Annotated in this window: 44 protein-coding genes and 1 other RNA gene (2 of these 45 cut by a window edge); 21 read left to right on the forward strand and 24 right to left on the reverse strand. The window is 41.7% G+C overall.

Annotated features, from left to right (window positions below; translation table 11 throughout):
- Window positions 1-926: the 5' portion of an RsmB/NOP family class I SAM-dependent RNA methyltransferase gene (locus H6571_17675; protein MCB9325573.1), read on the reverse strand. 271 nt of this gene lie to the left of the window's left edge; 926 of the gene's 1,197 nt are visible here — the first part of the coding sequence; the start codon lies at window positions 924-926; the stop codon falls past the left edge of the window.
- 295 nt (window positions 927-1,221) lie between these two features.
- Between H6571_17675 and H6571_17680 the strand changes: the two genes are divergently transcribed.
- On the forward strand, window positions 1,222-2,631 hold the full coding sequence (locus H6571_17680) for an aminotransferase class III-fold pyridoxal phosphate-dependent enzyme (protein MCB9325574.1): 1,410 nt from the start codon (window positions 1,222-1,224) through the stop codon (window positions 2,629-2,631).
- A gap of 27 nt (window positions 2,632-2,658) precedes the next feature.
- On the opposite strand, the gene H6571_17685 is transcribed toward H6571_17680, so the two are convergent.
- From H6571_17685 to H6571_17695, 3 genes are all read right to left on the reverse strand, one after another.
- The gene (locus tag H6571_17685) at window positions 2,659-3,021 is read right to left on the reverse strand and encodes a sterol desaturase family protein (GenBank protein ID MCB9325575.1); all 363 of its coding nucleotides are present in this window, start codon (window positions 3,019-3,021) and stop codon (window positions 2,659-2,661) included.
- Between the two features lie 412 nt (window positions 3,022-3,433).
- Complete coding sequence (locus H6571_17690) at window positions 3,434-3,814, reverse strand: hypothetical protein (protein MCB9325576.1); 381 nt, start codon at window positions 3,812-3,814, stop codon at window positions 3,434-3,436.
- Between the two features lie 345 nt (window positions 3,815-4,159).
- Window positions 4,160-4,675 carry a DNA starvation/stationary phase protection protein gene (locus tag H6571_17695; protein MCB9325577.1) on the reverse strand — a complete coding sequence of 172 codons (516 nt, stop codon included), beginning with the start codon at window positions 4,673-4,675 and terminating at the stop codon, window positions 4,160-4,162.
- Between the two features lie 270 nt (window positions 4,676-4,945).
- Between H6571_17695 and H6571_17700 the strand changes: the two genes are divergently transcribed.
- The 4 genes from H6571_17700 to H6571_17715 all read left to right on the forward strand — a co-directional run bounded on the left by H6571_17700 (window position 4,946) and on the right by H6571_17715 (window position 8,263).
- Window positions 4,946-6,769 carry a sigma 54-interacting transcriptional regulator gene (locus tag H6571_17700; protein MCB9325578.1) on the forward strand — a complete coding sequence of 608 codons (1,824 nt, stop codon included), beginning with the start codon at window positions 4,946-4,948 and terminating at the stop codon, window positions 6,767-6,769.
- Between the two features lie 239 nt (window positions 6,770-7,008).
- Window positions 7,009-7,332, forward strand: coding sequence for a hypothetical protein (locus H6571_17705; GenBank protein MCB9325579.1), 324 nt, complete (start codon window positions 7,009-7,011; stop codon window positions 7,330-7,332).
- Window positions 7,333-7,435: 103 nt separating this feature from the next.
- Window positions 7,436-7,921 (forward strand): hypothetical protein, encoded by a 486-nt coding sequence (locus H6571_17710; protein ID MCB9325580.1) that lies wholly within the window; start codon window positions 7,436-7,438, stop codon window positions 7,919-7,921.
- Window positions 7,922-7,978: 57 nt separating this feature from the next.
- The gene (locus H6571_17715; GenBank protein MCB9325581.1) at window positions 7,979-8,263 is read left to right on the forward strand and encodes a hypothetical protein; all 285 of its coding nucleotides are present in this window, start codon (window positions 7,979-7,981) and stop codon (window positions 8,261-8,263) included.
- Between the two features lie 157 nt (window positions 8,264-8,420).
- Here the strand turns inward: H6571_17715 and ssrA are convergent.
- Window positions 8,421-8,799: a transfer-messenger RNA gene (gene ssrA / locus H6571_17720) on the reverse strand.
- A 302-nt stretch (window positions 8,800-9,101) separates the two neighbouring features.
- On the opposite strand from ssrA, the gene H6571_17725 reads away from it, so the two are divergent.
- The gene (locus H6571_17725) at window positions 9,102-10,331 is read left to right on the forward strand and encodes an alanine dehydrogenase (protein ID MCB9325582.1); all 1,230 of its coding nucleotides are present in this window, start codon (window positions 9,102-9,104) and stop codon (window positions 10,329-10,331) included.
- Between the two features lie 210 nt (window positions 10,332-10,541).
- On the opposite strand, the gene H6571_17730 is transcribed toward H6571_17725, so the two are convergent.
- Both H6571_17730 and H6571_17735 read right to left on the reverse strand, forming a co-directional pair.
- The gene (locus H6571_17730; GenBank protein ID MCB9325583.1) at window positions 10,542-14,522 is read right to left on the reverse strand and encodes a lamin tail domain-containing protein; all 3,981 of its coding nucleotides are present in this window, start codon (window positions 14,520-14,522) and stop codon (window positions 10,542-10,544) included.
- 126 nt (window positions 14,523-14,648) lie between these two features.
- Window positions 14,649-17,330, reverse strand: coding sequence for a TonB-dependent receptor (locus H6571_17735; GenBank protein ID MCB9325584.1), 2,682 nt, complete (start codon window positions 17,328-17,330; stop codon window positions 14,649-14,651).
- A gap of 226 nt (window positions 17,331-17,556) precedes the next feature.
- On the opposite strand from H6571_17735, the gene H6571_17740 reads away from it, so the two are divergent.
- The 4 genes from H6571_17740 to H6571_17755 all read left to right on the forward strand — a co-directional run bounded on the left by H6571_17740 (window position 17,557) and on the right by H6571_17755 (window position 22,560).
- Window positions 17,557-18,441 carry a glycerophosphodiester phosphodiesterase family protein gene (locus tag H6571_17740; protein MCB9325585.1) on the forward strand — a complete coding sequence of 295 codons (885 nt, stop codon included), beginning with the start codon at window positions 17,557-17,559 and terminating at the stop codon, window positions 18,439-18,441.
- A gap of 409 nt (window positions 18,442-18,850) precedes the next feature.
- Window positions 18,851-19,687 carry an OmpA family protein gene (locus tag H6571_17745; GenBank protein ID MCB9325586.1) on the forward strand — a complete coding sequence of 279 codons (837 nt, stop codon included), beginning with the start codon at window positions 18,851-18,853 and terminating at the stop codon, window positions 19,685-19,687.
- A 27-nt stretch (window positions 19,688-19,714) separates the two neighbouring features.
- On the forward strand, window positions 19,715-20,692 hold the full coding sequence (locus tag H6571_17750; protein ID MCB9325587.1) for a hypothetical protein: 978 nt from the start codon (window positions 19,715-19,717) through the stop codon (window positions 20,690-20,692).
- 641 nt (window positions 20,693-21,333) lie between these two features.
- Window positions 21,334-22,560 carry a pyridoxal phosphate-dependent aminotransferase gene (locus tag H6571_17755; GenBank protein MCB9325588.1) on the forward strand — a complete coding sequence of 409 codons (1,227 nt, stop codon included), beginning with the start codon at window positions 21,334-21,336 and terminating at the stop codon, window positions 22,558-22,560.
- Here H6571_17755 and H6571_17760 read toward each other — a convergent pair.
- The 16 genes from H6571_17760 to H6571_17835 form a co-directional block, all read right to left on the reverse strand.
- The gene (locus tag H6571_17760) at window positions 22,557-22,832 is read right to left on the reverse strand and encodes a hypothetical protein (protein MCB9325589.1); all 276 of its coding nucleotides are present in this window, start codon (window positions 22,830-22,832) and stop codon (window positions 22,557-22,559) included. The genes H6571_17755 and H6571_17760 overlap by 4 nt on opposite strands.
- A gap of 10 nt (window positions 22,833-22,842) precedes the next feature.
- Window positions 22,843-23,421, reverse strand: a complete 579-nt coding sequence (locus H6571_17765) for a DUF420 domain-containing protein (protein ID MCB9325590.1) — start codon at window positions 23,419-23,421, stop codon at window positions 22,843-22,845.
- A 35-nt stretch (window positions 23,422-23,456) separates the two neighbouring features.
- Window positions 23,457-24,119 carry a hypothetical protein gene (locus tag H6571_17770; GenBank protein ID MCB9325591.1) on the reverse strand — a complete coding sequence of 221 codons (663 nt, stop codon included), beginning with the start codon at window positions 24,117-24,119 and terminating at the stop codon, window positions 23,457-23,459.
- 95 nt (window positions 24,120-24,214) lie between these two features.
- Window positions 24,215-24,643: a cytochrome C oxidase subunit IV family protein gene (locus H6571_17775; protein ID MCB9325592.1), complete on the reverse strand. Its 429-nt coding sequence runs from the start codon at window positions 24,641-24,643 to the stop codon at window positions 24,215-24,217.
- A 26-nt stretch (window positions 24,644-24,669) separates the two neighbouring features.
- Window positions 24,670-25,677 (reverse strand): cytochrome c oxidase subunit 3, encoded by a 1,008-nt coding sequence (locus H6571_17780; protein MCB9325593.1) that lies wholly within the window; start codon window positions 25,675-25,677, stop codon window positions 24,670-24,672.
- Between the two features lie 24 nt (window positions 25,678-25,701).
- On the reverse strand, window positions 25,702-26,283 hold the full coding sequence (locus H6571_17785; GenBank protein MCB9325594.1) for a heme-copper oxidase subunit III: 582 nt from the start codon (window positions 26,281-26,283) through the stop codon (window positions 25,702-25,704).
- Window positions 26,284-26,291: 8 nt separating this feature from the next.
- On the reverse strand, window positions 26,292-27,200 hold the full coding sequence (cyoE, locus tag H6571_17790; GenBank protein ID MCB9325595.1) for a protoheme IX farnesyltransferase: 909 nt from the start codon (window positions 27,198-27,200) through the stop codon (window positions 26,292-26,294).
- Window positions 27,201-27,251: 51 nt separating this feature from the next.
- Complete coding sequence (locus H6571_17795; protein ID MCB9325596.1) at window positions 27,252-29,114, reverse strand: cbb3-type cytochrome c oxidase subunit I; 1,863 nt, start codon at window positions 29,112-29,114, stop codon at window positions 27,252-27,254.
- A 66-nt stretch (window positions 29,115-29,180) separates the two neighbouring features.
- Window positions 29,181-30,320, reverse strand: coding sequence for a cytochrome c oxidase subunit II (locus H6571_17800; protein ID MCB9325597.1), 1,140 nt, complete (start codon window positions 30,318-30,320; stop codon window positions 29,181-29,183).
- A gap of 41 nt (window positions 30,321-30,361) precedes the next feature.
- Window positions 30,362-31,603 (reverse strand): hypothetical protein, encoded by a 1,242-nt coding sequence (locus H6571_17805; protein MCB9325598.1) that lies wholly within the window; start codon window positions 31,601-31,603, stop codon window positions 30,362-30,364.
- A 55-nt stretch (window positions 31,604-31,658) separates the two neighbouring features.
- Window positions 31,659-32,498 (reverse strand): cytochrome c, encoded by an 840-nt coding sequence (locus tag H6571_17810; GenBank protein ID MCB9325599.1) that lies wholly within the window; start codon window positions 32,496-32,498, stop codon window positions 31,659-31,661.
- A gap of 28 nt (window positions 32,499-32,526) precedes the next feature.
- Window positions 32,527-33,048, reverse strand: coding sequence for a DUF3341 domain-containing protein (locus H6571_17815; protein ID MCB9325600.1), 522 nt, complete (start codon window positions 33,046-33,048; stop codon window positions 32,527-32,529).
- A 61-nt stretch (window positions 33,049-33,109) separates the two neighbouring features.
- Window positions 33,110-34,495 (reverse strand): polysulfide reductase NrfD, encoded by a 1,386-nt coding sequence (gene nrfD, locus H6571_17820; protein MCB9325601.1) that lies wholly within the window; start codon window positions 34,493-34,495, stop codon window positions 33,110-33,112.
- A 57-nt stretch (window positions 34,496-34,552) separates the two neighbouring features.
- Window positions 34,553-37,813: a TAT-variant-translocated molybdopterin oxidoreductase gene (locus tag H6571_17825; GenBank protein MCB9325602.1), complete on the reverse strand. Its 3,261-nt coding sequence runs from the start codon at window positions 37,811-37,813 to the stop codon at window positions 34,553-34,555.
- A gap of 60 nt (window positions 37,814-37,873) precedes the next feature.
- Window positions 37,874-39,283 (reverse strand): c-type cytochrome, encoded by a 1,410-nt coding sequence (locus H6571_17830; GenBank protein MCB9325603.1) that lies wholly within the window; start codon window positions 39,281-39,283, stop codon window positions 37,874-37,876.
- Between the two features lie 808 nt (window positions 39,284-40,091).
- Complete coding sequence (locus H6571_17835; protein ID MCB9325604.1) at window positions 40,092-40,886, reverse strand: thymidylate synthase; 795 nt, start codon at window positions 40,884-40,886, stop codon at window positions 40,092-40,094.
- Between the two features lie 220 nt (window positions 40,887-41,106).
- Here H6571_17835 and H6571_17840 point away from each other — a divergent pair, with 220 nt between their 5' ends.
- The 5 genes from H6571_17840 (at window position 41,107) to H6571_17860 (ending at window position 51,514) form a co-directional block, all read left to right on the forward strand.
- Window positions 41,107-43,872, forward strand: a complete 2,766-nt coding sequence (locus tag H6571_17840) for a CotH kinase family protein (GenBank protein MCB9325605.1) — start codon at window positions 41,107-41,109, stop codon at window positions 43,870-43,872.
- A gap of 434 nt (window positions 43,873-44,306) precedes the next feature.
- Entirely contained in the window at window positions 44,307-45,653 is a 1,347-nt protein-coding gene (locus tag H6571_17845; protein ID MCB9325606.1) for a tyrosine-type recombinase/integrase, read from the forward strand.
- Window positions 45,654-45,810: 157 nt separating this feature from the next.
- The gene (locus tag H6571_17850; protein MCB9325607.1) at window positions 45,811-47,679 is read left to right on the forward strand and encodes a serine hydrolase; all 1,869 of its coding nucleotides are present in this window, start codon (window positions 45,811-45,813) and stop codon (window positions 47,677-47,679) included.
- Between the two features lie 240 nt (window positions 47,680-47,919).
- The gene (locus H6571_17855; GenBank protein ID MCB9325608.1) at window positions 47,920-48,336 is read left to right on the forward strand and encodes a VOC family protein; all 417 of its coding nucleotides are present in this window, start codon (window positions 47,920-47,922) and stop codon (window positions 48,334-48,336) included.
- A 508-nt stretch (window positions 48,337-48,844) separates the two neighbouring features.
- On the forward strand, window positions 48,845-51,514 hold the full coding sequence (locus tag H6571_17860) for a hypothetical protein (GenBank protein ID MCB9325609.1): 2,670 nt from the start codon (window positions 48,845-48,847) through the stop codon (window positions 51,512-51,514).
- 3 nt (window positions 51,515-51,517) lie between these two features.
- Here the strand turns inward: H6571_17860 and H6571_17865 are convergent, their stop codons facing one another.
- A complete protein-coding gene (locus tag H6571_17865; GenBank protein ID MCB9325610.1) occupies window positions 51,518-52,492 on the reverse strand; it encodes a hypothetical protein in 975 nt (324 codons plus the stop codon).
- A gap of 401 nt (window positions 52,493-52,893) precedes the next feature.
- Between H6571_17865 and H6571_17870 the strand changes: the two genes are divergently transcribed.
- The 6 genes from H6571_17870 to H6571_17895 form a co-directional block, all read left to right on the forward strand.
- On the forward strand, window positions 52,894-53,883 hold the full coding sequence (locus H6571_17870; GenBank protein MCB9325611.1) for a hypothetical protein: 990 nt from the start codon (window positions 52,894-52,896) through the stop codon (window positions 53,881-53,883).
- Window positions 53,884-54,012: 129 nt separating this feature from the next.
- A complete protein-coding gene (locus H6571_17875; protein MCB9325612.1) occupies window positions 54,013-54,297 on the forward strand; it encodes a hypothetical protein in 285 nt (94 codons plus the stop codon).
- A gap of 14 nt (window positions 54,298-54,311) precedes the next feature.
- On the forward strand, window positions 54,312-54,701 hold the full coding sequence (locus H6571_17880) for a barstar family protein (GenBank protein MCB9325613.1): 390 nt from the start codon (window positions 54,312-54,314) through the stop codon (window positions 54,699-54,701).
- A 111-nt stretch (window positions 54,702-54,812) separates the two neighbouring features.
- The gene (locus H6571_17885; GenBank protein MCB9325614.1) at window positions 54,813-56,279 is read left to right on the forward strand and encodes a peptidase S41; all 1,467 of its coding nucleotides are present in this window, start codon (window positions 54,813-54,815) and stop codon (window positions 56,277-56,279) included.
- A gap of 752 nt (window positions 56,280-57,031) precedes the next feature.
- The gene (locus tag H6571_17890; GenBank protein ID MCB9325615.1) at window positions 57,032-57,223 is read left to right on the forward strand and encodes a helix-turn-helix transcriptional regulator; all 192 of its coding nucleotides are present in this window, start codon (window positions 57,032-57,034) and stop codon (window positions 57,221-57,223) included.
- On the forward strand, window positions 57,224-57,671 hold the beginning of the coding sequence (locus H6571_17895; protein MCB9325616.1) for a site-specific DNA-methyltransferase. The gene runs 1,478 nt beyond the window's last position; only the first 448 of its 1,926 coding nucleotides appear in the window; the start codon lies at window positions 57,224-57,226; its stop codon lies beyond the right edge, outside the window. It begins immediately after the preceding gene.

The raw sequence follows: 57,671 nt of genomic DNA on the forward strand, positions 1-57,671 counted from the left end.
TTCCGTTTTAAAACCCCTGTTCCCGTACAAGGTACATCTAGCAAAAGTCGGTCGGCCGAATCATAAAGCCCTTCGACGATCTCTTTTGAAATCAGGTGGGAGTGAATAATGGAAACTCCGTTCCTGGTCGTACGTTTTTTAAGTTCTTTTAGTTTATCCCGCTGAACATCCAATGCGATTATTTCCCCTTTATTCTCCATCAAGGCTGCCAGATGCAGCGTTTTTCCCCCCGCTCCTGCGCAGGCATCCACTACTTTCATCCCGGGCTGTACCTCCAAAAAAGGAGCGATCTGCTGGGAACCGAAATCCTGAACTTCAAAAAGCCCCTGTCGAAAAGATTTCAGGGTGCCCAGTTTCCTTCTCTTTTCTAAAACAAGGGCCTCCTCCCCTATTGACCGGGCTTCCACTTCTTCCTTTTTCAACTGCACCAAAAGGTCTTTGGCATTGGTCTTCAATGTATTGGCCCGCAGGATCAGCGGAGCATTTTCGTTCAGGGTATGGAGGATTTTCGTCCATAATTCGTCCCCCAGTTCAGCAGCAGCCTGTTCATCCAGCCATTCCGGGATGGAGGCCGCAATGCTCCTTTTTTCTTCTAATAGGCCAAAACGTTCCAAAATTTTATCCGCCTCCAAATCCTTAAATTCTTCCCACGGGGGCAAACTTTTTTGTTGGATAATTTGAAGAATCCCGAACAACCTCCACCAGTCTTTTTCTGACTCCGGTTCCCCCCCGCTTATCTCATACAACAAACGATACCAACGGATGATCTCGTATATACTCTCCGCAATAAAACGACGATCACGGCTTCCCCATCGGCTGTCCGATTTGAGCATTTGTTCTACTACCGTTCCTGCATGTTCTCCCTCCTGAAATATACTTTGCAGGGCCTTTACAACGGACTGGATTAAATTTGGGTAATACCTCATTTTATGTTTTAGATCGGAATGTTGTGTTATTTAATTTTTACGGTTCAAAACTAATAAAAGAATAGAGAATAGTGAGAATTGTGTTTCAATTTACCCGTTTGGAAGAGCATATTATTTTTTTAAGCCCGGATAAATAGCAGGATATTTTTTAAAAATTTTATACTGCTCCTATCAGATAATATCATTTTTATTATTGAATTTATCCCAATTATTAAACAGAAATTAGGATTTATCTCTTATCTATGAGGTTGTTAATAATTTATCCCCGTAATCCTAACCTAAAAATGCTATTAAATTGAACGCTGAAGAAATATTAAAAAGGGGCCGTGAAATCACTAAAAGCCCTATTCGTAAGCCAAATATTGGCAAGTTAAACGACGCCTATGCCGCTTTAAAAAGCAGCACCCCCAAGTCCTTCCTTTTATCCGAAAAGGCCAAAGAAGTATTGCCGAACGGATCCCAGCATACCCTTCCTCTCTCGGATCCCTATCCTTTCTTTATGAAAAAAGGGATGGGAAGTATACTGGTGGATGTGGATGGCAATTCATTTATCGACTATATTTTGAGCGGCGGTGCCATTATCCTCGGCCACAACGACGAAGGCCTGGTCAGTACCATTCATGAATTATTAACTCAAAAAACACATTTCCACGGTCATTTTGATGCTTTGGAAATCGCGGCAGCCGAAAAAATAATTTCTTTTTTCCCGTCCATTGAAAAAGTGCGCTTCACCTCCAGCGGCAGTGAAGCCAACGCAGCAGCCGTGAAAATAGCCCGGTCGGTAACCGGCAAAAAAAAGCTGATCAAGTTCATGGGGAATTATCATGGCTGGGGCAATGAATTCCTGGTAGATGTGGAAGTGCCCGGCTCCGGAAAGTTCATTTCCCAGGGTATTCCCGATGAATTCATGGACCAGACAGTGCTGGTGCCACAAAATAATCCGGAGGCATTGGAAGCGGCTTTTAAAACTCTTGAAAACAAAGGCGGTGTCGCCGCTGTCATTTGCGAACCCATGGGTGCGGAGTCCGGTCTTATTCCATTTGAAGAAGGTTTTCATGAACAAGCGATCGAAATAGCCCACAGGTACGGTGCACTTTACATTTTTGATGAGGTAGTTACCGGTTTTCGGATGGGCATCGGGGGCGCCCAAAAATGGCTGGGCATCACGCCTGACCTCACCACCCTGGGGAAAGGAATGATGAATGGTTTTCCTTCCTGCGGAGCTGTGGGCGGGAAAAAGGAAATTATGGATGCCGCCAGTACCGGGCTGCCCATGAAACAACCCTATACCTTTATTGGAGGAACCCTTGCCGGGAATACGCTTTCCATGGCAGCCTGCCATTATGTGGTTTCCTCCCTCCTGGATTATAATCTGCTTGAAAAGGCCGCATCGACAGCGGATGATGTTACCAGGAAACTGAACGACCTTTTTGATTCCGGTGACACCGGTTTCTTTGCCTATAATTTTGGAAACATTCTTCGTGTGGAAATGACGGCGCCTCATGCTGTTGAGATCACCTCTCAGGAAGCCATGCATGAGGTCGTCATGCGCAGGAAGATCCTTTCAGCTTATTCCGTCATGATTTCAAGTGCGGGTGTGCTTTCCCGGATGGGGAGGGATTTTGTGAGTTGCGCCCATTCTACGGCGGATAACGACCGGTACGTGGCAGCTTACAAAAAGCTCATTGACGCATTGGATGGATAAACAACACTTCAAAGAAAATTCATTCCTTTAAGACTTTTTGAATGGACTTTTTAATTTCAACTTTACATAGGTCCTCCTGAACAAAGCGATCCATTCATGGAAGATCAAATAAATAAAATTTCGGTTGGTCGGATTTTCCGTTAACCCATAAACGGGCGGTTCCGCCTCTCTTTCGAAAGTTCCGAATAACCTGTCGAACAGAATCAGGGTGTTCCCGTAATTTTTATTGACATACATTGGATTGGAACCATGGTGCACCCGGTGATGGGACGGAGTATTCAGGACTTCCTCCAAAATACCCAGTTTGGGAATGACCGTGGTATGCTGGAGGAAATTGAAAAGAAAACAATACGTTTGAACGGAAAGGATAGCCATCGGTTCAAACCCCATGAGGGGCAGTGGGATCCAGAATAAAAAATGGTAGGTTGCCCCAATATAGGTCCTTTTGCTTTTTATAGCTGTAAATGGCCTCTCCAATGATGGTTAAGACGATAAGAAATAACAAATAAGAAGTAATTTTCTCCATCATAAAAGGCTGAAATCTATTTTCACAAAAGTTAAAAATAGGCTTTTTATTTTAATCGGAATGTTTCAAGGCAGGATGGGTGGGTTGATCTTTGATGAAATGGAAATGAAAGGGCCTGTAAGAACGAAGAAATGGCATTGAAAAAAAATTATGCCGGGATTGGATTGGAGCATGTCAAATTAGCACTGTTCCTCAATTCAACTGGAAGAAGGCGTGATTTTTAGTTTAGGCCAATGATTTTGGTTGGAACAGGAATTGGATAGTCCGGGAAGATGATTACCAGAAGGTATCGATCAGTTTTAGTATGTAACTTGGGGTTGTGACCAAATGAATGTCATTACCCTTTATCACAATAGGTTGCATAATGACATCGGGGTTTTGCTTGATGACCTTTAGCCAGTCCTCTTTCCCCAGGCTGGATTCTCCATACCTCTTTTTGAAAGAAGGGTGCTCGGTGAGCACTAAATCCTGAACGTCCAATTTTAACTTTTCTGCAATTTTCAACCATTGGGTTGGTGTCGGGGATGTTTTGGTGATGTCCAGTGCCAGAATGGAATGAGGAGTTTGCTGGGCATAAGCGAGAACCTGGCGCCCTCCACGAGTACGAGGATTGTAATATATGGTAATTTGAGTTCTGCCGGCTGTGAATTTTTTCATCTTTTTTTGTTTTTGATAAAAAATGGGAAAACCGGATACCCGCGAAAAGCGGATACCCTGGATTACCCTATGTAAAACAGGTATTGAAGTACATAAAATAGTTTCCTTCAACTTTCCATACCCGAATTTTATCCTTTTTAATTTTTTCTCTACCGTACACTTTTGCGGGAAGTCCTGAAAATGCATGGTTGGTCCTCGCAGAAAACGCAGATAAACGCAGATAAACGCAGATGGAATATAATGACATTCCGTACTTTAGTCGGAAAAACAAGGCAAAATTTTCGAAAATGATCAGCGAAAATCAGCGGAATCAGCGTGACACAAAAAAGTGTGTACGGTAGCGAATTAATTTTCAATAACCCTTGGGGGATTGTGCATCCAGGCATTGAACATCCAGTGTTTCTTCTCCATGTTTTTGATAAAGGTATTGATAAGGTCTTCGGTTCCCACGTCTCCAATGTCAATGGCTGCATCTGCTACATCCACCATGAAGGAAAGCAACATTTGAAAATCATTGAGGGTTTCTCTTACCATGGCTTCACTGGTCAGGCCTGTTCCCACCTCTTTTATTTCAGCCAAGTCAAGATATTCTTTCAGCCTACTTGCCGGAGTCTGACCAAATACCCTCACTCTTTCAGCCACATCATCAATATTGGCCTGGGCAGCATGGTACAGATCTTCGAATATATCGTGCAATTCGAAAAAATCTCTTCCTTTTATGTTCCAGTGGAAGTTTTTCATCTTTTGCGAGTGAATGTGATAATTGGCTAACAATTTATTTAGTGATTTAACAATCGCAACCGTTTCCAGTCCGGTAAAACCCAATTTTTTATAGGTCTTTTTCTTTAATTTTGTAGTCATTAATTTTTTATTTGTGTGATTTAAAAAAATGATCCGGCAACCGCATTGTCAAAAGCAATACCTTAGTCTTTCCGGATTTACAGGCAAAATCCTGAAATTTCATCCATAACAGATTTGTCTTTTTGTTACAGTAAGTTATATTCAAGGTTCATGCCAAAAAATTTAAAGTATTGATTATCAAGAAATTACAATATTTATTGAAAATATTATTTCTGATATTTAAGAATTATTCTTATTTTTAGTAACTTATGAGCTCACCTAATAAAAAATATGGCAGTTAAGAAAAATGAAAGCTCTAATAACCCGCAGGTTGAAACGGCACTCAGAAAAACAGCGGACATCATCCAAAACGGCATTTTATTTCTGGATGAACGGGGATACATCCAATCCATAAACAGGTCCATGCAGAAAATGCTTGGCTATAAACCTGATGCCCGCCTACCCAAAACCATTTTTGAAATAAACCCTTCCCTGACCTTAAGAAACTGGAAAAAATTCTTTGGGGATCTGGTTCAACAGGGACATTCCTCCGTTGAAATAGAGATCATTACCGCGGAGGAAGATATTTTCCAGGCAGCAATGCAGGGTATCTTACTTGACGCGGATGCCCTTAAAACCTGCATGATCGTAATGGAAGGAAAGGCTCTCCCCTCCCCCGATCAAAACAGCAGGCCAACCCCTCCGATGCCCCGGAATGATACCGAAATGTCCCTGGCACACCATACGATAAATCAGGCACGTGAGATAATATACTGGATGGATCATAAGGGTAAACTCATCTTTGTTAATAACACCTTCTGTAAAAAACTCAAAATCTCCAAACAAGAAGCACTTCTGTCAGAGCCTGATATGTTCTTTCCCGATTTTGAATTGGAAAAATTCAAGGAGGAATGGGCCTTATTAAAAAAGGATAAAGAGATCAGCCGCGAATCCCTCATCAAAAAATCAGGGGAAGCCACCATCCCTGTAGAGGTCAGTATCACCCTCTTTTCCAGCGAAGGCAAAGAATATTATTGTGCCATTTTACGGGACATTAGTGAACGGAAAAAGCTCGAAGCCCAACGGGAACTGCGAGTGGAAGAAATTGAAAAACTTCGTCAGCAGCTGGCAAGTGACAATGCTATCCTGAAAGAGGAGATAGAACTCAGATATCCACATAAAAATATCATTAGCCAGAGTGACAATTACAAAAACGTCATCATGATGGCTCAGCAGGTAGCGCCTACCGATACTACGGTTCTGGTCACGGGAGAAACAGGAACGGGCAAGGAACTGATAGCCAATATGATCCACGCACTCAGTAAGCGTTCAGACCGGGTTCTTGTAAAAGTAAATTGTGCCGCCTTACCGGCTACCCTGATCGAAAGTGAGTTATTTGGCCATGAGAAAGGGGCTTTTACCGGAGCCACCCAACAGAAAAAAGGTCGATTTGAACTGGCAGATAAAGGAACTTTATTCCTGGATGAAGTAGGTGACCTTCCCCTCGAGTTACAGCCTAAACTGCTCCGCATTTTACAGGAAGGAGAATTCACTCGGGTAGGTGGTACCAAAACCATCAAGGTTGATGTGCGGGTTATCGCTGCCACCAACCAAAACCTGGAAACACTTGTCCATAACGGGAAATACAGGGAAGATCTTTATTACCGGCTCAACGTTTTCCCCATTCATAATTTGCCCTTAAGGGAACGCCGCGAAGACATCCCGCTGCTTATCAAACACTTTGTCGACAAGTATAGTAAACACATGGGCAAACGCATCGAAAAAATTCCGAAGTCAACCGTCATCCAATTATATAAATACGAATTCCCCGGGAATATAAGGGAATTGGAAAACATTGTTGAAAGGGCCATCATCCTCTCAACAGGAAACAGGCTTCAGCTTGGTGCTTCCTTTTCGCCGGTGAAGAAAAAGTACCGGTCAAAACTTGGTAAAAAGTTCAAATCATTGGATGAAGCTCAAAAAGTCCACATCCTCAAGGCACTTGAACGGTGCAATTGGAAGGTCAGTGGTGCTGACGGTGCTGCCGTACTGCTCGATATCCACCCCAAAACCCTCTGGTCAAGAATGAAAAAACTGGACATCAGGAAAAACTGAACATTCAGGTGGTCAGAAACCTGCAAATGACTTAACCCGAGCTCCTGATGCCCCCTCTGCCTTGTCTAAGTAACTTTCTTAATAGTCGTAATTTTTCTTAAATATCAGAAATTATTTCATATTTTTATTTTTCGATAAAATCATAATTAATTGATAATCAATTAATTAATCCAAATATTTTTAAATTGGCACGGTGTTCGCATCTATTATTGTAAATAGATCAACCGAATGCCACACCCATGACTTTACAGAAATACAAAGACGTTAATCAAGCAATTGCCCTGTTGAGCCAGAGAGGATACAATCTGCAATTCAGCCTAAGATCCTTGGGTTTATACAGTAGGGGTACCAACAGGTATTATCAGCAAAAGGATTTGACAATTGACGAATTATACCGTTTCAGAAATCCTAAAGAATCAGCCTTTGATACTATTCTTTTCGCCATTACCTGTGTAGATGGTTCAAAAGGAATCATTAAATCCCCCGGCGGAGATACCCCCGATCTGAACCTTCTGTCCTTCATGGATAAAGTTAAAATCAAAGAATGGCAAAACATGTCATGATTGTAACTTCCAAAACATTGAACACAAAATCAAATACTTATTTTAATTAAGGATGATTCTGTTTTTATTATTAATCTATTTTTTAATCAAAAAACTCAAAAAGATGAAACATATAAAAATTTTAAATTGGTTCAGGGTATTCCTGGTTACTATTTTGGCGACTTTCACCCTAGCATCATGTGACTCGAAAGTATCAGAACAATCGACCACAGCAGATCAGGAAGTCTCCATGGATGATGTCCAGGAAAATTTAGAAACAACCTACCAAACCTTTGAGGGTTATCTCTATGATCAAAAAAAAGAAATGGTCGAAAGAGCCAACAAAAGAATGGATAGGATAAACCACGAAATCGAAACGATGGAACAGCATTTCAACGACCATGCATCGGAAATGCAAGACAGCTTGCAGGAGAATACCATGACGATGCTCAATGAACTCAAAGTAAAAAAGATGGAATTGAGTCAAAACCTGGACAAATTGGAATCCAGCTCATCCGAAGCCTGGAATAAGATGAAAGGCAGTTTTAACAAAGCTTTAAAAGAGCTCGAATCGTCGCTCGATAAAGCAGGAGAAACCATGAAAGGGTAATTTTGCCCTAGTCGCCCCCATTAAACCTATTTTTTAACCTAAAAATTATAACAAATAATGGATAAACAAAGATTTAAAGCAAAAGCAAAAAAACAAATCGACGAAGTATTTGACAAGATCAATGAGTTGGAAGCCAAAAGCGACCAGGTCAAAGAAAATCTCAAAGACACCTACCATGAGCAGATTCGCACCTTAAAATCTCAAAAAGAGGATCTTAAATCCAAATATGAATCCCTTGAAGATACGGCTGAAGAAAAATGGGATGAATTCCAGGAAGCTTTTTCTGAACGTGCGGAGACCTTTAAGCAAGGTGTTTCAAAATTAACTGCCGCCTTCAAATAATAAAAACGGAACAGCCGGATAATCAACACTCTTTCGCACTATAATTCAAAACTTATCCAATATAATGTTTTGAATAAGACAAACGGGGCTTAGGCCCCGTTCGTTTTTTATCTGAAAAAGATAAGCCCGTGTAAATTTTCATTTACACGGGCTTTTTTTGTGGAGACGCCGAGAGTCGAACTCGGGTCCAGTGAAAGCACTTGAGAGCCTTCTACATGCTTAGTTCCCAGTTTAATTTTCGAGGTTCCGGAAGGATTGGAAACCCTCCTGTGCGAAACCCTTATCTTCTAAATCTCGCAGATATGATCGAAGCGGGTCATACTGCCAGTCTGAGGGTTGGTTGATGTGCGGCACCTCTATGTATCAGACATCAAGTGGGCGGCACAATGGTGCGCTAATTCCTAGAATTAGGCAGCCATGGCAAAACGTGTGTTGCCATATAAAATTGTTGACAATCATTTGTTAACGGAGTGAATTATCGTGCTCCGGCATGCTTACTAACCAGCTACATTTCCTGTCGATGCCATTACGTCCCCTTGTTAAAAGTGAAAAGACTAAAGACTAAAGACTAAAGACTAAAGTGTTGCCGCTTCTACTTTTAGAAACGACCTGCAATAATAACCCTTTTTGTCAGGAAAAAGTTCCTTTGCACGACAAAATAATTTTTCCCGGGATTTTCCCGGCTAAACTGAAGCCTCTCAGGATGTTTCAACCATAAATTCACCAAGCGACGATTCGGGCATCTTTCCCTGGTTTAAATTGTCCATTTAATACCATAAGTTTTCTCCTGTTTCAACTATAAAATACTTATTTTGTGCCCTGACTAATCAATAAAATCATGAAAATAGGATTAATTAAAGAAGGTAAAATTCCGCCGGATACCCGGGTTGCGCTTACCCCTGAACAATGCGCTGCGATCAAAGCTAAATATGGACTGGAGGTAGTGGTCATTGCTCAAAAGTCGAAGATCAGGGCTTATGGAGATGAAGAATATACCCGGCATGGTATTGCTCTTGTGGATGATGTATCAGATTGTGACCTGCTGATGGGGATCAAAGAGGTGCCCCTCGACGAATTGATTCCCGGGAAAACTTACAGTTTTTTCTCCCACACCATTAAAAAACAGGTGCACAACCGCAAATTACTCCAAACCATCCTGGCCAAAAACATTACCCTTATCGATTACGAGGTACTGACCGATGACAAAGGTCGGCGACTGATCGCTTTTGGTTATTATGCGGGCATGGTGGGCGCCCATAACGCCCTCTACACCTATGGAAAAAGAACCGGCGATTTTTCGTTAAAGAGACTCCACAAATGTTTTGATTATGCTGAGGCAAAAGCCCTCTATCCAGGCATTTCATGGCCCGCCGTTAAAATTGTGCTCACCGGTGGCGGCAGGGTAGCTTCAGGAGCCGTTAGAACGCTCCGTGACATGGGCATCAGGCAGGTTTCTCCACAGGAATACCTCGGGCAGGACTTCGACGAAATTGTTTTCACCCAACTGAATTGCGGTGAATATGCACAAAGGAAAGACGGTAAGGCTTTTGACATGCAGGACTTTTTCGCTCATCCGGCTGATTATGAAAGCATTTTTGAGCCTTACACTAAGGTGAGCGATATCATGATTAATGGCATCTTTTGGGACAACCGTGCCCCTGCTTTTTTTACGACACAGGACATGGCGGCGCCCCAATTCAATATTAAAGTGATCGCCGACGTCACCTGTGACATCGCACCTAATTCGTCCATTCCTTCCACCATCCGGGCCTCTAAAATTGCCGATCCCATTTTTGGGTTTGACCCGAAAACAGGAAAGGAAACCGCTCCGCACCAACCGGGCGTAATTGATATGATGACGATAGACAATCTGCCCAGTGAAATCCCCCGGGATGCCTCGAAAGCCTTTGGGGGAATGTTCATCGAACATATTTTGCCGGAGTTGCTCAAGGAAAAAAGCGATTTGATTGAAAGAGCTACCATTTCGACCCATGGTAAACTTGGTAAACATTTTCAATATCTTGAAGATTATGTAAAGAACGAAGCTCAGGGGGGGCAAACGGGTTAAAGCGTTCAAGTGGTTCAAGTGGAGCACAGCGATATCCCGGCATTATAAGCCCAAAACAGGTTCCCGTACTTTTTAGGTCTGGAGGATTCAAGTTGAACACTTTAAACAAAAAAAGTTTCCAAAATAAAACGCCCGGTCAGTATTTCAACTGCCCGGGCGTTATTATTATCACCTGATCCTAAAGCCATTACAGCTTTTAAAAGACCGGCTTTATTCTTTTACTACGGATTTGCTCCATTGTTTTCCATTCAGGGAAAATCTGACATGATAAACCCCTTTGGCCAATGTGCTCATATCCAGTTCGAACACCTCTTTTTTATGGAGGTCACTCATTACTTCCTGTCCCAGGACATTGAATAATTGAATGCCATCCACTGCTTCACCTGTTCTGATGAACAAACGGGAAGTAACCGGGTTCGGGAACAATTCCACCTTTACCGGTTCAGGTTCATTGACTGCATCAATAATTGAAATATCAGCCCAATATCTTGGAAGTATCTGGTAGCCGCTGGTATAAGGTGAAGAAGAATCAAACTGGCCGCCTATTCCAACCAAATCGAAAGCATAATCAGGAACAGCACCTCCAAATATTTCAACATCATTATCAATACGCATGGCATAGGTATTGATTCCGTCAGTCACGTTTACATTAAAACCTGAGCCGCTGTTGGTCCATTGCCCCGGGTCAACGATGGTTAATCCGGTGATCATGACCAATTGTGATTCAGTCGATTCATCCAAAGCCGTTACTAGGGTCGGATCAAAAAGAGCATTTCCTGAAGAAACCATCCAAACAGAATCCAGGGCCACCTGAGCCAGACCACTAAACTGGTCGATCGTTCCCTGAACAATGACTTCATCCCCTTCATTGACCGTATAACCAAAGTTTCCGGTATTCAAAAAGATGCCAATACCCTCATTATTACTGTCGATAATGGTACACTGAATTCCAGCAGGTCGCTGATTCACTCCGTAAACGACCCCCTGGAGCTGACATTTAACGCCTAATGAGTCCGCCACTCCATCTGCATTCATTGTGGTAACCACCCCAATATCATATACAGGATAAAAAACATCATTATCCTCGATCTGAATGGTGTAAACATCAAAATTCGGATCGACGGTCGCGTTAGTGGAAGTCAGATTAAGTACGATATTTTCTAAATCCTCCGGCAACAGATCATCGATGATGGCTACCGGTAAATAAACCGTGTCAGTAGCAAAACCGGACAGGTACATGGTCGTATCACTCCAAAGAAAATCCATTCCTTCAGTAGCAGAAGAACCGGCTACATCAAGTGAAACGGTGACTTCCCATGCGACCAAATCACCCGCAGGATATTCAACTGCCACTTCAATGGTTCCCGCATCTTCGTTGACGATAAGACCTGTACCGATAAATTTCACGGCTCCGTCTGTACTCAACAACTCAATATCTGCTGTATAACGCGGCAATAACTGGTAACCGCTGGTATAAGGGGAAGAAGAATCAAATTGTCCGCCCAATCCGGTCAGATTAAATGGAGTCGTTGGAGCAAGAGTGCCGTAGAGATCCACATCGTTGTCGATCCTCATAGCGTAAGTATTCACCCCGTCGGTGACATCTACATTAAATCCAGAGCCGCTATTGGTCCACTGCCCCGGATCTACAATGGTCAGGTTTTCTATTTTTACTAATTGTGATTCGGTGCTTTCTTCAAGAACTGTGACTATGGTCGGATCAAACAAGGCATTCCCCGCGGACACCATCCAAACCGTATCCGGAGCGATTTGCGCCAATCCGTTGTATTGTTCGAGGGTTCCCCGGATGATGATCTCATCGCCTTCGTTGACCGTATAGCCATAATTGCCACTGGATTTAAATACCCCTACTCCGTCGTTATTGCCATCAATGATGGTAAACTGCATGCCGGCAGGTCTTTGGTTAACGCCGTAAACCACCCCTTGTAACTGGCATTTCACCCCTACTGAATCAATCACGCCATCTGCATTAATTGCCGTCACCAATCCAATATCATAAGGTGGATAATTAGGATCAACATCCATGATCAACTCAATATCAGCTATATAACGAGGTAAAATCTGGTAACCGCTAGTGTAAGGAGAAGATGAATCAAATTGCCCGCCCAATCCGGTCAGGTTAAAAGCACCAGTTGGTGCAGCAGTGCCATAAAGATCTACATCATTATCAATACGCATTAAATAAGTATTCACCCCGTCCGTAACATTTACATTGAAGCCTGAGCCGCTGTTGGTCCACTGTCCGGGATCAACGATTGTCAGGTTTTCTATTTTCACCAGTTGTGATTCGGTGCTTTCTTCAAGAACAGTAACTACAGTCGGATCAAACAAGGCATTCCCTGCGGACACCATCCAAACCGTATCCGGGGCGATTTGCGCTAATCCGTTGTATTGTTCGAGGGTTCCCCGGATGATGATCTCATCGCCTTCGTTGACCGTATAGCCATAATTGCCACTGGATTTAAATACTCCTACTCCGTCGTTATTACTGTCAATGATGGTAAACTGCATGCCGGCAGGTCTTTGGTTAACCCCGTAAACCACCCCTTGTAACTGGCATTTCACGCCAACTGAATCAATCACGCCATCCGCATCAAAAGCCGTCACCAGGCCAATGTCATAGGGAGGATAGTTTGGATCATTTTCAGCAATCAACTGAATATCAGCCATATATCTTGGGAAAATTTGGTACCCACTCGTATATGGTGAGGAAGAATCAAACTGACCTCCTAAACCTGTCAGGTTGAAAGCTCCTGTTGGTGCGGTCGTTCCGTAAAGATCCACATCGTTATCGATACGCATCAAATAGGTATTCACGCCATCGGTAACATCTACATTAAATCCGGAACCGCTATTGGTCCATTGTCCGGGATCGACCAGGGTCAGGTTTTCTATTTTCACCAGCTGCGACTCTGCACTTTCATCCAGAGTTGTTATGACAGTAGGACTAAACAGGGCATTGCCTGCAGACACCATCCAAACCGTATCCGGGGCGATTTGCGCCAGCCCGTTGAATTGGCCGATGGTTCCCTGAATGATGATCTCATCGCCTTCATTGACCGTATAGCCATAATTGCCACTGGATTTAAATACCCCGATTCCGTCGTTATTGCCATCAATGATGGTGAATTGCATGCCTGCAGGTCGCTGGTTCACCCCGTAAACCACTCCCTGAATCTGGCATTGCACGTTCAAAGAATCAAGCACTCCATCGGCATCCACACTGGTTACTGTACCAATAGGATAGGCAGGTAATCCCGGAAGCATATCCGTGTCCTCAATAATGATGGTGAAAGTCTGGTGTAAGATATCCACGTCGATATTCGTAGCAGAAAGCTCCAGGACAATTTGCTCCGTACTTTCAGGAATAGCATCATCAAATATCGGGATGGTAAGGTACATGGTATCAGTGGCAAAACCGGAAAGCAAACTGGTGGTATCGCTAAAAGTGTAATCCCAATCCAGCGTAGCCGTGCTACTCCCGGCATTGAGGGAAACGGTAACTTCCCATGGAACGAAATCCCCTGCGGGATATTCTACGCCCAATTGAACCGTACCAACACTTTCATCCACGGTAATCCCATCAGAAATAAAACGTACGAGGAAATCCGACTGACAACCAGATGCCGCGCCGGGATTGCCATAAACGCTTACCCCTGCAATATCAAATCCCGCATCCGTAGAAGCGGCCTGCCAATTGGCAGGGTCATTGTGATCGCCGGCATAGTCACATAAAACCAATGAAGAGCCAAAACCATCAGGTTCCAGCGGCCAGCCTCCTGCATCATCATAATTAACGGAATCAACCGTAATGCCGGCAGGATTTGCAATAGCAATATCTTCTCCGCCATTGCTCAGCCCACCACTGGTCCATTGAAAGGCCACGACGCCAAAATTATTAAACATTGCCTGGGAATTGACCGCGACAACGATGTAGGCGCCCGGGTTAATCGTATAATTCGGAAAGGTGTATTCCACGCCTTGGGTGAAGTAGTATCCTTCGAGGTTGATGGGATCGGTATCCGCCCCTGAGGCGTTATAAATTTCAATGTATTCCAGAGAATCCGTTCCGCTCTCCGGCGGATTGTAGCTTATTTCAGAGATGACGAGTTGGGCATGAAGGCCCAAGAAAGTAAGAACAAACAAAACAGGTAGTAGAACCTTTTTCATAGAAATGATTTTTTGTTAAAAATGTATGGGCAAGATAAAAAAAAGAGGCTGCATTAATGAATAATACAACCTCTTTTTAGCAATTATGACAAACTTATTGTCTAATCAATATTATTTAAACTTCCATTAAAACTGAAATCTGAGCGATACGTTAAACGTACGTCCTTTACCAAACTGCACGTAGTTTGATTTATTCACACCATTGTAGTTTTCAGATTCAGTAGTTGAAGGCTGAACGTTGGAAGTTGCATAGGAAATATACTCTGCATCAAGAAGGTTGTAAACGTTTACCCTCACCTTAAGAATATTGTCTCCAAAGTTGAATTTATAAGAAGCTCCGGCATCCAGCAGGCTGAATGAAGGCAATGAAATTACACCTTTATTATCCGGAGAAGAAAATACACCATCCTGTGGTCCAACTTCTGCATACAGGTTGTCATAGTAGTTGAAATCTGCATCGATCTGGAAATCTTTGGTGATTCTGTAATCAAGTCCAAGTCCCATGGTTGTCTGTGCTGAACCACCTACTTTCGCTCCATCGAGGAACAAGGCATCCACACTTTTCAGCAGTTTACGCTCACTGTCATAGATATCCTGAGTCGCATTGCCTTGGAATTGCCAGTTTCCGAGTGAAGCAAAACCTTTGATAACCAATCCTTTGGTGGCTCTGAATCTTGCGTCAAGCTCAGCTCCCATGTGCAACTGGTTGATGTTTGACTGGTTGCTAAATCCATCCGCCAGGAAAGTATATTCTGTTCCATCCTCCAAAGTGATCACATCCCCTTCGAAAATAGAACGTGTCTCAACTCTGTTAGTCCATGCCGTTCTGTACAGGTTGAAATTAAGATCAAATTTATCAGATCTCAATTTGTAACCTGCTTCCAAACCAATCACATTTTCGTTTTCTGCCACCTCGTTTACGGTATTTCCGTAATTCAGGTACAGGTTATCGTGGTAAGGTTGTCTTGAATAATAACCTGCATTAATGAAAATCCCATTGGATTCATTCAAGTTGTAGTTTGCACCACCCTTAACATTAAAACCAGGGTTAGTAATTTTTGCAGATTCTTCCTCAGCCACAGAATAACCATATCTGTCCCAACGGATGTGAGACTGAATAGAAGCAGAAGCCTGCAGGTATCCTGAAAGTGGTCCGGAAAGGTATTCCAACTGTCCAAATAATCCGCCGTAGCTGATTCTTTCATCGTAATCATACGCAATTCTATCGTCCACACTTGCTGTATTGAACAATGCAGACCATGGATCTGCTTTAAAAGTAGCAGAGATAATTCGTGGATTATTGGCATCGGCGCGAACACTGATATCCGTTTCATCGAAAGCAGTCAGTCCCAAAAGGTTAACCAATTCTCTGAAGTGAGTACCTTTGTAAGTTCTAAGGTCAGCACCTATACTGAAATTGAGTTTTTCGGACAATTGTGTTTCGTAAGTAGAAACGACACCATACCAGGCGTGGTTATTGGCTGAGGCTCTGATAGCAGAACCCGTGTAAGTTTTGGCATTACCTATACCACCTGCTACAGTACTATTATAATCAACCACGGCATCCCAGTTTATTGTGCCGTTTTCAGCAGTGCCATTAGGAATATAATTGGTACCATTTCCGTACCCTCCAGTTCCTCCACCACGTCCCCAAGAGGCGTAAACTACAGTAGATAAACTTGATTTTTCGGACATGTTCCATGACCAGTTAAGGTTGGCAACTGGCTTATGGTAATAATTTCTTCTCGAAGAAAGATATTCACCATTAAGGAGTCCCCAGTTATTGTTGAACTTAGCGTTAATATTTCCGTCTGCATCCTCAAAGGCAGAAATTTTCTTTGTAAAATTCTGATCGTGCCACTGAGGAGCCCCTGTAATCAGGAAGTTGAGGTTATGTTTTTTAGAAGCCTTATAACCCATTGAAACGAAATAGTTTTGTCCCTGGCCTTTGGTTCCGTCAGCCCAGCCATCACCTTGCCAGTGGGTAAGCAAAGCGGTGATACCAAATTTATCATTCATTAAACCAGTGCTGTAAGCAACAGTTCCTTTGATGTAGTTATCATTACCGTAGGTCAATTGAGCCCAACCACCTTGTTTTGCATCAGTGGCTTTGGTGATGATGTTGATGGTACCTCCAACAGAAGAGATCGCCAGTTTGGAAGAACCCAATCCTCTTTGAACCTGAACCGCGTTGGCAATGTCATTCATACCTGACCAGTTTGACCAGTACATTTTACCATCTTCCATACCGTTGATAGGCTGACCGTTCAACAGGAATGCAGTATTCGTTTGGTCAAATCCACGGGTATAAACCTGGGAATCTCCAAAACCACCATTCTGGTTGGAAACGTAAATGGAAGGGGTGTTTTTCATGACTTCAGGAAACTCTGTGTTACCAGATTTCGCCTGAATTTCAGCAAATTTAATGGTAGAAACAGCCACAGGAGTTCTCCTGTCCTGCGCGACGTCGACTACCCCAAGTACGACAACTTCACCAAGGCCAACAGCAGTTGAACGCATGAGGATAGTTCCCAGGTCCAAACTTCCTGAAACATCAATTGTTTTTTCCATTACATCGAAACCGACGTATGAGAAAACCAACGTAGTAGCGCCTTTGCCCGGCACGGAGAGGTTGAAGTCCCCGTTGAAATCTGAAACAGTACCCGTTGAAGTGCCTTTAACCAAAACCGATACCCCTATTAAAGGGTCTTCCGTTTCAGCATCAACCACTGTACCTGTAATGTTATTCTGAGCAAAAGCCACAAGAGCTGCCAGAAAGAAAAAGCAGAATGTAAATAGCTTCTTCATAATAAATTAAGTTAATTAAGTTAATGAATAAAATCCACCGTAAAGGTAAACAACCCCAGTCATTTAACCCGAAACTCAGGTTAACTTTTTGTTAACTTTCAACTTGGAACAAGTCGATTAATTTTCATTTCATTCAATATCAGGGGCTTAGAAAGTCTTTTTAATAAAAAAAAATAAATTAATCCATTTTTTTTTGGAAATTTGTTCCAAAATAAGGCAAAAAAATATGACTATAAGATATTCCATCCTGGTCAGCGCCCTGACCCTGTTCATGGCATTTTCAATATGTCCAAAAGAAAAAAAAGCAAACAGTGTAAGCTTAATTGAATCACTGCATTATAATGAACAGCACCCTAAATATTTTGTGAGCGCGCATCGCGGAGGACGTTACATTAAAGGCTTCCCGGAAAACGCCATGCCAACCTTTGAATATACCCTCCGGCTTGTTCCAAATACCTTTTTGGAAATGGACGTCAATATTACTTCCGACAGTGTGTTGGTTTTAATGCATGATAACTCCCTTGAACGCACCACAACGGCTTCCGGGCTTGTTTCAGAAACGGATTGGGCCACAATGAAAAAGGCTATGCTCAGGGATGATTTCGGCAATATCACCCCTTTCCATATTCCTGAATTTACGGAAGTATTGGATTGGGCGAGACCCCGAGGAGTGATTATTAAAGTAGATATCAAACGCGGAGTTCCTTACGAAAGAGTTATACGAACCATTGAAGCCCACGGCATGACAGACCAGGTCATTCTGATTACTTACACAGCCGAAGGGGCTGCCGAAGCTTATAGCCTTACAAAGGAAATGATGATCTCTGCCTCTATCCGAAATATGGCCGAATGGCAACGGATTCTTGAAACCGGCATTCCCGCCCAAAACCTCATCGCCTTTACCGGGACCATCATGTCGGAACCTGAATTATACCAGACACTCCATGCCAATGGCATCCTTTGCATCCTGGGTACGATGGGGAATATCGACAACAAAGCCGCAGCAAAGGGCATGAGTGTTTATCACGATTGTATGAAGGCAGGTATTGATGTTTTCGCTACGGATTATCCTGAGGCTGCAGAGGCTTCTATTCGGACCTTTCATCCCTAATTCACAAAACGTCTACCGGTTAAACTTGCCATGAAAGGGAAGCATTAATAATGTTTTTCGTTCATGGCAGGTTAGTAATTCCTTCAAAATTACAAGGTCTGCGACGTCCTGCCGCAGAATTGTCGTAACTTTTTGATTGATAAAAGAAAACAGCCCAAAAAAACGACAAAAAAGTTTAAAATCTATTCACATTACATTATATTTGGGACAGGGCATATTGTTTTGAGGGTGATATGCTTTTTTTAAATTTTTGTTTGCCCAAAAAAGGGTGGCCAAAAGCAATTATTATACTTCAACCCCTTTCTCTTGCTTATCTTAGGTTACTTTCAGACATTTTAAATGTCTTAAAATATATTTCGCCCGACTTAGATGTAATTATACCATTTTATTCATATAATCTAAACCAACTATGTCTTTACCAAAAGTACTACTCATGTTGTTGGTCTGGTTACTTTATACTATTGTTGCATACAAAGGTTGTATAGAACAATGCTGTACTTCCGGTACAGGAGATGCAGTAACCGAAACAGTCCAGGACACCGTTCCTCCAGCACCTAACCGCTATGCGCTGGATTCTAAATGGGGCGATGCTACGGCTTTTACCAACGACGGGTTTGAAACCTTCAAGGAAAGAATACTTGCCGGCATGACAGCAGATAACATTCTGGAAATCACCGGTGTTTATTTCGAAGGGGAAGAAAAACCCGAAGGATTTGAAAACATGGGATTTGCCCGTGCCGAAAACATCAGGAAATTGTTCGCCAATGATTTACCTGAAGATCGCATCAGGCTGCGCGCCCGTTTAATGGACGAGTCTGAGAATTCCAAAACCGGTTTCTTCGAGGCAGGAATATTCGACTGGATAGAAGTCGAAAAACAGGCCGAAGCTCCGGACCTGCAAGAACTGGAAGACAGGGTCATTATCCGGTTCCCTTCCAACTCTACCGCTAAAAAAGCCGATCCTGCAGTCGATGAATATCTGGTAAAACTTGCCGAAAGGGTAAAAGTAAGCGGCGAAAAAATAACCATTACGGGACATGCCGATAACCAGGGAGATGAAGAGGCTAACCTACTACTCAGCAAAAAACGTGCTGAAAAGGTCAGGGACATATTACTTACCAAGGGAGTCAGTAAAGATCAGATTACCGTAGATCAAAAAGGCGAAACTCAACCTGTTGCCTCTAATGAAACAGAAGCCGGCAGACAGGAAAACCGTCGCGCTGAGGTTCGGTTGATTAAACAATAAATTTAACAAAACAAAAATTATAATATAATGAACGATCATATCATATTATTGGATTTTTTGGGAATGCCCAACTGCTTTTGGTGGTGGGTACTTGCTTCCCTCGGAGCATTTCTTCTTGGTTGGTTACTCCATTGGTTGCTGTTTTCCAGGAATCTCAAGGAACAGATTGTTTCCCTGACTTCAGAAAGAGATGATTTTCATAACAAGTTCACGGCCATGGAGAAGGATTACATGGGATTGAAGTACAAATTTGATGAACTTGAAAAAGATTACAATAAAAACAAAACTTCCCTACGTTTGTGTGAAGCCGACAAGAGCATCCTTTCTCACAAACTTGAAACTGCCCTTGGAGGATCAGGCATTGTAGTGGGTGGAGGAACCGATGGAGCTGATGATAGTGTCAGCGATTATGCAGCCATCCTGGGTTCAGACAACCTTCAGATTGTTGAAGGTATCGGACCAAAAATTGAAGACCTCCTGAAAGAAGCTGGAATAACCGACCTCAAAGCCCTGGCCGCAGCCAGTCTTGAAAAAATTCAGGGTATTTTAGACAAGGCGGGGTCCCAGTACAAAATGCACGATCCAAAAACCTGGTCCAAACAGGCCCAGCTGGCTGTTGATGGCAAATGGGATGAATTGATAGCCTTCCAAAAATTCACGGATGCCGGTCGTGATGATACTGGAAGTTTTGAAACACCGGCCAAGATTGAAAAACTGCTGCTCAAGAAATTTGGGTTTACCACCAATGCTGAGGATCTGAAAATCGTGGAAGGTATCGGACCAAAAATTGAAGACCTGCTAAAAGCTGCCGGCATCAAAAATCTGACCGACCTTGCCAACGCCGCCGAGGCCTCCCTTCAGAGCATTCTTGATAATGCGGGGGATAAATACCGCCTTGCCGATCCATCTACATGGGCCAAGCAAGCCGGGTTGGCCGCGGCCAGCAAATGGGATGAGCTCAAAAAGTACCAGGATTTCCTCAAGGGAGGCAAAAATCCCAAGTAAAGTAAAGATGTAAAACGGAACATAATGATGTAAAACCTGTCTCCCGTAAAGGAAGACAGGTTTTTTTTTCGAAATATGAGTCATCCCGAATTTTGCCGACCGGCAAAGTTTGGAATTTTTTTCAATAAACTGATTGTCAGATAATTATAACTTTTTATGGTTTTTTAAATTTGAAACAGGTTACATTCAACTCTTTCAGAGTTGGTTTTTGTTCCTTTTTTGGCAGTATTTCATACTGCGTTATTGATATTTATCCCCATTCGGGGAAAAATTTAATCTTCTTTTTAAAAATTAACTCTATTCTTAATCCATTTCCCGAAGGGAATTAACCTGCCTGCCTGCCGGAAGGTATTAATGGCAATGGATGTAATCCATTGGAAATCAAATAAAAATAATCTCAACTCTACCTGGCGTCGCCGGAAGACAGGTCTGAAGGAGTTGAATATATTGCAGATAAATATTGTTAATATATTTTCAGCATCCATTTGAATTAAAAAATTCGGGATGAACTCATGTTAAAAATTGAGTTTGGGTAATTCTTTTTTATCATAATGATACAAAACATCAGACTGTTGTCAATAAAACAGCACCAATCCAGAAATTCCCTTAAATTTGCCCCTTCAAAATTTTAATAATAAGTTATGCCAGGTATTTCTAACAGAGCACAACACGTTCCTTTGTCTCCATTCAGGAAATTGATTTCCATAGCAGATGAGGCAAAAGCCAGGGGCAAGTACATTTACCATTTGAATATCGGGCAACCGGACATCGAAACTCCGGTAGAAGCCATGGAAAAACTGAAGGCCACGGATATTACCATCCTTGAATACAGCCCTTCCATTGGTTATGCTTCCTACAGGGAAAAAATGGTAGGATACTACCACAATTATGGCATTCATGTAAAGGCTGAGGATATCATCATTACTACCGGAGCCTCCGAAGCCATTCAATTTATTTTCCAGACCTGCCTGAATGAAGCGGATGAAATTGTCATCCCCCAGCCTTTTTATGCGAATTACAACGGTTTTGCGCATATGGCGAATATCAACATACACCCGATTACCACCTTTATCGAAACAGGGTTTGAATTACCCTCTCCGGAGGTATTTGAGTCCATGATAGGCCCGAATACCAAGGGCATCATGATTACCAATCCAAACAATCCGACGGGTTGTCTTTACAGTAAGGAAATCCTCATGGAACTCGGCCGTCTTGTCAAAAAATATGACCTGTACTTTTTTGTGGATGAGGTGTACCGCGAATTTTGTTATGAGGGCCAGGAATTTTTCTCCGCCCTGAGTATTCCAGGGATTGAAGATAATGTGATCGTGATTGATTCTATTTCGAAGCGTTACAGCGCCTGTGGTGCGCGTATCGGAGCGATTGTCACCCGAAACAAAGAGGTATTGCAGGCCGTAACCAGGTATGCCAACCTGCGGTTGAGCCCTCCCGGATTAGGACAAATACTCGGCGAAGCACTTGTTGAAATGGACGGAACCTATCTGGATCAGACCAAAGAGACTTATGATCGGCGCAGACAGGTGGTATTCAATCGTTTGCAAAAGATGGAGGGAGTTACCAGTTATCTTCCCGGAGGGGCATTTTATTGCTTCGCCCGTTTCCCCATCGATAGCGCAGAAGATTTTTGCCGGTGGCTGCTGGAAGATTTTGAGTATAAAGGGGCCAGCCTGATGTTATCCCCCGGCAATGCTTTTTATTGCGGCAACCAACTGGGTCACAACGAAGTACGTATTGCTTATGTATTAAACGAGGAAAAACTCCACGCAGCAATGGATTGCCTGGAGCAGGCGTTAATCGCCTACCAGTCAATTCATAAAACTACAAAAATGAATGAATTGCCGGTTTAATAAGGTGCTCCTTCCTCTATCGCAGATTTTTTCTTATTGCGGTACCAAACGTATCCAATGCCCCCTATGAGAAAATACGGCAAAGACAAAAGATACAAAATACCTGAATTGAGCCCTTTTCCCTCCGATCCTCCGTTTTTCAGGTTGGATTCAGCAGACATTCTACACATGGGGCACTGTGCCTCAACAGGTGTACTTACCTGGAAAGTAAAGGCTATTGACAGGCAAAAGCTTAAAATATAGAATTTCTTCCTGATTTTTTTTAAACTCATTTTTTTAAATTTAACCATAATAAGGTAATAACATCAGATAACAAGCCGGTCCGGTAATGGCGACATACAACCAAAAAGGAAAAACCCACCGTGCCATTTTACGATGTTTTGCAATCTGATTGGTATAAGCCCTGATAAAGGTAAAAAGAATAAAGGGAAGAATCAGCCCGGCAAGCAAAATATGTGTGCCCAAAAGGATCAAATACACCATTCTTGTGCCTCCAGCTGCTAATTTTTCCGCATCAGTCAGGATGCCATCATGATCCATATCTCCGAAAATAGTCTCCGGCATCGTAATATGATAAGTAACATAAGACAATAAAAATAAAAGAGACAACCCAAAAGCAATATAGATCATCTTACGGTGCATTTCAATATTTTTATGCCTGATGAACCAAAAGGCTGCTAAAAGTACCAGGGCCGTTATCGCATTTACGGTAGCATGGAAAGGCGGCAAAAAGCTAAAATCCCAACCTTCCGGCAGGGGGATTTTCACCTGACGCATCATGCCTACCAAAAACAGGACCACTACGGTAAAGGCCCATGCCCATTTTTTTAGCTTATTTGCAAGTTGAATATTTTCTTCCATATATTTTGTTGCTGGTCGCTGCGACTGTAAATGGTTTAATTTTTTTCGATTTCATATTTCCCGGCTCTGCTTTCTCCTGCCGGCAAAAACATAATAATGTGGCGCACAAGGAGCTGGCTTTCTGCTTCGTCCAGTATATTGTAATAGCGGCGGATCGTTTGAGCTGTATCACAAAATGCTACGAGATTATTTTCTCTAACATTGTCTCCTGGCTCAAATGGAAAATGAAAACCTTCGGAGGCTAATTTTTCCAATTCCCCCTCTTTTTCCTGTACAAAAAAACACCTGTTAACGTCACTGAGTTCAAAGGATTGAATATAATCCGTCAAACCATAGTGTTGTATGGAGTCATTTTCATTTTGAGGTATAAAGTTGAGCAGCAAAACATCTTGCCGATCTTCAAACTGAGTTAAAAGTTTTTTGAGGATTTCACCCTTCTCTCCATTTTTGCCTTGCTGGTTGGGTTCCATGAAATTGACGACCACAAGATTGTGCTTTAATCTTGAGTTATCAATGGTGTCTCCTTTATAGTTGAGCCCTTCAAATTGAGGTGTTTCCCCCAGATCCTTCAATTCAGCCATGAGTTCCTTGCGGTAATCCACTCCTTCCTCGAGGAAATAAAGCGCTGCCACCGGTAAAACAATCAATAAGAAAAACAGACTCAGGAAATTTAATATATTCTTTTGTTTTCTCGTCATCGGTTTATGTTGAATGCCTAATTATAAAACACAAAAAAGCGATCTCTGTTTAAGGAACAAAGATCGCTTTTTTATATAAATTATGATAAAAGTGGTTACCCCCTTCCTTTCAAAATATATACATCTTCAGTGAAATTCATTCCCTGTTGATCCACAGGAGCCTCTTTCTTCACCTCTGTACTGCCTTCATTCTGGCGGCGGTGTTTCCAGGAGTTTCCTTCCTGGAAAAAAGCGATAACTGCCCAGACTAAAAGAGTGGTAGGCAACAATACACTCCATGCCAGCCCTCTCACTTCGTATTTCATGTGCATAAACTCATAAATGATAAAGTAAGCTTTATACAAAGAAAAGGCGATCAGCAAAAAACCGATAGTATAGTGTGCCCAGGTCAGCCCTTTTACCCCATCAATCAGATGGCCTTTACCCACAAGGGAAAAGAATACTTCCACCAGGGTTACAACAGCAAGCAGTCCCAACCCAAAGAAGACTCTTTTTTTACTATCCTCATAACTCAAATGTGCCATTATATTTCGTTTTAAATATTATCAAATTAAAGTAAGTAAAATACGAGGAATACAAACACCCAAACCAAATCCACAAAGTGCCAGTACAGTCCAATTTTTTCTACCATTTCATAACCGTTCTTACGCTTGACATAAACACTGCCGGCAGCGTTGATCAGGATAATGAGCAGGAACAATACCCCGGAAAACACGTGAAAACCGTGAAAACCGGTGATAAAAAAGAATAAAGCACCGAAAGCTTTGGGCCCGAATTCCTGGGTCATCACTTTTCCCTGCATATCTCCTTCAGAAGTTACTTTGAATTTCCTGAAGACGAAACCATTTTCATCCATAACATACCCTTGATGGTCACCAGGTTCATAGGCGATGGCTTCTGCACCATGTTCTCCGGCAGCTTCTCCATGACCCGCTTCTGCTGCAGCACCATGTTCACCTCCGTGGACTTCTGCCCCTTGATTTACATGTTGTTTATGAATCAGGTAACTGTCACCGGCCACAAAAGCTTCTTCCGATTCTGTTCCATCAGGATTGAGGTACACTCCGGAAAAGGCATGAGATCCAAAAGGATCACGGGTAATAGACATATGCTCTCCGGAAATCAGGTTGTTCCACTCCCAAGCCTGGCAGGAAAGGAATCCCAAACCGCCAAAAACGGTAAGCAACATCCAAAAAACAACGCCTCTTTTGTTCTCTCTGTGTCCTTCCTGTACCGCACGCACCATAGTCACGGAGCTGATGATCAAAAGGAACGACATAAAAGTCACAAAAAGTAAGGGCATCTTGACCTCATGGCCAAAACCCAGGTTATTGAAAGGTGCCGTCGAAAATACAAAATCCGGCACCGGCCAGGTCGGGCTGCTAAAACGTAATGCCCCGTAAGCAATAAGAAAGCCTGCGAAGGTAAAGGCATCAGATAACAGGAAATACCACATCATGAGTTTTCCGTAACTAACCTTCATCGGTTGTTTTCCACCCGACCAAAGGTCCTCGTTCTGCTGTTGAACTTCCGGTTCATGTGCTGAATGATTCGCCATCAGTTATATCAATTTAAATAATTACTATTGCAATAAAAAGAATAAAAATAAATACACCCACAGGAAATCTACAAAATGCCAGTAGGTGAGCGTCAGTTCCAAACGCAATGTTCTTACCGGGGTAACCTTAAATTTAAGGGAAAAAGCAACGATAGTCGCCACCATAAGGGCTCCCACGCCTCCCAAAACATGTCCGGCATGCAACCAGGATAATGCGTAAACAAAATCTCCGGAAGCATTGGTCTTTAACGGTAATCCGATTGCTTCAAGGCCCATCCAGCCCTGGTATTGTAAATAAAGGAAAAAAAGCGCCAAAACCATCGTCATCAACAGCATTGGTTTGTATAGTTTTTCCTTACCTGATTTAAATGCGTTGTAAGCCGTGTGGAGCGTAATACTGCTCAACAGCATCACAAGAGTACTGTAAATAAAAGCTGTAGGCATTTTAAATTCAAGCCAGTTGCCCGAAGCATGCCTCACCACATAAGCACTCGTCAATGAAGCAAATACCATCAACATACTGCCGCAAGCCACCCAAAGTCCAAACTTTAGTGGGTGAATCTTACTCCTCATGTACGGTGTTGTAGTCAAGGTTGTTGTGCTCATTTTATAAATTAAATCTTATCGAGATAAAAAGCGATAAAGGTTAAAGGGATATATAAAAAGGAGAAAAACATAAGCTTTAAAGCTCCCTTCCTTTCGAATTTTCTGAAAAAATTCCAGGAAAAATATACGAAAACCAATCCCAAACCTGCCGCAATAACTGCTGATATCCACCCTGTAACGCCTAAAATCCAGGGCCCCACGCTTACTCCTGAAAGCAAAATGGCATAAAACAATGCCTGCAAACCAATGTTCCGGTCCGGGCCCTCTCCATCTGATGAGGCCGGGATGAACCGGAAACCTGCTTTTTTATAATCTCCAAATCCGAGGTAACCGATGGACCAAAAGTGCGGAAACTGCCAGAAAAACTGTAAACTGAATAAAGTCAGTCCCAGTAAAGTCAGTCTTCCTTCCGCTGCTGTACATCCGATCAGCGCCGGTAATGCCCCGGGAATCGCTCCCACGAAAATGGCTACAGGAGCTATCCGCTTCAGGGGAGTATAAATAAAAGCATAACTCACCAAAGCCACCATTCCGAAGAATGCGGTCCAAGGATTGAACATTGCCAGGAAAATGATTCCCAATAAAGTCATCATACCCGCAAGCATTACAGCTTCCCCTGTTTTCATCCTTCCTGAAGCCAGTGGCCTTCCTGCCGTTCGCTCCATCAAGCAGTCATAATCCTTTTCAAGTACCTGGTTGAGGGTATTTGCTGCACCGGTGACCAGGAATCCTCCGAGGAATAAAATCAGCACCGCAGTCCAGCTAATGGGCCCGTTCGAAGCGATCAAAAAGGCGAGGACAGAAGATAAAACCACCGTCAGCGTCAACCTGATCTTTACCAGCTGTGTATAATCCTGCACTTTTTGCAGGACGAGATCTTTTACCTTTAAACTATTAGTATCCGTTTTTACCGACACTCCATTATTTTTTTATACTAAAACTTCACTTACCAAAAATTTCTCTGGTGCTTAATGCACATGCTTTTCATTATCTTTCAACGGCTCAATTTGAGGCGTAAAATCCTGCCCTTCCTCATCACTGTAATAATCGTATGCCCAACGCTGAACGGTAGGCAATTTTCCTGGCCAGTTTCCGTGACCCGGACGTATTGGTGTGGTCCATTCTAAAGTTGGCGCACCCCATGGGTTTTTAGTCGTAACCTTTTTGCCTTTCCAAATGCTGTAAAAGAAATTGACCACAAAAATGATCTGGAAAACAAAGGTAATGATAGCAGCAATGGTAATGAACTGATTGATACCGTCAAAGTGACTGAACGTCTGGAAAACATCAAATCTGTAATAACGCCTTGCTACCCCGGCAATCCCCAGATAGTGCATTGGACCGAATACGGCATAAGCCCCGATGAGCGTCCCCCAGAAGTGAATTTTCCCCAGAGTTTCGTTCAGGAAACGTCCATACATTTTAGGAAACCAGTGATAAACACCGGCAAACATTCCGAAGAAGGCCGCAACCCCCATTACAATATGGAAGTGAGCCACCACGAAATAGGTATCGTGCATTTGAATATCAATAGCTGAATTTCCGAGGAAAATACCTGTCAATCCACCGGAAATAAACATAGATACAAATCCGATGGCAAACATACTCGCCGCCGTAAACCGGATATTCCCTCCATATAAAGTCGTTATCCAGTTAAACACCTTCACCGCTGAAGGAACCGCAATGATGAGGGTAAAGATTACGAAGAAATTGGCAATGAACGGATTCACCCCTGACATAAACATGTGGTGAGCCCAAACGATAAAGGAAAGAAATCCAATCGCCATCATGGAATAAACCATGGCCTTGTAACCAAAAATCGGCTTGCGTGAGTGTACCGCCAAAACCTCAGAGGTCAAACCCATCGCCGGGAGAATAATGATATATACTTCAGGGTGACCCAGGAACCAGAAAAGGTGCTGATATAAAATCGGGCTACCTCCTACCCTGTCGAGTACCTGACCATTGATAAAAATTTCACTCAAATAAAAACTGGTGCCCAAACTACGGTCAAGCATCAAAAGGAAAAATCCTGATACCAATACCGGAAAGGATAACAGACCGATGATTGCTGTAAGGAAAAAGGACCAGATGGTCAAAGGCATACGCCACATTCCCATTCCTTTGGTTCTGAGATTCAGTACAGTGGTGATATAATTCACCCCACCCAACAAAACAGAAACCACGAAGAATACAAGGCTTATCAGCCAAAGCGTCATACCAACACCCGAGCCCATAGAGGCCTGTGGCAAAGCACTTAGAGGCGGATAGGCTACCCAGCCCCCGGCAAAAGGCCCTGTACTGACGAACAAGGAAGAAAGCATTACCGCTCCTGCCAAAAAGAAGAACCAGTATGACAACATATTAAGGAAAGGCGAGGCCATATCCCTGGCACCTATCTGCAATGGAATAAGCAGGTTACTGAAAGTACCGCTCAATCCGGCTGTAAGCACGAAGAATACGATGATGGTACCATGCAGAGTCACCAGTGAATAGTAAAAATCCTGGGATAAGGTTCCGAACCCTGCCGCATCGACAGTGATCCATTTCCCTAACAATGGTTTTATCCAGGCCATGCTCTCTTCAGGAAAACCCAATTGCATCCTGAAGATCAAAGACATGCTTGCACCAATGATGGCCCAGATCATCCCCGTGATGAGGAATTGCTTGGCGATCATCTTGTGATCCTGACTAAAGATATATGTAGTGATAAAATTCGACTGATATTTATCTCCATGATGGTGGTCATGGAAATGATCATCATAGCCGTATTCTTGTATCAGAAAGTCATCCCGGTCAATTTCAGGAGTTTTAGAAACTACATTTGCCATTTTCTGATTATTTTATTGTTTTTCTTTGAGTGTATCTAATTAATTTAAGGATATGAGCTTCGATAATTACTCTCCGCTTGTTTCCTCACCTGTTTGGGTTGTATCAATTTCCGGTGTAGTAACGGTTTCACCAGGAAGTGCTTTACCGTTATAAGGATCTTCATTCGTATTTCTAATAGCAGTCAGATAATATGATTTCTGATCCGCCAGCCATTTATCGTATTCTGCCTGCTCAACAATTCGAACCACCTTACGCATACTAAAGTGACCATTACCACATAACTCGGCACAAGCCAGTTCATAATCGAAGGTTTCCCACAGCTGTTTTTCAGGATCATTGGGATCCGGTTGCTGGTATTCAGGATAGGTACTCAACTGCGCCCGATAATCGGCAGTGGTGGTGATAGGGGTAAATACAAAATACGTAGGCATACCCGGCACTGCATCCATTTTTACCCGAAAATGCGGGAGGAAGAAACTGTGCAATACATCGCGAGCCCTGATCTTCACCCTGACCTTCTTTCCTACAGGAAGTACGATCTCGTTGGCATGAATATCATCCCAGTTGGCAGCGTCCGTCCAGTCCTGGCCAAGAGGATTGGAGCCATTGATGAGGGTATAATCCCGATCTCCCAGTTTTTGATCCGGCCCTGGATAACGAAGTGCCCAGGCAAATTGATAACCGGTAGCCTCAATTTCCATAAAATCTTCATCTTGTCCTACATCGGCCATCACCTCATTCCATGCATCGAGACCTCCGATCACCAGCAATGCCATTGCGATAGCAGGAACGCCGGTCCAAATGATCTCCAGTTTGGTATCATGAGAAAAGAAGATGGCTTTTCTCTTAGAATTTCCACTGTATTTAAAGGCAAAGAAGAACAAAGCAATCTGTGTCAGCACAAAAACAATGAGGGTCACCCACAACGTCAATTTGAAAATATGATCAAGAGCCCCCCCGTGAGCTGATGCCGCCGTATGAGGTCCGAAACCCAACATAAAGTTCTTGTAATAAATTGCCGAGGCAAAACTCGCTACGAGGAAAACCACCATAAATATCAGGAAGTAGAACCCTACCCTGCGGTTGGTTGCATTTTGCGCCTCTACTTCACCTTTTATTTTATCCGTAATTTCTGTCACCTTTCCAATCTGGAGCGCAATGATGACAATAAGAGCAAAACAAAGAATAATGAGTAAACCGGTCATTATTTTTTTTATTTAAGTTTTTCTGTGAATTTGAATTCTTTCTACACGTGATGGTGCAAACTCTCGCCCAAATAAGGGTCATTTTCCGGCACTAAGGCGGCCTGGCTCAACCTGTTTAATACAAAATAAAGGAAACCGGAAAGGAATCCGACCATTGTACCCAATTCCAGCAAACCCGGCATGGTGTACCCCATGGCAAAAATATGCTCGCCATGTCCGTGCATTGCCGTTTCGCGAATCCCCGGTTTCAGCATCAGGAAGAAATCCATCCAATGTCCGAGAAAAGTAATGATGGCAACAAGAGCCAACGTTCCATATTTACGTTTGGTATCATTCCTCATTAAGACAAAGAAAGGAACAATAAAGTTCAGCACCAAATTACCAAAAAAGAGTACCGGATAATTTTCCCTTCTCAGGAAAAAATATATCGTTTCTTCCCCGTTATTGGAATACCAAATAAGCATGTATTGAGAGAACCACAAATAGGTCCAGAAAATACTAAATGCAAAAAGATATTTTCCCAAATCGTGCATATGTTCGTCGGAAACGTTCTCATAGTAACCCTTTGATTTCAGGTAAATCATCAACAAGATGACTGAAGCAAAAGTAGCTACGAACCAACTGATGGTGGCGTACCATGCAAAAAGTGTACTGTACCAATGGGCATCCACTGACATGACCCACTGCCATACGATGGCGGCGCTGGAAAATCCTGCCAGGGGCAAAAAGATCGCTGACCAAAGGCGTATTTTTTTGTAATGCGCATAATCCGTTGTACCCGATTTATCTTCATCGAGGGAAAAACTTCTCAGTTTTATGGCGAAGTAAATCCACATACCAACAATGATAATCGTACCAAAGGTGTACCAGTTTTTATTGAGGAAACCTGATTTCCCACTTAATACTTCGTCTACAAAACCATCCTCATCTGCCAGAAAAGCCTGTGGATCAGCCCAGTGATACAGGTGGTGGAAATGACCCCAAAACCCTGCAATAATAATGATCATCAGCACCAATCCTGGAATGAGGAAAAGAGAATAAGCTTCAAACACCCTTTTGAATACGACATACCATCCTGCCAAAGCAGTGGTAAAAGCTGTATTGATAAAAAGCGCCAGGAAAGCTATTCCTGTAAAGAATACTGAATTGTGCAGGAAGTTGGACCAAAAACGGGTATGGTTGGCGTCATCTCCTAAAAAAGTTACGAGCAAACACAACAGCCCCAGGATCATGCCTCCAATAAGTACTCGTTTTTGTTTCGATTCGAATGAAAATTGATTCATTGCTATAATTACTTTTTACTTTCTTAATTAATGCTGAGTTATCTTCTGATACAGGCTACTCGTTTCCTTGTGATCCTATCGTTGTATCTGTTTGCTGTGCGGCTTGCACCGGGCTGGCAGGTGTGCCATATTCCGGATTCAACGTATTCTCTGTCTGGTTGTAAGTCGCTCCGATGGATGCGGCCTGCAAGGAACGGATATAGTGGATCACCTCCCAGCGTTCCTCATAGGAAAGTTTATCCGCAAAACTGCCCATCACGTTCCTTCCATACATAATAGCATGGTAATAACGTCCGTTGCTGGAAGCAATAAAAGCATCCTGAGTGAAATTGGCCGGTGCCGCAGGAAATTTGACCTTTTTATTTTTGGTATCATCAACAAGATATCCGAGACCATTGCCTTTTTCTCCATGGCAAATGGCACAATTGATGATGAACAAATCCTTGCCCCTAACCAATCCGGCATCCGTGATAGGATATGGATTTTCGATAATTTCAGCAGTGGCACGGGCACGTTCTTCTTCAGTATCCTGGTAATGATAAGGTACGGAGCCGTTAATCGGCACCCCTATTTCATTGAGTGAAGTCATTCCTCTCAGGTGTTCATCCATCATTTCCCTGGAAGAATCACTTGAGGAAGAAGCCATTCCGGTAAATCCACGGGGAATCGTTCCGGCAACAGGATCATGTATATTGACTAGGTCCTTCAATTTTATCGTGCTTTCCTCATCCCAGGTATTGTATTTATAATAGGTATAAATATTAGCTTCCTGGGCAATGGAATGCGCCATATCAGGCATATATTCACTCCCCCCGAAATCTCCGTCTGCCGTAGAGCAGGCGTTGAGGGCAATGATCATGACAACCAGTATTAAAAAGTTTCTTATATTCTTCATTTGTAACATTTGACTACCTTTCAAAAAATTAAATGTTGGCCGTTTCTACTGTACCTGCACCTGTTGAGGCGAAAAAGTCTTGCAGCTTTTGTACATCAGCATCTCCCGTTTCAAAAGCGATACAAAACTTATCATCCGTGATACGGTCGTGCAAACGAATGGTTTTTGAACCCGGCCACAGTCCGCAAACGGTGTAAAAGGTAATAACCATTCCAACCGAAGAAAACAGTACCGTAAGCTCAAACATAATCGGCACGAAAGCGGGCAATGAAAAATAAGGCTTACCCCCAAAAATAATGGGCCAGTCACGGGTAAACACCCATGTCATAAAAAGAAAAGCCGTAAGGGTACCAATCGCGCCATAGATAAACCCGGCAATATGCAGGCGGCTCTCGGCAAGTCCTAAAATAGGATCGAGCCCGTGGACAGGAAATGGCGTATAAACGTCCATGATGTCCAGATGTTCCTCCTTTGCTTTTTTGACTGCAGACAATAATACTTCTTCATCGTCGTATAAGCCAAACAGCACTTCTTTATTTTGATTTTCCATCATTTAATATTTATGATTGTTAGGTTGATCATTGTTGTTGAATTCCATCAACCCTATTTCATTAATGGTGTTTTTTAGCTTTTCCTCCAGTGTACTGATCCCCGTATCCTTTGAGAATTTGCTTGACCTCCGCGATGGCTACCACCGGTGCCAATCGGGTAAAGATGAGGAAAAGCGTAAAGAATAAACCAAGGGTACCGGCAAACAAACCGATCTCAACCCAGGAAGGAGAATAGTAACTCCAGCTGGAAGGCAGATAATCCCTGGCCAGGGTAGTCGCGATGATCACGAAACGTTCAAACCACATACCGATATTGATAAAGATGGACATGAAGAAAGTCCACCAGATACTTTGACGGATTTTCTTGCTCCAGAAAATCTGTGGAGAAAGTACGTTACAGGACATCATTCCTACATAAGACCACCAATACGGTCCCATTACCCTATTATAGAAAGCAAATTGTTCATAAATATATCCTGAATACCATGCGATGAACAACTCCGTAAGATAAGCCACACCAACGATAGAGCCGGTAAGCAGGATCACTTTGTTCATGACATCGATGTGTTCGATGGTAATATATTGTTCCAGTTTGAGTACTTTTCTTGAGATGACCATTAAGGTCTGTACCATCGCAAATCCTGAGAAGATCGCCCCGGCCACAAAGTATGGAGGGAAGATGGTGGTATGCCAACCAGGAATTACGGAAGTGGCAAAGTCAAAAGATACTATCGTGTGAACAGAAAGTACCAGAGGAGTAGCCAAACCCGCCAGGATAAGGGAAAGGCTTTCCCATCTTTGCCAGTGTTTCGCAGAACCGTTCCAGCTGAAAGAGAACAGGTCGTACAATTTACGACGCAATCCTTTTGCTCTGTCGCGAACCGTTGCCAAATCCGGTACCAGTCCTGTGTACCAAAACAATAGTGAAACGGTAAAATAGGTAGAGATCGCAAATACGTCCCAAAGCAGTGGTGAGTTGAAGTTCACCCACAAAGGACCACGTGTATTGGGATAAGGGAAAATAAAGAATCCCAGCCAAAGGCGTCCCATGTGAATCAGCGGAAACTGGCCCGCACACATTACCGCAAAGATGGTCATGGCCTCAGCAGCACGGTTTACACCGGTACGCCACCTTTGACGGAACAATAACAAAATGGCAGAGATCAACGTACCCGCGTGACCAATCCCGACCCACCAAACGAAGTTGGTAATATCCCAACCCCAGTTGATCGTACGGTTAAGGTTCCAGGAACCGATACCTACCCAGATTGTCCATCCCACACAAAAAACATAAAAAGCAAGTAGCGATGAAGCAATGCTGAATGCAATGACCCACATCAAACTAGGTGTCTTTTCGGTCGGAGCACAAATATCCTCTGTGATTTGATGGTAATTCTTACCTCCTAAAATTAACGGTTCTCTTATTGGAGAAACTACTGCACTCATGTTCTATATTTTATCAAAATTCCGGCTTACACCGTAAATGAGTTATTCAAAAAAATATTAGGCGTCTAATTCTTCGTTCCTGTTATTGATCCGGGCTTTATAGGCGATGGAAGGACGAACGTTGATCTCTTCCAGCACATAGTAGTTAAGCGGATTATCCATTTTTTTAGAAAGTTCGCTTTCCTTGTTATTTCCGTCACCGAATTGGATCGCTCCTGTAGGGCAAGCGGTCTGGCAGGCTGATTTAACCTCAGAATCACGCAATGCCCGGCCTTCTTTCTTCGCGGAGAGTTTTCCTTCCTGGATACGCTGCACGCAGAAACTACACTTCTCGATCACCCCTCTTGAACGTACCGTCACATCAGGATTGAGGACCATCCGTGTGAGGTTGTCTGCTCCAAAAGGAAGTTCTTCTTTCATGGCAGAAGGTTCATTGATTGGGAACAAATCCGCCGTGGTATAATCCAACCAGTTGAAACGACGCACTTTATACGGACAGTTGTTTGCACAGTAACGTGTTCCGATACAACGATTGTAAGCCATCTGGTTCAAACCTTCAGAACTGTGGTTCGTTGCAGCCACCGGACAAACATTCTCACAAGGAGCGTTATCGCAATGCTGACACATCATTGGCTGGTAAACAACATTTGGGTTTTCATAATCACCATAATAGTAACGGTCGATACGAATCCAACTCATTTCATGGTGGCGGTGTACCTCGTGTTTTCCGACAACAGGCACATTATTTTCAGCCACACAGGCTACCTGGCACGCACCGCAACCGATACAACCGTTGAGGTCGATGTGCATTTCCCAGTGGTGTCCCTGGCTATAGAAATTTTCTTTATATTCTTCGTAAGGATAAAGCGACTTAGAGTTCAGGTGTTCGGCTTCTTCCCGCTTGTGGTGGATGTGTTTCACCAACTCAGGCAACTCGTTGAGGTGTGACTGATAAATGATGGAACGTTCTGTCAAACCGCCCTGGAAACCAGAACCAAGGGTCATCACGGTCTTCTCATCGACATTGAAATCCTTTCCGGTTTCTTTGTCTTTCATGACTTCGCCGTTTTCATCACGTGTGGTAACCCCCATGGTGTGGTGATACTGCACGCAGGCGAACTCCTTATCTGTCTCCACCTTATCGGAAACGCTTACATTGGTAGCAAAATACTGAGTATTGCCGTCTGCATCAACAGACAACCAAGGATATACGTCCACACCCACCTGTTGTCCTAAAGCTCTACCGACTTTTCCTGTATTTTTTCTTCCGTAACCAATCGCAAGGCCAACGGTTCCTTCCATCTGGCCAAACTGGCGGATGACTGAAGTCAATTGTTTCACTTCTCCCACCTGTACCTCAACTTTATCCGCTTCAGAATAAATCTCCATTGGGTTGAGTCCTTTGAAGGCAGTAAATTCGTTGCCTCCATCCCACTTAACAGGGATGGTCAGGTTATTACCCCAAACACAACGGGTAACCGGATCAGGCATTTCCTGCAACCATGGGTTGTTGGCATAAACGCCGCCACCCATGTTTACGGTTTCAAAGAAAGAGATTTCCAACTCGCTCCCTGAAGGTTTACGAACCTTGGCTGCCGCGGCATTCACATCTCCGGAGAAGGCTACCTGAATGGTTGTCTGTTCTACCTCAAAGATACCGTCGTGCAAGGTACTGTCCCAATAATCCTGGAAAGTGGAAAAGCGCGATTGAGCCGGGAACATATTTGCTTCCCAGTAGGCTTTAACGTATTCCATATAAGGCTGATCAGCCGTAGTATTCAATTTATCGCTTGAAGCCCAACGCAACAGACTCTCTTCAGCCTGACGTGTTCCTTCACGGCCTACTGCGGCAAAGATCGGGTTGATCGTTGGCTGCATAAGGCTGTAATGGCCACGTTTAGGCGCAGCATCTCCCCAGCTTTCGAGGAAATGGTGAGTTGGAGCCACGTAGTCACAAAGGCTGCAGGTTTCATTAGGTGTGCCGGAGAAGGACACTTTCAAACCCACTTTAGCCAACCCGGTCACAAATGCCTGGCTGTCAGGCAAATCGTAGGCAGGATTTGCTCCGTCCATCACAAAAATGGCATTGACGCTGCCGGAGTTCATTGCTTTCACAAGGCTTCTGACACTGCTGTCCATTCCCTGGCGCTGCAAAGAAGCATTTTCGAAAGTGATGGTATTGCCGTAACTGCCCAACATATCATTGATGGCATTGATCAATACCTGTTCTCCTGTATTATTGGAACCGGAAACAACTAAGGCACGGGTTCTGTTACCTACCAATTCCTTAGCCACCTTAACGATCTTTGCTGCTTTATCTGCTGAAAGTGCAGGCCCACTCACCGTGGATCCGCCGGTTGCTTTGGCTACCTCATTATATAAAGCAAGTATTGCAGCACCCTGCTCGGATGGTTTCACCAAAATACGGTTATCGGCATTCGACCCGGTAAGACTCATATGACTCTCAACCTGGATATGGCGTGACATACTTGCCTTGGTCACATCGTCGATCTTACGGTTTTTGATATAATCCCCGGCATACTCAATCGGAGAGATCCAGGTACCGAGGAAATCGGCGTCGAAACTCACGATCATGCGTGCTTTGTCGAAATGATAATCCGGCACTACCTGCTGGCCGAAACACTGCTGGTTGGCCTGGAGCATGGCAGAACTTGAAACAGGATCGTACATTACGATCTCTGTATTGGGATATTTTGCCGCAAAATCAGCCATAGCCTGTTTGGAGGAAGGGCTGAGATTGGTATGAGATATTATTTTAATAGTAGCATTGGCGGTAAGTTTACCGCTGATGGCTTTGTCCAGGTCCACCCAAGTCATTGCCGTTCCGTCGGCGGCTACCGGGCCATCAAAGCGGCTGGTATCGTACAAGCTTAAAACACTTGCCTGTGCTCTGGCGCTGGTTCCGCCTTTGGTCACCTTGGAAAAGCTGTTGCCTTCGATCTTGATCGGGCGGCCTTCGCGCGTTTTTACCAAAACAGCGCAATAATCCCCTCCCTGAACAAATGAGGAAGCATAATAACTGGCAATCCCCGGAACGATGCTGTCAGGCTTCATTACATAGGGAATGGCTTTTTTGACCGGGATATCACAACCGGCAGCCATTACAGCGGTACCCATTCCGAATCCGAGCACTTTCAGGAAGTCCCGGCGATTGGCGGGTGTCTCCATTATCCTGGTGTCGGCAATTTTATCGAAATAAATTACCTCGTTAAATTCATCATTAGAAGCTTTTTGAAATGCAGGGTCATTGGTCAATTGTTCCACACCCACCCAAACTTCTTTTTTCTTATTCTTCATTTTTATGAATTATGCGATCTTTTCTAAAATTAGGTTACATTCAGGCTTACACCTAAACAATTAATAATGGCACTTTTGGCATTCCAATCCTCCAATATCCTCGACGGTAACTTTATCTCTCGTGCCCTTAGATAATTCATCGTGAAATTTGGTAAATGACTTGTAGTAGTCGTTATCCTGGAATTGCACTTCCGTTTGGCGGTGGCAGTTAATACACCATCCCATGCTCAGTGGAGCCTGTTGCCTGACCAGTTCCATTTCCTGAACAGGACCGTGGCAGGTCTGGCACGCCAGTTTACCAACGGTAACGTGTTGAGAATGGTTGTAATACACGTGATCCGGAAGGTTATGGATTTTAACCCACTCGATCGGACCCGGGATTTTTGTATCGCCGTTTTCAGGCGTAGTCAAAGCATCCACGATATCTCTCCACTGCTTTTTGGCCACAGCCTCTGCTTTGGCATCACTGGAACCGAATCCGAGTTCCTGATCTATGATCCATTTTTTATAAATCTTTTCGATCTCTGCTTCAGGCATTTCATCGTAGTTCGGAATGTATGCATTAGCTGAAGGGTCAAAACCGACAGAGGCGAAAATCTTGGTCAACTCTGCCGTTCCGTACTGCGAACCTACCATAATAGCTTTGTGGCAAAGCATACAGGTATTTGCTGAAGGAATTACAGAATGCTTGCTTCTCCTGGCACCGTCATGACAGAATTTACAATCGATTTGTTGATCTCCTGCGTGGGTAAGATGCGAAAATTTGATGGGCTGCTCCGGGGCGTAACCGATCTGACGACCAAGCATTACTGCCTGATTGATGAAAGTGTTGCTCACAAAGATGACCAGCGCAAATATAGCAAAACCGATGACCGATTTGCTCGTGAAGATACTCCACAACGAAGCAGGCTTTGCTGCATTGGTATCCCCTTCTTTGATTTTAACCAGGTAGTTCAGGTTGGCCACTACGCGCATCAACACAATGGAAACTACCACCAGCACTCCGGCCAGCAAAAGGTACAACCACGTATTGCTTCTGCTTTCCCCTGTACCTGCGGAATCCGTAGCTACGGCAACCGTCTCCGGCACAGCGTTATAAACTTCATCTATATAGGCTAATACATTTTGTATGTCCTGATCGCTGAATCCAGGAAAAGGGAGCATGGCCACCTTGTTGTATTCCCCGTAAATCTGAACCGCTCTCGGGTGGCCTGATTCAACCATAGCCTGGGAGTTACGCACCCAGGAATAGAGGTCTTCAATGGGATAATCCGCCCAACGATCCTGAACCCCTCCCAGGGCAGGACCCGTCATTTTGGATTTCATATCCTTGTTATGACATGCGGCACAATTGTTACGGAAAAGCTCTTTTCCTGCTGCCGTATCTGCGCCCTGGGCATAAGTGGCAATAGAAAAGCCAAGGATCGTCAGTAACAGGAAAGTCCTTTTAAGGAAGGTATTAAATATCATCTTATTAATGATGTTTAAAGTATTTGTTTAATTGAACTGTTGGTTCCTAAATTTTCGACCAAAAATGAAATTCAAATTTGGGCGTTCAAAATATGTGATTGGTAGATTAATGCGGTAAATCTGTCCGTTTTTCAACATATTCTGCGCAAAGATAAAATTCGTTAACTTTTTTTAACACAAATTGTCAAAAACCTGTCGTTATTTATATTAATTCTAAATAAGACAATCAAATAATTGATCATATCTTCATCTATATTGATTTTTAAGGGCGCAGACCTGGTGTCGGAGGAAGTGGTTGTCTGGTGTCAAACACCCATTTTAAAAGGTTTAGTGGGAATAAATTGCTTTTCTCAGAGGCATTTTAATTCAAAAACATCTTGTTACAAACCTTTTTCGAATTGCCCTTGTTTTTCGGAAGCCGGACATTCGTTAACCGATATTTTTCGGGGTTATGGGCTAGCAGGTAAAATCTAAGTAGTTCCAATGTGTATTTTTTATTAAAGGTAAAGGCGATTCCCTTGATTAAAGGAAGGTTAGGTTGCGGTGCGCTGCACCTTGAATCCTCTTCGCCTTTGTTTGACAACAAAGATATGGGGTGCGCTGCACCTGGTTATTTGGGGAGTGGAATTTTTCCTTTTTTTCTTTTGGCCTGGTGCTAAAACTTTAGGTTGCGGTGCGCTGCACCTTGAATCCTCTTCGCCTTTGTTTGCAAACAAAGATATGGGGTGCGCTGCACCCGGTTATTTGGGGAGTTAAATTTTTCCTTTTTTTTCGTTTTTATGGTTCATAAGCTTCCTTACTTCATGGGTCACACTGCCACCGGTGCCTTGATATGCGGATCCGGATCGTAGTCTGAAAGGGTAAAGTCCTCAAATTTAAAATTGAAGATATCGGTCACTTCAGGGTTTATTTCCATTTTAGGCAAGGCACGTGGAATTCGGGAAAGTTGTAATTCGGCCTGTTCCATGTGATTGGAATACAGATGCAGATCACCGAAAGAATGGATAAACTCTCCGGGTTGCAAGCCGCAGACCTGCGCCATCATCAGGGTAAATAAGGCATAAGAAGCAATATTAAAAGGTACGCCCAGGAATACATCGGCAGAACGCTGATAGAGCAGGCAGGAAAGTTTACCTTCTGCCACATAAAACTGGAACAGGGCATGACAGGGCGTCAGGGCCATTTTATCGAGTTCTCCCACGTTCCATGCATTGACGATGATCCTCCTGGAGTCCGGGTTGTTTTTGATGAGATCAACGGCCCGTTGAATTTGGTTGATCTTACTGCCGTCGGGGGCTTCCCAGGCGACCCACTGTTTCCCGTAAACGGGCCCAAGGTCTCCGTTTTCGTCGGCCCATTCATTCCAGATGCGCACCCCGTTCTCCTGAAGATATTTTACATTGGTGTCCCCTTTCAGGAACCATAACAATTCATAAATTATAGATTTTAGGTGCAGTTTTTTGGTTGTCAGCATGGGGAAACCTTCCTGCAGGTCAAAGCGCATCTGGTATCCGAAAACGCTTTTGGTACCAGTTCCCGTACGATCAGACTTTTCGACTCCGTTGTCGATGATGTGTTGTAATGCGTTAAGGTATTGCCTCATGAATTTCTCTTATTGGTTTTGTTATAGCTAAACTGCTGTCTGGCAGGTCGGGTGGTTAATTATATTTTGCTCTAAGGCCAATTGTTGTCTAATTTGCAAAACATCTAATATCTTTGCTTTGATTTCAAAAAGACATTTAAATATCTTAGCTTTCGATTTCAAATTATTGCAAATATAAAAAAGATAGCCTTTCCTCGGCCTAAATTTTAAACAACAAAAGATGAAAAAATTATACACTAAACTCCTTTTACTGCTTTTCACCCTTACTATATTTCAGCTCCGGGGTCAGGTAGTGATCAATGAATTTTCAGCCGCTAACCTGGAATCCAATACCGACAACTTTGGCGAGCATGAAGACTGGATCGAATTATACAACACCTCCAACGCTTATGTTGACCTTTCAGGTTACCACCTTAGTGATCGTACCAACAATCCTGACAAATGGACTTTCCCCGATGGCTCGGGCATAACGGCCAACGGTTATTTGCTGATCTGGGCGAGTGGAAGGGATTTGGTCACCGGAAATAATATCCATACCAATTTCAAGATTACACAAACCAAAAATAGTGAAGATGTGGTTTTTGCAGATCCTTCCGGGAACATCATTGATTCCAATCCCATCAATATCCCCAACCAGCTCGGGCACTCAAGAGCCCGGACGACCAATGGCGGACCTACATGGGGCGTGGCTCTCATTCCCACTCCGGGATACGGCAACGGGCAGGTAAAAGGTGAATATGCACAAAAACCCTCCATTTCGCCATCAGCCGGTTTTTACACTGACCAGGTAACGGTCACCATTGAGAATACGGAACCCAACTCCACCATCTATTACACCACCGACGGCGGTGATCCGGATACCGGCTCAGGCATTTACACCGGCCCGTTCACAGTGACTTCGACCACGGTGGTCAAAGCAGCGGTGTACAGCAATGATTCGAACATTCCTCACAGTTTTACGGACTACCATACTTTTTTCATCAATGAGGTGCATACCATCCCGGTGGTTTCTGTATCCGGACGGGTGTTGCCCAATTTGTTCAACGGACAACAATTCAATCCTAAAGGCACTTTTGAACTTTTTGATGAAACAGGAGACCGGGTGGCGGATGGCAGCGGTGAATTCAATAAACACGGCAATGATTCCTGGGCGTATGACCAACGTGGCGTGGATTTTGTCACCCGTGATCAGATGGGCGATGATTATGCCCTGAAATACAAGATCTTTCCTGATTTTACCGACCGGAAAGAGTTTCAGCGGATCATCCTCAAAGCGGCGGCCAACGACAATTATCCGGAAATTAGCGGAAGCGCCCATATCCGGGATGCCTATGTTCACGAGCTTTCGCAACTGGCGAACCTGGAACTGGACGAACGTACCTACGAACCTTGCATCGTATATCTCAATGGATCCTATTGGGGCGTGTATGAGCTGAGGGAAAAAGTCGATGACCCTGACTTTACGAGTTATTATTACAACCAGGATGAGCAGGACATCGATTTTATCAAAACATGGGGAGGCACCTGGCAGGAATACGGCAGCTGGGTCGACTGGTATGCCCTGACCGACTTTATCCACAACAACGACATGGCGGATCCGGCCAATTACGCTTATGTTACGGAACAATTTGATGTACTCAGCCTCATCGATTACATGATCCTCCATTCACTCAATGTATCCAGCGACTGGCTGAACTGGAACACGGCATGGTGGCGCGGCCGCAATCCGGAAGGCGGGGCCCGCAAGTGGAAATACATCCTTTGGGATGAGGACGCCACTTTTGGTCATTACATCAACTACACCAGCATTCCTGACCAAAGCCCAACGGCAGATCCCTGCAATCCGGAACTCATTAGCCCGTGGATTGATTTTGAAGGCCATGTAGAACTTTTAACGGACCTTTCGGTCAACGAAGATTTTTTCAGTCTGTACATCAACCGTTATGCGGATATGAACAACAGCTACTTCTCCTGCGATTTTATGATCCCATTGCTGGATACACTCATCGCCAGGATTGCCCCGGAAATGCCCCGGCATTGTCAAAAATGGGGAGGCACGGTAGCCGGCTGGGAAGCCAATGTGGAACAACTCAGAAATTTTATCGAAACCCGCTGTACTATCATCGATGAAGGTATTGTCGATTGTTATGAAGACGAAGGCATAACCGGCCCTTACGAGGTGCTCATTAATGTAGATCCTCCGGAATCCGGCAAAGTCAAAGCCAATACGGTGATCGGACAGAATTACCCCTGGCAGACCACCTATTTTGGGGGCATTGGTATTGAACTTACGGCCATCCCTGAAAACGGAGGCTCTTTCCTCTACTGGACCGTTAACAACAATATTTACGATCCCAACCAGTTTTCCGATATTATCAATATGGAACTGACTCAACATGACGAGATCACGGCCCATTTTACGGGTTCCATCCCTTGTGGGGAGCCTTTTGACATTTCCAGTCAACCTACTATGACCAGTGCTACAATTGAGTGGCTGAGCGCCGGAGATGTCCTGGCCCACGAGCTCAGGTATCGTCCGGCAGGCAGCAGTGAAGACTGGGAAGTGATGGTAGAGCAAGGCGATGCTGTTACCCTTTTCGGGCTGGATGTCTGTACCCAATACGAGGTGGAACTGAGAACCATTTGCTCCTTTTCTGTGAGCAATTATACTGAATTCAATTTCACCACCGAATGTGTCAACAGCACAGAGGAAGTCATCAACGGTATCGCTGAATTGCAGGTCTATCCGAATCCGTCGAGCGAGGATCTTTTTGTGGATCTTGTGCTGGATGAAAACAGCGACATTTATGTTGAATTGCTGACTGTATCCGGCCAAAAGGTTTTCCAGCAGGGATACTCTAATCTGCCTTTCGGCAAAAATACGATCCGGTTGGAGGAGGAAGTGAAAATTCTTCCGGCAGGCATTTATTTTTTGAAGATTAGCAATAACGGGGAGAGTGTTGTGCGGCGGATTGTGAGGAGTTAGGCTGGTTGCTTGATGCTTGATGCTGCTTGCTTGATGCTGGTTGCTGGTTACTTGATGCTGGTTACTTGATGCTGCTTGCTGGTTGCTTGATAAACACTTGTGCAAATTAAACCATCTGAATTTGAATAATCCTTTGTCTGCTTGTTTATCAACGTCGGTTTGACGGCGGACGGTGGCAATATCTTTGCGCAAGCCGGGTGAGTTTGGAAAAAGATATTGTCTCCGGGCAAGACGGAATATTTTAAAAAGGAGCGGGCGCGGAGCATTTCAGGATGCTTTGCGCCTTCTTTTTTTGGGTAGATTCCTTTCTTATGCAGCCGTTTGTAAACGGCTACAAACGGCTACAAACGGCATTAAACGGCTAATCACCGGATAATAATAAATAAATGCTGAGTATTGCAGATACTTAATTTTTAAATCAACCTGCAAACCGGATGAAAAAAGAATCACCTACAGTACAAGCCAGCATTTTTCAATATGAAGGACGTTCCCGAATCGCTTTGGTTTTCGAGTATGATCCTGACATTATTGAAAAAATAAGAAAAATATCAGGCAGGCAATGGAGTAAGGCATTAAACTTATGGCATCTGCCGAATACTCCAAATAGTCGCGAGGAAATCGATAAAATATTTCCTGGTATTTCCATTGAGAACGCCTTAAATAAAAAGGTAGGCCTGTCCGTCCCTGCCGAGGATCAAACGACGGAATCAAGGTTATTCTTCGCTGTAGATTTGGTGAACATTGACCTGAGAGCAAAGGTCAAAAACATAGCCAACCGTCGATGGCATAAGGAGGAAAAACTGTGGTCTGTTCCCGACCTCAAAACTTCGAGAGATTTTTTAGCAAAACACCAACTTGCTTTTACGACGAAGGAATTTCCGATCCATATTAAAAAAGAAAAAAAAGCCACTCCTGTCCAGCCACGGGAAGTGCTGCCTGAAGAAGTACAGCTAAAGGTAAACGAATTCAAAAAATGGATGGAGCAGCAGCGATACAGTTATTCAACTATAAAATGTTACCTGTCTTTCGTAAGCAAATTTTTCGCCTGCACCAAAGATAAACACTGGAAAACCATCACCCAGGTAGATATTACCGACTATAATCACCAGCAATTTATTTTGAAGGATAAATCCTATTCCACTCATAACCAGTTTATCAATGCAATAAAACTCTTTTACACGGTTCACAACGAGGCACAGATCATTCCTGAAGAAATGCAGCGTCCCCGGAAAAGCAGGAAACTCCCGAATATTTTAACCAAAGATGAAATCAAACGCATCCTTTCTTCCACTGGAAATATAAAGCACAAATGTTTACTGATGGTAATTTACGGTTCCGGTTTGCGCATAGGTGAGGCCCTTCGTCTCAGGATTGGGGATGTCAGAAGTAAGGAAAAACTTTTGTACATCAGGGCGAGCAAAGGAGCAAAAGACCGGAGGGTTCCCCTCTCAGAAGTCACGATAAAGGTACTGCGAGAATATTACCTGGTGCACCGGCCCAAGGATTTATTATTTGAAGGCCAAAATGGAGGTGCATATTCAACCCGGAGTGCTCAACAAGTCATGAAAAGAGCCTGTAAAAAGGCAGGAATAACATCAAAGGTAAGTCTCCATACATTGCGACATTCCTATGCTACCCACTTATTGGAGAGTGGAGTCGGGCTGCGATACATCCAGGAGATTTTAGGCCATAACAGTCCCAAGACGACTATGTTATACACTCATGTTAGTGGAAAACGCCTAAGTGAGGTAAGGAGTCCGATAGAAGATTTTGATTTATAATCCGCACAAAGTATTGCGATTACAAGCATATTCGGTTATATTTGGAAAACATTCGCAAAATATATTTGGAAACATTTACACGTAGATAAACAAGTTGTGGTGCATTTAAAACTACATGGAGAACATTTTACAGATTAATTTTAATAAATCTTATTAAATGACAGATATAATGAACACCGTTTACATTCAAATATTTTTAATCCTAATTTCTATAAATGGTTTTACTCAAAACAGAACGACGGACACAGACATAAGGAAACCTATTAAAACCGAAAGTGAAATTATTATTGACGGAAAATTAAACGAACCTATTTGGCAAAAAACAATTTTTATAAATGAATTATATGATGAAAATGGTAAATATAACGATACAGAGGCTCATGTTACTTATGATGCCGATAATCTGTATGTGGCTTTCATGTGTCAAATAAAAGACACGTCTGAGTTGAACAAAGAGCATTTGGATAAAGACAACGAGTTCATGTTAAGTAATGATTGGGTTGCATTTTGTGTCGATACCTATCATGATGGAATCAATGCTTATGCCTTTTTGGTAGATGCTGCTGGCAATGAACTGGATGGTGCCTTAAACCCGCCCACAAGGGATTTATCTTTTTCTTTTTCTACAAAATGGACTTCTGCTGTTAAAATAAACCAAAATGGTTACACGGCAGAAATGAAAATTCCACTTGAGAACCTGCCCGTAAGATGGAACAAGGATAGTGTAACAATAGCCATACAAATTATCAGGTACGATAAACAGAATAACCGAATGGTTCAGTGGCCGCAAACCAAAAATATAGGAAAATTTCAAACCATTGTTCTGCATGAAATAGATCAAACACATCCCCAAAACCTGTCAGGAGTAAATATTTCAGACAGGTTGATCTATAAAAAATCGAGAATAGATGTTAGCACCTTGTTGGGCCGGTGCCAGGGAGGAGATGCTTCTGTAATGGACTATTTAATATTCAAAAAGAGGGATATTGGTGGTGCTGAACATCCCAGGATGCTTCATCACAAATTGCAAACAGAACGGGTTAAGGAAATGTTTGAAAACACTGCGTATTTCAAACATTTAAATACAAATATAGATTTCGAAACCATGCTGGAAAGAGCTCAAACTACCGCATTTATTGTATTAAGAAACGACACAATACTATACGAAAACTATTTTAATGGCTTTAATAACGATTCAATTTTCACCTCATTTTCGGTTGCCAAATCATTTGTCAGTACGCTGGTAGGATTGGCTATTTCGGATGGGTTTATTAAAAGCGAAGATGATAAAATAACCGAATACCTGCCTGAGTTGATAAAAAAAGACACACTTTTTTCAAAAATCGCCATCAAAGATTTATTAAGTATGAGTTCAGGTCTGGCATATTCACATGATGGATTTCCTTCTGATGATGAGTTTACCTATGTATCTCCCGATTTAAGGAAAACCACACTTGATAATGTTCGAATTGAAGAACCACCGGCTACGCATTGGCGTTATAATAACTATAATCCCCTTTTGATCGGTATGATACTGGAACGAACAACAGGTAAGTCGGTCGCTAAGTATGCCGAAGAAAAACTATGGAAAAATATGGGCGGAAGCAATGCCAGTTGGAGCCTTGACGAGCATGGTTTTGAGAAAATGGAAAGCGGTATAAACTGCCATGCTTACGATTATGCACGATTTGCTTTGCTATTGCTTAATAATGGCAAATACAATGGAGTACAACTAGTACCTGAAAGCTGGGTACAAAAAGCAACGCAACCACAAGTCAGACCCGAAGGATATTATGATTATCTTTTAGAAAACAATACGTATTACAACTATCTCTGGTGGGGGAAATTTCGTGACGGACAGGAAAATGCCAATGACTTTTTTGGAATGGGAAACAAGGGTGAATATGTTTATATCTGTCCAGAGAAGAAGCTTACTATAATCAGGTTAGGGTTTGAATATGGTTTCACTCCCGCATCATTATCGTGGCCGGCTATGTTTTATGAATTTGCAACAAATTTTAAATAAATGAATATTTTATTAGAGAATAAAAACGACACCACAACATTTTGTATAAGTAATGGCAGGCGATGTGGTAAATATCAAGGTTCGTAACCCGCTCAAACTGCGTAGCTGTTTGACAGGAAAGTGTCACGCAATCTGCCACTACTCATACAATTTACCGTTAGCGGTCATTGTAGAAAAACGCACCGCTGAAAATGACTGAATATAAAAGACAAGTAAATTCTAAACCTAAAAATGTAAAAAATGAACGACATATTTAATACATACAAACCTGACAACTTTCATACAGTTACTCCATATCTTTTTGTTGACAAACCACAACTCTTAATTGACTTTCTGAAAAATGCCTTTTTTGCGAAAGAAATTAACCGTTCTGTAAACCCAACCAATGGAGATATAGCAAACTGTATTCTGCAAATAGGCGACACTTGCTTTATGATTAGTCAAGCCAGAGAACAATTTGAAGGAATGAGAACAGCACTTTATCTTTTCGTTGACGATGTAGAAGCTGTTCATCAAAGAGCCGTTGACAATGGAGCGAAAATTGAATTTGAACCAGCAGATATGCCATACGAAGACAGACAATCGGGTATAATTGACCCTTGTGGAAATTATTGGTGGATTTCAAAACGACAAGTAAAAAAGGGTTATCACGAATAAAAAAATACACGAGAACAACAACGAACCGCTAACATGGTATTTATGAAAGGCGGGCTGAACGTCATAATTTCAGCTACAGTAATTCTATTGAGCGGTAGTGCAAAACTGAACTTTTGTGCTCCGATTTTCCGCCCTTCATAAATACCCGGACCGTTGTAAGCAAGCCTAAAGAACGACCGTACTCCGAAAAAACAGACTTCTGAAAAACGAACTTTGACATCTTAACATAAACTTACGGACTGACTTTGGAAATACACAAGCCGACACGAATGTTTTAAAAATTTTCCCACCGCACATTTTAAAAATTAATTTTAGCCCACCGCACATTGGCACATTTGCAAAACCGCACAAGCCGACACACGACCCAAGTTTTGCAAAAGAGCCAATATCCCAACACTCAACAGACTGTTGAAAATTAAATTCAAAAAAATCTTATCAAGCAATGTGATGTTCAAAAATTGTTTTTACTTTTGCGAAGTAACTATCATAAACTGATACTTGTTTCAAAATGGCAAAACAATTTTATAAAGCTGTCTATTTCAGCGACTACCCTTCGGAAGATTCAAAAGATAAGTCTGTAACACTTGCGTTTAGTGAGCCAGAAGAACCATACTATTCCAAAGTAAAAGACTTGACAACTCAAGAAATAAAAGAACTGATTGGCATTGAAACATATAAACAGCTTACACTTTTTGCCGAGAAACAAGAGCGTTCAATTAACCAAGTTGTAAAAAGACTTATCAAGCAAAAACTTCCTGAAATAGACAAAGTTGAAGGCGTTACAGAGAAAGATGTAACATTTGTAAAAAGTAAAAACATCCCATTTCAAAGATGGTATCCTTACATTGAAGGCTATTCTCCTGACTTTGTAAAATCATTAATAAAAAACTATGGAATAACAGATACTCTAATCTATGAACCTTTCGCAGGTACAGGCACAACACTCCTTGCGGCTGATGATTTAGGACTATCAACAGTATATTCAGAAGTAAATCCTTTATTACAGTTTTTAATTCAAACAAAGCTCAATGTTTTAAAAGCAAAAGAGTCTCAAAGGAAAAAGCTGTCCAAAGACCTAAAGGATATTCAAAAAGTTGTACTGAAGAACCTTAATAAGTTTGAAGAAGATAAATCTTTAAGAGAATCCTATAAATCTCTATTCTCTGATAAAAAATATTTCCCTGATGAAACTCTTGAGCAGGTATTAAAACTAAGGTCATATATTGATATTATTAAACTAGAAGATGAACTACTAGCTGATACTCTAACCGTAGCTGTTATTTCTTGTCTACTCCCTGTATCATTTCTTAAGAAAGTTGGAGATGTAAGATTCAAAACAGCGAAAGAAATTGAGAAAGACCTGAAAACATTTAATGATATTTTGCCAGAAAAAATTGGAAATATTGCCGAAGATATTTTGAATTTTGACTATAAGCTAAAAGGAAAGCCCGAATTTATTCTTTCAAATGCAAAGAATATAGGTCGTGTAAATGATTTAAAAATCGGAGCAATCATTACAAGTCCGCCTTATCTAAATGGCACAAACTATTTCAGAAATACAAAAGTAGAGCTTTGGTTTTTAAGGTATTTACAGTTCGAAAATGATTTGCGATTTTTTAGAGACCAAGCATTAACAAGTGGAATTAATGATGTTAAAAAGGAATATGCCTATGTCAATGGACTTGATATAGCTTCAAAAAGTAGTTTGCTGAAAGCGACACTTATTGAGCTGAATAAAAATGCTTATGATTCTAGAATTCCGGTAATGGCACAGAGCTACTTTAAAGAAATGTACACAATCTTTAATGATGCAAAACCATTACTAGCTCAAAATGCTAAAGTTCTTATTGATATTGGGGATTCTATTTTTAGTGGCGTACATATTAATACAGATGACATATTAATTGAGTTAATGCAGGGATTAGGGTATGAATTCGTTGAAAACAAGATTTTAAGGAAAAGACGTTCTAGAAATCAAGAAATACTTACCCAGTCATTATTGGTTTTTGAATACAAAGAAAAACAACCAAATTCTGTAAACGGAAAAATAAAACTTCATTGGAAAAAGAACTGGGACAGTTTCAGAAATGAAATCCCCCATCAACAAGAACCATATTCAAGTAGAAATTGGGGGCATAATAATCACTCTCTTTGCTCGTACCAAGGTAAGTTAAAACCAGCAATTGCACATCATCTTGTTAAGACTTTTGTACCTGAAAATGGTTCTGTTCTTGACCCTTTTTCAGGTGTAGGAACAATTCCTTTTGAAGCAGCGTTAACGGGAAAATTATCCTATGGCATTGATATTAGTTTGCCAGCTTACTATATCTCTTATGGTAAAGTAAATACACCAATTTCTTCTGAATCATTTTCTTATATAGAAGCATTGGATAATTTTATTAAAGCCAATAAGTGTACTAAAAAAGAAATTGATGAAGTTAAAAATTTTGGATTTAACAAAAAGCTATCTGAATACTATGAAGAAAACACGTTAAAAGAAATATTGCTTGCTCGTAGATTTGTAAAGGAAAATTATCCGTCCACACCAAGCGAAATGTTAGTAGTTGCTTCATTACTTCATATTCTTCACGGCAATAGACCTTATGCTTTGAGCAGACGTTCACACCCAATTGTTCCGTATGCACCTACTGGGGATTTTATCTACAAAAGCCTAATCGAAAAGCTTTGCGAAAAAGTAAACAGAGTAATTAACGAAGAATTACCGCTTAATTTTAAAAACGGTAAAATATTTAATCAAGACACAACGATAGTTTGGCCACAAGAAATTAATAACCTAGATGCTATAATTACTTCACCACCGTTTTTTGACAGCACTAGATTTTATTTGGCTAACTGGATTAGAATATGGTTTACTGGATGGTCAGAAATTGACTTCAAACATCAACCTAAATCATTTATAGATGAAAGGCAAAAAATTGATTTTGCCATTTACGAATCCATATTTAGACAAGCAAAAGAACGTATGAAAAAGGATGGCACTTTTGTTCTACATTTAGGGAAAAGCAATAAATGTGATATGGCATTAGAACTTCAAAAAATAAGTAAGCGTTGGTTTAAAACTGCTGACTTATTTGATGAAAGTGTAGAGCATTGCGAATCACACGGTATAAGAGATAAAGGAACGGTAACTTCGCATCAATATCTCGTACTTGTATAGAAACTATTCGAATCCTAGCAGCTTTTTATTTTCGAGAGAAAGATTATCTACCAATTCATATACGAGCAAAATCTTTTTGATTTCTTTTATACGTTTTGGCAGGTCTGACTTTTCTCTGACTTGCAAATAACGTTCAACTCCCTTATTGACATCTATGTTGTGATTCATTATTGGGAGCTTATTTGAAATCAAGTCAATATTTGCTCCTGTAATTCTGGCAAGATCAATTAACTCATTATTTGTATAGAACTTACTTGGCCATTTATCTCTTTTATTTTCGTTAGCATTTTTTGAAAGTAATGCTGCATTTTCCTTTTTAAGTGGATAGAGATATTTTGATGGTAAAATGTGGTCAATTGACCAGGTATCGCGTTGATTAATATCTAATGGTTCTTTTGTCTTGAAACATCGACTTTCAAATCTTTTAAATAAATCCTGAAAGTCAATTGATTCGTTTTCTTCTTCTATAAATAAATCAGCTATTCTTCTTCGAACGGCAGATTCGTGTAACTGCTCTTTTGTTCTTTTGGGATTTAAAACTGCATTAATGGCTCCCTTACAACTCCTACATTCCATTTGCTTCTCCAAAGGACCCCAGCCTGAATGTTTGCTAAAAGCATTGAAAGGCAAAATTCGAGTACAAACATTACATTGCTTCCAATATGATTCAGGGTGTTCAGTTGCAATCCGAAAAAAACCTTCCCAAAATCGCAAAGCAGTAGTGGAATCAGCACTGTTATATTCTTCTTCCCAGTTATCAAAAGGCAAATCGGTTTCTTTTGAGTGAATAAATCCACAATGTTCGCATTTCCAAACAGCCGTTTCAATTGCTTCTTGTGGCGTCAGCAACTTTTGTCCGACTTGGACATAGTTCATTTCTTGGCAACTTACACATTTATATGCCACCCAAGCATCGTGATAAGGAATACCACCTACTCTTAGAATTCCTGTATTATTTACCGTTTTTCTTCTTGCCATTAACTTCTTTAAAAGATTTTTCACAATCGACAAAGGTAAATAATTAAAATTAAACCCTTTTCACAAGTGTAAGCACATTTGCAATTCGCACAAGCCAATGCACAAACCAAAAATTGCAAAAGAGCTTCCACCTGCCAACCCGAAGGAAAAATTATTTTTTAAATCTCTCCCTTCCAAAATTCTTAAAAACAGCGGACACACAAAGCTGAGATTAATAAGGACAAACCAGAACTTGAAAGGAAAAGCCAGCTTACAACATTGTATAAACGTAATGCGGGTTGAATCGCTAAAATTTATTATTTTGGCTACTATTAAAGTTTCGTGTTGGCAGACAGCATATCGCTCCAAAATCCCGCACTACGCTTATACTTGACCGTTCCAGTCAACCAAAAAACAAATAGATGATAAAAACTTTGATAAAACTAATACCCTTGGTTTTGATAATAAATACGATGGAATTGAAATCACAAAATTGGATAAAATACGATAAAGAAGAATTCCCATTTTTGACATCAAGGGATTTAGATGATTCTTTCCACCCCTCTTTGGATCAATATAAGCAAAAATTATTTAAAGATTACGAAAGAGCAAAAAAAGAATTTGGGTTTAATAGTTATTTTTTTGATGTTGAGTTTAGTGGAGAATTAGAGGACTATGCAGCGCTTATTGATTCCATATTATCGCTACTGCCTGATAAATGCGAATATGAAATAGTTGAAGCATATACGGATGAAAAAGCAAATAAGTGGGTCGTTGATGTAAATGTAAATGGCGATCAATATCAATTTTCAACGATTGCTGTCAGTGGAGCATTTTTAGAAATGGTTGATATTTATGAAAATTTTGATGAAATCATTGCCCGGAATATTCCTGATTATAAGATGATCTCTCCTATGGATTATGGGCAAATTGCTGAAGTTTTTATTGAAAAAAAAGAGGATTTAAAAAAAGCCAGTCAGATAGGTTTTCCTTATCCCCCCTTTTATTTAGAATTCAATCGGAAAATACCTAAAAATTGGTACTTGCTCTTGCCAGAAGCCATAATTGAAAATGAGGAAAAATTGATTGAAACATATATTGAAGTATCAAATGAATTTCATAGAGATTTTACTCCTGAGAAAAAGCTAAATAAAGAAAATTTTCATATTTGTGATATCACTGGGAATGGCCCAATTTACATCTGGCTTCATGGTAAAATAATCGAATCTCCGAGTAGATTTAACAATATGGTCAGATGTTATCCTAATTTACCTAGTTTCATTTTCGCTTATTCTGTGGTTAAAATGAATGATTGTGATTTATATCTTTATGACACAAAAGAAATGAAACGAAGACTTTTAAACCTTGAAGAATTAAAAGATCTTATTGAAACAAATTTATTAAATGAATAAAGGAGGGCAGACTGGAACATACGCTACCAGATCATGCCTTGCCGCAGGCGCAACACAAGGCACACCGGGTAGCTTCACCGTTCGCTTCCATGAAAAAAGAAAATCAAATAGCAACCAAGCTGAAAGAAGATGTCAGGAAAATTGAAAAATAAAAATTATGAAGCCCAAAAATGGATGATATGTTTCCTGATTTCAATTCCGATGACATTTGGACTAATAAAGATACTTGAATATAAAAATGAAATTTTGTTTTGGTCATATATGGGAATTGGAGGAGTTTCAGCATTAATCATGCGTTGGGTTGGAGGTACAGAGGATAAAAGCAAGTTCTTGAATATTGTTGAATATGTTGCCTTAATCTGTGCAATCACGTTATTTTCATGGGGAATTTGGAATTACTTTTTCGGTGAATAAATAAAAGCAAGAACATGAAGATAATTGAAATAGAGGGAGGAAGATTCTCGAATCTAAAAGGTTTTTATGACGAAATCGAGAGAGGTTTAACGAGTGGTTTAGATTGGAAAGTTGGGAGAAATCTTGACGCATTTGATGATCTGTTAGAAGGAGGATTTGGAATGCACGATTACGGCGAAGAAGTTGAATTAATTTGGACAAATTCAGATAGAAGCAGAATGAAATTGGGATATGAAGAAACTGTAAAATATTTCCAAGACAAATTGAGAAAATGCCATCCTTCAAATAAGAGAGAGGTGAAAAATGAATTAGAAATGGCAATGAATGGAAAAGGTGAAACGCTTTTTGAAATGATTGTTGAGATCATCAAAGATCATCAACATATAACCTTGAAAATGAAATAAGAAAAAAACACGAAAGCGAACAGTGTATAGCTGCCATGTCGCCCTATCGGGACGCCACGATCAGCTATACTAACCGTTGTGGTGCATTGAAAAAAAACTACTAACAAATACATGAAAAAAGGAATACTATTAATACTGACCATCTTCTTGACATATTTGGCTAATGCACAGAACTGTAGTTGCGAAGACAACTTTATTTGGTTGAAGGAAACTTTTGAGAAAAATGATGCGGGTTTTCAATTTTCTGTTGACAAAAAAGGAGAGCAAGAATATCAGAAACATTCTGATTCATATGCCCAAAAGGTGAAATCGATTACCAGCAAACAAGAATGTGCTGAGACTCTTCAACAATGGTTAAGGTTCTTTCGTGAAGGACACTTATCCTTACAGTTAAATGGTAACACCACTTCATCTACTCCTGAAAAATTCGATTCTGAGAAAGTGAAGGAGCAATTCAATTCATGGCCAACATACCCATACAAGAAGGTACAGTTTGACGCATACATTTCAAAGCTCACTGAACCTGGACTTGAAGGAATTTGGTCCGATCCACCTTATAAATTCGGAATTAAAAAAGTGGCTGATCAGTACATTGGATTTATTCTTGAAGCAGATGGAGTTTACTGGAGACAATCACAAATAAAGTTTAGAATATCTGAGGATAATGATTCCCTCTCAGCAGTTTACTACATGAGAAATCACTCAGAAAGGAACTTTGAAAATGTTGAACTTGTGGGTAAAAACCATCTGCAAATTGGTTTTGTCACCTTGAAAAGAATAGCACCTGAATTCAAAGCTAATGAACAGGATATTAATATTGAAAGACAATTAAGATTTCAGTCAACAAGTGCCCCACTGTTTGAAAAATTGACGGATAATACTGTAATACTCCGTATTCCTTCTTTCTCATATTCCGAAAAGGAATTAATTGACAGCTTAATTGATTTACACTTCCAAGAAATCATTAGTACCGAAAATTTAATAATTGATTTACGAAACAATGGTGGTGGAAGTGATGCAAGTTTTGAACAAATTCTCCCCTTAACCTATACAAACCCAATCCGAACCGTGGGTGTAGAGTTTCTTTCAACCCCACTAAACAATCAGCGTATGCTTGACTTCATGAACGATCCAGATTGGACGACTGAAGATAAAAAATGGGCAGAGGAATCACTACGAAAACTCAATCAACATATTGGAGAATTTGTAAATCTTGATAGCACAGCTGTTACGATAGAGACATTTGACACAATCTATCCCTACCCTAAAAATGTAGGTATTATAATAAATGAAGGCAATGGAAGTACTACAGAGCAGTTTTTGCTTGCGGCTAAACAAAGTAAGAAAGTAAAACTTTTTGGAACGACAACTGCTGGAGTACTTGATATTTCGAATATGTATTTTACTGATTCTCCTTGCGAAGACTTCAAATTGGGGTACAGTTTATCAAAAAGTATGCGAATACCTGAAATGTCCATTGATAATAAAGGAATACAACCAGATTATTACCTTGATGAGACAATTTCAAAATTTGACTGGATTAGCTTTGTCATTAGTATCTTGAACGAAATAAAATAAGGAAACGCACCACAACAACGCCTATACGCAATGCCCTTCGGGACACTGCGCATAGCCAAACCGTTATGTATAAGGCCGGGTTAAGTCTAACATTGTCGTAATTGAGGATTATTAATTTTCTGGAAGGACGTCAAAAATGCGCTTACAAAAAATAGCATGTTCCACCCAGGTAGAAAAAATAGAGTTAGAATTAGAATTACGTCAAAAGATAAAAGATCAGAATTTGGACAAATTTATGTGGAATAAAACGATTTCCAAATTAACCGAATCCAAAAAAGAATCGAGCAGAAATTGAGAAGAATTAGATTTCCAAAATTAGGAATGAAATAGAAATTAGAAAAGCGCATTTTGACTTTTTCTAAACGGGACAGAAACCGACTTTTGGAATAAAAAATTACAGATACAGGTAGAAGATTGCTCTGAATCACGGCCCAAATACATAACACTGGCTATAGGTAATAGCTGCTGAAATTGTAAACGCAAAAAATATTAACTTTAAGCAACGGAATTGTTTACGGGAAGGAAGTTACCATTTGGCCGCTACTACCCATAGCCCGGACCGTTGTGCGGCATACAAAAAAAGCCAACGCTCGGTCAAGCACATTTGTTTTTTTGCCAACGCTAAAAGCCAACGCTAAAAAACCAAAAGAGCTTGCCCTTTCCAAACCCACGACAAGACAATGAATAATTACACTGAAAAATAATGAATATTTACTATCTTTGACACCGAATAAACAAAACTTAGGTTTCAAATGAACCGAATAAAAGAAGTTTTAAAAGACAAAGGGATTTCGCAGGCTTGGCTTGCCAAACAAACAGGAAAAAGTTACAACACGATTAACGAATATGCTCGTAACGTGAGACAACCGAGTTTGGAAGACTTATACACCATTGCGGAAATTCTAAATGTGAAAGTCAAAGATTTATTAACTGAAAGAAGATAAATGAAATTATATACAACATTAGAGCAACAACTCAAGAAAGAACCCAACTTCGTGACAGACAACGGAGAACTGAAAAAATGGGTGGTGCTGAACAAAGCACAGAACTTTGACGAAGAATTGATTGGACTGTTGCTCGACAATGCAGACCTGAAAGAAAAGTTTTTTGTAAACGTGAAAGGCACGTTGGTTTTTAACCAAAACTTGTTTGTGCAGTTTTTGGAGCAGAAAAACTATCTAAACGACAGCTACACCCAATACAAAAACAAGGTTGGACTGACCATTGACGGCAAATACCTGAAACAACGCAACGAAGTAGCTTTGGTGTGGCCGTTTAAGGACTGCATTTTGGAAGGCGGACAAAGCCGTGAAGAAGACAAACGAGAAGAAATTTTCTTTAATGAAATTTTAGCACAAGACGAAATTACTCAGCTTTTAGAGCCAAAAGTTT

Source organism: Lewinellaceae bacterium, from assembly GCA_020636105.1.
Classification (GTDB): domain Bacteria; phylum Bacteroidota; class Bacteroidia; order Chitinophagales; family Saprospiraceae; genus BCD1.

What these genes read in the sequence shown, in the direction of transcription:
- H6571_17685 (MCB9325575.1), bottom strand. Translation starts at nt 3,021, where the DNA reads ATGGGGTTTGAACCGATGGCTATCCTTTCCGTTCAAACGTATTGTTTT.
- H6571_17690 (MCB9325576.1), bottom strand. Translation starts at nt 3,814, where the DNA reads ATGAAAAAATTCACAGCCGGCAGAACTCAAATTACCATATATTACAAT.
- H6571_17695 (MCB9325577.1), bottom strand. Translation starts at nt 4,675, where the DNA reads ATGACTACAAAATTAAAGAAAAAGACCTATAAAAAATTGGGTTTTACC.
- H6571_17700 (MCB9325578.1), top strand. Translation starts at nt 4,946, where the DNA reads ATGGCAGTTAAGAAAAATGAAAGCTCTAATAACCCGCAGGTTGAAACG.
- H6571_17705 (MCB9325579.1), top strand. Translation starts at nt 7,009, where the DNA reads ATGACTTTACAGAAATACAAAGACGTTAATCAAGCAATTGCCCTGTTG.
- H6571_17710 (MCB9325580.1), top strand. Translation starts at nt 7,436, where the DNA reads ATGAAACATATAAAAATTTTAAATTGGTTCAGGGTATTCCTGGTTACT.
- H6571_17715 (MCB9325581.1), top strand. Translation starts at nt 7,979, where the DNA reads ATGGATAAACAAAGATTTAAAGCAAAAGCAAAAAAACAAATCGACGAA.
- H6571_17725 (MCB9325582.1), top strand. Translation starts at nt 9,102, where the DNA reads ATGAAAATAGGATTAATTAAAGAAGGTAAAATTCCGCCGGATACCCGG.
- H6571_17730 (MCB9325583.1), bottom strand. Translation starts at nt 14,522, where the DNA reads ATGAAAAAGGTTCTACTACCTGTTTTGTTTGTTCTTACTTTCTTGGGC.
- H6571_17735 (MCB9325584.1), bottom strand. Translation starts at nt 17,330, where the DNA reads ATGAAGAAGCTATTTACATTCTGCTTTTTCTTTCTGGCAGCTCTTGTG.
- H6571_17740 (MCB9325585.1), top strand. Translation starts at nt 17,557, where the DNA reads ATGACTATAAGATATTCCATCCTGGTCAGCGCCCTGACCCTGTTCATG.
- H6571_17745 (MCB9325586.1), top strand. Translation starts at nt 18,851, where the DNA reads ATGTCTTTACCAAAAGTACTACTCATGTTGTTGGTCTGGTTACTTTAT.
- H6571_17750 (MCB9325587.1), top strand. Translation starts at nt 19,715, where the DNA reads ATGAACGATCATATCATATTATTGGATTTTTTGGGAATGCCCAACTGC.
- H6571_17755 (MCB9325588.1), top strand. Translation starts at nt 21,334, where the DNA reads ATGCCAGGTATTTCTAACAGAGCACAACACGTTCCTTTGTCTCCATTC.
- H6571_17760 (MCB9325589.1), bottom strand. Translation starts at nt 22,832, where the DNA reads ATGAGTTTAAAAAAAATCAGGAAGAAATTCTATATTTTAAGCTTTTGC.
- H6571_17765 (MCB9325590.1), bottom strand. Translation starts at nt 23,421, where the DNA reads ATGGAAGAAAATATTCAACTTGCAAATAAGCTAAAAAAATGGGCATGG.
- H6571_17770 (MCB9325591.1), bottom strand. Translation starts at nt 24,119, where the DNA reads ATGACGAGAAAACAAAAGAATATATTAAATTTCCTGAGTCTGTTTTTC.
- H6571_17775 (MCB9325592.1), bottom strand. Translation starts at nt 24,643, where the DNA reads ATGGCACATTTGAGTTATGAGGATAGTAAAAAAAGAGTCTTCTTTGGG.
- H6571_17780 (MCB9325593.1), bottom strand. Translation starts at nt 25,677, where the DNA reads ATGGCGAATCATTCAGCACATGAACCGGAAGTTCAACAGCAGAACGAG.
- H6571_17785 (MCB9325594.1), bottom strand. Translation starts at nt 26,283, where the DNA reads ATGAGCACAACAACCTTGACTACAACACCGTACATGAGGAGTAAGATT.
- H6571_17795 (MCB9325596.1), bottom strand. Translation starts at nt 29,114, where the DNA reads ATGGCAAATGTAGTTTCTAAAACTCCTGAAATTGACCGGGATGACTTT.
- H6571_17800 (MCB9325597.1), bottom strand. Translation starts at nt 30,320, where the DNA reads ATGACCGGTTTACTCATTATTCTTTGTTTTGCTCTTATTGTCATCATT.
- H6571_17805 (MCB9325598.1), bottom strand. Translation starts at nt 31,603, where the DNA reads ATGAATCAATTTTCATTCGAATCGAAACAAAAACGAGTACTTATTGGA.
- H6571_17810 (MCB9325599.1), bottom strand. Translation starts at nt 32,498, where the DNA reads ATGAAGAATATAAGAAACTTTTTAATACTGGTTGTCATGATCATTGCC.
- H6571_17815 (MCB9325600.1), bottom strand. Translation starts at nt 33,048, where the DNA reads ATGGAAAATCAAAATAAAGAAGTGCTGTTTGGCTTATACGACGATGAA.
- nrfD (MCB9325601.1), bottom strand. Translation starts at nt 34,495, where the DNA reads ATGAGTGCAGTAGTTTCTCCAATAAGAGAACCGTTAATTTTAGGAGGT.
- H6571_17825 (MCB9325602.1), bottom strand. Translation starts at nt 37,813, where the DNA reads ATGAAGAATAAGAAAAAAGAAGTTTGGGTGGGTGTGGAACAATTGACC.
- H6571_17830 (MCB9325603.1), bottom strand. Translation starts at nt 39,283, where the DNA reads ATGATATTTAATACCTTCCTTAAAAGGACTTTCCTGTTACTGACGATC.
- H6571_17835 (MCB9325604.1), bottom strand. Translation starts at nt 40,886, where the DNA reads ATGAGGCAATACCTTAACGCATTACAACACATCATCGACAACGGAGTC.
- H6571_17840 (MCB9325605.1), top strand. Translation starts at nt 41,107, where the DNA reads ATGAAAAAATTATACACTAAACTCCTTTTACTGCTTTTCACCCTTACT.
- H6571_17845 (MCB9325606.1), top strand. Translation starts at nt 44,307, where the DNA reads ATGAAAAAAGAATCACCTACAGTACAAGCCAGCATTTTTCAATATGAA.
- H6571_17850 (MCB9325607.1), top strand. Translation starts at nt 45,811, where the DNA reads ATGACAGATATAATGAACACCGTTTACATTCAAATATTTTTAATCCTA.
- H6571_17855 (MCB9325608.1), top strand. Translation starts at nt 47,920, where the DNA reads ATGAACGACATATTTAATACATACAAACCTGACAACTTTCATACAGTT.
- H6571_17860 (MCB9325609.1), top strand. Translation starts at nt 48,845, where the DNA reads ATGGCAAAACAATTTTATAAAGCTGTCTATTTCAGCGACTACCCTTCG.
- H6571_17865 (MCB9325610.1), bottom strand. Translation starts at nt 52,492, where the DNA reads ATGGCAAGAAGAAAAACGGTAAATAATACAGGAATTCTAAGAGTAGGT.
- H6571_17870 (MCB9325611.1), top strand. Translation starts at nt 52,894, where the DNA reads ATGATAAAAACTTTGATAAAACTAATACCCTTGGTTTTGATAATAAAT.
- H6571_17875 (MCB9325612.1), top strand. Translation starts at nt 54,013, where the DNA reads ATGTCAGGAAAATTGAAAAATAAAAATTATGAAGCCCAAAAATGGATG.
- H6571_17880 (MCB9325613.1), top strand. Translation starts at nt 54,312, where the DNA reads ATGAAGATAATTGAAATAGAGGGAGGAAGATTCTCGAATCTAAAAGGT.
- H6571_17885 (MCB9325614.1), top strand. Translation starts at nt 54,813, where the DNA reads ATGAAAAAAGGAATACTATTAATACTGACCATCTTCTTGACATATTTG.
- H6571_17890 (MCB9325615.1), top strand. Translation starts at nt 57,032, where the DNA reads ATGAACCGAATAAAAGAAGTTTTAAAAGACAAAGGGATTTCGCAGGCT.